Raw genomic sequence first — 57671 nt, forward strand, 5'->3', positions numbered from 1 at the left:
AAACGCGCCCTCGTCTTAACGGCAAGAAAACTTGTGCGTCTGGTCGATGTGCTGCTACGCAACGGCCAACTCTACACGCCTCGAAGGAAGGTGACGACTGCGAAGGATTAACTCCTCCTTTGCCAAAGTCCTTCACGGATTCCCAGTTAAAATCTGGTAACTGACTCGATTTTCGACTGGGTTTTGTTTGGTGCTGCCATTTTCCCTGACTCCTGCGCTCTGCAGCCAAGAAAATTTCCAATTCTCACGAATCAGGGACTTGACATCTTACCGCTGGACTTCTTAGGTCCGGCGGCAACCCTCCCGGGTTCCGTCCGGACGTCATTTCTTGTTCGTCAGGCGGCCAAGAATGCCGCTTGTAAGGCCGGGGAACAGCTGCACGAGCTTCGCCCCGGCGGAAGCGGTCCAGGGCAGATCCTTTTCCGCTTTTCGGGTTTCCATCAAGCTTACGATCGCGTCGGCCACCTTGTCGGGCTTCAACATAAACCAGCGAACGTTGCGCACATAGGTCCCGTCGGGATCGGCGCGGTCAAAAAACGGAGTGTCGATCGGCCCCGGATTGATCGCCGAGACGGCGATGCCGGTCCCCGCAAGCTCTTGCCTGAGCGCGTTCGTAAATCCCAGCAGCGCGTGCTTCGACGCCGTATAGGCCGTCGATTTGGCCGTCCCCAGCTTGCCGGCGATCGACGCGACATTGACGATATGCCCGTCTCCGGCAGCCTTCATATAAGGCAGCGCCGCTTTGATGCAGCGGACGGCTCCCATATAGTTAACGTCCATGATGTCCTGAAAATGGGACAGCGGCGCGTCGGCAAACGGAATAAACTCCCCGTACCCCGCATTGTTGAGCAGCACGTCGATCCGCCCGAACCGCTCATGGATGCGGGCGGCCGTTGCGGCCGCCGCGTCCGGGTCGGTCACGTCCATCTCCATCGCGGCATGCTCGCCGCCAATGGTTGCGGCTACGTCCCGAAGCTTGCCGGCGGATCTGGCGGTCAGGACCGGAATCGCGCCCTTTTCCGCCAGCTTGCGCGCGGTGATCGCCCCGATGCCGCTCGATGCGCCGGTAATCCAAACGACACGCCCTTTAAGCGAAGTTCTCATCGATAATCGCCTCCGGATCGTTCTCTTGTCCATCATACACCAAACGGGGCGCATTCCGGCAACCTTTCGCCCGCTGCGGTCATCCCCGCCATAAAAAAAAGGCCCCGAGGGCCTAAGTGGGCACGTATACCGCCGTTTGCCGGATGCCGATCAGGCGATCAGCACCTGAATTTCAAGCTCGCCGATCCCGTCCATAATCAGCGGCACCGACAGGGCCCGTCCGGGCGAGAAGTCCGACAGCGCCTCGGCGTGCAGCACGCGCGGAGGCGTAATATCGACCCGAACGCCCTGATTGTACAGCAGCGTGCTCGCGTTGCCGCTGATCATGTTGCCGAGCTCCGAAATGGCGCTCCTGCCCATCTCGTCGATTTCCGTGATGACAAAACCGCCCATCATGGCCGAAATCATGCGCAGCGCAACCGTTTCGCTCAATCCGAACACGATATTTCCGTTGACTTGCCCGGACATCCCGATATGGATCCAGACGTAGTGGTCAACCAGCCTGATCTCTTTAAGCGAAAGCTGTCCTGTGCTGGGCCGAATTTGCACCATCTGTTCGATGACGTTGCTCGCGGATTCCAAAAACGGATTGATGACCTCTGCCTTCATGTATTGACGCCGCTCCTCGTCCTGCTTGTATCCGGATGATTAATCCCTTGGTCGGAGATAATTTCCTTCATTATACTTTAATCGATTCGTCAAGTATACTATATTTCCAAAAAAATAGTACTTATGAATTATATTGACGATAGGGCCGCGCGTCCCGAACAGGGGGCCCAAAACGGGAACGACGCGGCTGCCGCGCCTTGTCCGGACGGCATTTTCGCGCTCTTGAACGCTTTGCGCCCCGATCCCGAAGCCGCCGGTCCGTTTCCGCGCAACGAACGGGCCGAAGCCGCCGCCGTCCATCCGTCCGGCTTTTGCAAGGCAAACGCAAATCGCCTATAATTAAACGTACTGACAAAAGCTTTTTATGCCTCTTCATTAACGTGATAAATGATTTCAATTTCGGGAGGCGCTGCAATTGAACATCAGCCAGCTCGAGACGTTGCTTACGATTTCGAAGACGCTAAGCTTTCGGAAAGCCGGTGAATTGCTCAATCTGACGCAGCCTGCCGTTTCCGCCCAAATCAAAAGTCTTGAAGACGAATTCAAAGCGGTGTTGGTGGACCGCAATCATCCGGTGACGCTGACGGATCGGGGACAAGTTTTTCTCGAGCATGCGGAGCGGATTTTGGCCATCGTGGAGGAACTGAAGCAGAAGCTCGCCGATCTCGACCACACGCCGCAAGGCCACATCGTGCTCGGCACGACGGCTTCGATCGCCATTCAAATTTTGCCCCGCGTGCTTTCTTACTTCCAGAATCAATACCCGCTGATCAAGACCACGATCATGTCCATGCCCTCTTCGCAGGTGATGGCCAGCGTAGAGAACGGCACGGTGGACATCGGCATCGGCTATTTGTCCGAGCGAAGCGCCCAGGTCGAAACCTCGACGCTTTACTACGACACGTTCGAGCTGGTCGTCGCTCCCGTCCATCCGCTCGCATCCGAGGAAAAAGTGACCGTCGGCATGCTGAAGGACGTGCCCATGATCATGCTTTCGCCGGATACCCAGGGCCGCAGGTTTGTGGACCGCGTTTTCAGCGAATACCATATTCAGCCCAACGTCGTTATGGAGCTGAGCAGCAGCGAAGAAGTAAAGCGGATGGTCGAGCTTAATCTCGGCGCGGCCTTCGTCTCCAAGTTGTCCATTGCCAGCGAGCTAAAACGGGGCACCCTGAAAATGATACCGGTCCCGGAACTCGACGCAACCCATCCGGTCGGCGTCATTACCAAGTCCGGACGCTATCTGAACAGCGCCATGCGGCAGTTTTTGAACGACTTGAAAGGAATGCCCGAGGACCATTTTATCGGCAGCGAATAATAACCCAGAAGGAGGACCTTCATCATGGAAAAATTCGATCTGCACACGCACCATTACCGCTGCGGACACGCCGAAGGCACCATCGAGGACTACATTGAATCGGCGATCGCCGCCGGTCTGACCGCCATCGGGATTTCGGACCATTCCCCCTATTTCGCCCGCGAAGAAGACCATCCTCAACCGGGCACCTGCATGGCCAAAAGCGAATTCGCAAACTATGTCAGCGAAGTGCTCCGGCTCAAGGAACGATACCGGGACAAAATCGAGGTGCTGCTGGGCGTGGAATCCGATTTCTACCCGGATCAGATCGAACTGTACCGCGCCTCCTACGAGCCCTATCCGTTCGACTATATCATCGGCTCGGTCCATCAGACGAGAGGGATCAGCATATTTAACCGGAAACGTTGGAACAACTTGAGCGAGGAGCAGAAAACGGAGGAAAAGCGGCATTATTACGATCTGATTCGCCAGTCGGCAAGGAGCGGACTGTTCCAGGTGCTCGGGCATATCGACGCCATGAAGGGATACTACCCGGTTTTCTCCGATATTGCCGGCGCGGAGAAGGAGATTGACGCGGTGCTGCAGGCCGTTGCCGAAGAGGATATCGCGATCGAAATCAACACGAGCGGCAAAACGAAGGACGTGGGCGGCTGGTACCCGTCCGACGATATATTGGAGAGGGCGCTGCATTTCGGAGTCGACGTGACCTTCGGCTCGGACGCCCATGTGCCGTCGCGGGTCGGCGACGAATGGGAAGAGGTGCGGCGGCGCCTGAAGGAGATCGGCTTCAGCCGCTGGGTGTATTACCGCCGGAAAAGCAAAGTCGTCGTTTCTTTGTAATGCGCCCGAAGGGACTGCCCAGATTAACCGCCGACAGGGCCTTGTGTCCTGACGGCGGTTTTTGCTGGTTGTACGGACAAGCGGTTGGCGGGGCAAAAAACGTTAAAAAAAAGAACCCGTCAGTGCGGACAGGCTCACCAAGAAATGAAAAAGGGGGTCTTGAGTCTCATTATATCCAGTCTATAAGACAGAAAAATGACAGAGAGATTTCAATTGTGTAACAAAATGCCCGTTTCGATTTCGGATCGACCGTTCGGTTCTTGTCGAAAGAAAGGATGTTGACTGTGTGGTGGTTTGCGCTGGCGGCCGGCAGCGCGCTGGTGTTCGGTCTGGCCGGTCTGCTGATGAAGGTCAGCCAGATGCGCGAAGGGGCGCTCTCCCCTATGCTGCTGGGTTTGTACGCTTCGGGCACGTGCGGGTTTTGGCTGCAGGCCGCCTTGTCCGAAAACTGGGCTCCTCTCGATTATCGGATATGGATCGCAGGCGCGATCATCGGCCTGGGATCCGCCTGGGGCAATCTGCTGTTCATGAAAGCGTTGGAGTGCGGTCCCGCCAGCCTCACCTCCCCGCTAACCAACAGCAATATCGTGCTGGTCGTCGCCATGGGGGCGCTGTTTTACAAGGAGCCGGCCCATCCCGCCGCCATTACCGGAGTCGCCGCGCTGCTTGCCGCCGTCGTCCTGTTATCCGTCAAGCCGGGCGGCAGCAGCAAAGAAGCGAACCGCCGGTGGTTTGCGCTTGTGGCCGCGGCTACGCTGCTGTTCGCTTTCCGCAACGGCGGACTGAAGGTGACGGAGGAAATCGGGCTCGACAACGCTTCCGTGCTCTGGTCCGGTTATTTGTTGTCGTTTCTCTGGTTTGGCGTTTTGTCGCTTCGGGACCGGTTGAAGGCAGACGGTTCGCCGGGGCGCGTCTCCTCTCCGGCTTCCGTCCGCACAGGCCTTGCATGGGGACTGGCGGCCGGCGTGTGCTCCTATGGCGGATTGCAGCTCTATTCGGCCGCGCTTCGGGAAGGTCCGTCGCATCTTGTCGCGCCGATTTTCGCCACGAACAGCCTTGTGGTGGCGCTGGGCTCGTTTCTGATCTACGGCGAGAAGCTGGGACCGGCGCAGCGCCTCGCGTTTGTGCTGCTGCTACTGGGCCTTGCGCTCGTGCGCATCTAAATGTTGTGCAAATCCGTATAACTTTATTTTTTATAGTTTATAAATATTATATTGTACCTTCTTTGTTTTTTGTAAAATTTGTGTTATAATACGTCAGGAGAGGGGGGATCCGAATGGACTACTCCAAGATGTGTCCCAAATACGAGGCGGCGGCGGAATTGCTTGGGAAAAAGTGGACGGGGCTCATTATCCGAGTGCTCATGGGAGGCCCGAAACGGTTCAAGGATATTAAAGAACAAATCCCCGACATGAGCGATAAAATGCTTACCGACCGGATGAAAGAACTGGAATCGCTCGGTATTGTCAAACGGACCGTTTATCCCGAAATGCCTGTGCGAATCGAATACGAATTGACCGAGAAAGGCCACGACCTGGAAGATGTGACCAACTCGATCCAGACATGGGCCGAGAAATGGATATAGAACGCAAAGCCCGAAAGCCGCGACCGCAGGCTCCAGGGCTTTGTTCTTTGAGGGACGGATTTCGCGTTTCTTTTTAAAGCGGAATGAAAGGCGCTCTGTCGGATCAAAATTTACAGGAGCGTTGCGTTAACGGTCCGTCCGCTTCCCCGTTCGCTCGTTTCGATGCGGTTCTACATCCGAACGCAACTATTTGCCGAATTGTGTCGTCTGTATTTCCGGAGGGGAAAATCATGCAGCTTAGAAAATGGGGAATACTTGCGATCGCCGCTGCCGTCATCGTTTGGGGAGCCGCCGAAATCGGCAAAGGGAACGTTTGGGGGAGCGCATCGAATGCTCTCGGTTCCGAACCTGCGGAAAGCGCGGCCGGAAACGGCGGACAAGCCGGCGGCGGGCAAGCGGACAGCAAGCAAGTTAACGGCGGACAAGCCGGCGGCGGGCAAGTAGACAGCGAGCAAGCTAACGGCGGACAAGCCGCAAGCGGCGGCAGCGAGGAAGCGCCCGCTTCATCGCCCGTTTCGGCGAGCGTGGCGGCCATGCTGCGCGAAAACGCGCCGAACGCGACGATTGAAACCAATCAAGACGGTCTTGCGGTCGTCACCAACGCGTCCAGCCTGCTCGTTTTGGTCAATAAGCAGCGGAACCTGCCTGCAGACTATTCGCCGGTCGATCTCGTCGTCCCCGACGTGGAATTTTCGTTCTCGGGCGATTCGCCGAAGAAAAAGCTCCGCAAGCCGGCGGCGGAAGCGCTTGAAGCGCTGTTTGCCGCAGCGGAAAAGGACGGCATCGAGCTGAAAGCCGTATCCGGCTATCGCTCGTACGAGACGCAACGGTCGATCTTCAACCGCAATGCCGAGCAAAAAGGGATCGAAACCGCGAACCGGACGAGCGCACGTCCGGGCCAAAGCGAGCACCAGACCGGACTGGCGATGGACGTGTCCAGCAAAAGCGCAGGCTACGCCCTGGAGGAATCGTTCGGCGATACGAAGGAAGGCAAATGGCTGAAAGCGCACGCCGCGGAATACGGATTCATTATCCGGTATTTGAAGGGCAAGGAAGACATCACCGGTTATTCCTACGAGCCTTGGCACATTCGCTACGTCGGCAAGGAAATCGCCCAGGCCGTCATGGAGCAAGGCATTACGCTCGAGGAATTCATGGAGCAATATTCGGGCACGACCGAGGTGTCCGCTTCCAAATAACATAGGCACACGAACAAGCCCGGCGCCGGCGCGCCGGGCTTTGTTGCTGCAAACTCGTGCCCGTCCTTCGTGCGGTCTTCCGACCATGGACCGATAAACCGCATTATCGGATGCGAATTTTATAGGGCTGCCGGATGTAGTTCGGATAATCGTAGATGTTGAACGTCAAAGGCTGCTTGTAGTCTTTCTCGTCGATCGCAAAGGTGATCGTCTGTTTCCCAGGTTCGGCCGTAGCGAACGATGCGACTACTCCGCTATAGTCGACCTTCGAATATTTCTTGCCGGAAGCGTCCGTGAACGAATCGTGCACCAGAAGCCCGTAACCCATATTGTCCCCGGGCTCCGTTATGTTGAGCGTCAACACGATCTTGATGCGGCCTCCGACGCGGGAAACGGTCGCGAGCTTCAGGTTATCGTCCGGCGCCCGGATCAGCTCTCCCCTGTCCGTGTCGATGACGAGAAAGGCCCGGTTCTTATCGAGCGCGCGGAACCAGCTTCCCTCCAAATACAGCTCCTTCGGCTGACGGAAATAGGGGCTCTCGAAATAAATCCGGTCTTGCCCGAAGCCGCCTTTGTATTTCCATTCGGTTCCCTTTTCGTCGACGAGCCGGATGTCCCCGGGTCCCGTGATCTGCTTGCGGTTGGCCTCGTCATATCGAAGCTGTACGAAGACCCGCAGCGGCGATACGGTCGCATTGACGAAGGTGACGTTCTGGCCTTCGGCCGCGATCGTCTCGTTCAACGTATACACCTTGGCCAAACCCGCGAATTTCTCGCGGTCGATCGGGATGTTCACCTTGAACAGCGGACCGGCGGAAGGATCGTCTTCCGACGCCTCGCCTCTGAGCAGCGGACGCTCGTCCCCGTCCTCTCCTATGGGGACCGCCTTCGCCCTCATGAGCAGATTCACTTCATCCGGCATCGAAGCGCCGTCTATGAATTGGACGTCAATGGTGCCGTTCAGCGTCCCCTTGGGCGCCTCCTCCCTGGCCGTCGGGTCGTCGTAGCTGATGACTCCCTCCGGATTTTGGCCGTCGGGACGCCGAACTTCGGGATACGTCACCCTTGCGAGCCGTTTGCCTTCCGCCGCTTTCACCTCGTAAAAAATGACGAGCCGCTGATCGTCGGCGATAACCCCCTGCACCGTCAGCCGGATTCCGTCATGCTCGTCGGAGACGCCCACGGGCTGCACGAAGTCGTTGTCCGCGGCCAGTTCAAGTCCCTGGTCGCCCCAACCTTTAACGAGGTCGACGACCGCCTTCAAGCCCGGAATGTCCCGGACGATCGCGGCGAATACGGGCGACACGCGAATCGTAAACAAGCACGCGACAAGCAGCAAGGCGATGGCCAAGGACGCTCCCGTCCGTCTGCGCAGCCGTTTTTGGCGGTGTTCCAGCTCTCTGCGGCCCCGCTTCATGCCTTCCACAATCGCCTGGTCCGTCCGTTCGGCCAACTCCTCCGGAAATGCCCGGTCATGATTTTGCATAGCTGCCGCCTCCTTCCCGGCCGCATAGCCGCCTCAAATCCTTCAACGCCTTATTCAGCCAGGTTTTGATCGTGCCCTCTGGCTTCCCCAACAGCCTCGCGATTTCGGTCAGCGTCAGATCCTGATCGTACTTGAGGATGATGACGTGCCTGTATTTGGGCGCAAGCCGGTCGATGGCGATGCGAAGCGTTATCCGCTCGTCAAGCGCCAGCTCCGCGGCCAGCGGCTCGGGTAGCCGGGGCAGCGGCAACGTCTTGCGCTTGCGTTTCTGTTCGTCGATGCAGTAATTGATCAGGATTCGGATCAGCCACGTATGGAAAAACCGGGGTTCTTTCAGTTTTTTTAGCTTGACGTAGGCCCGGCATGTCGCTTCCTGGATCGCTTCCAGCGCATCGGCTTCGTCCCGCAGGTATGCGTACGCGATGGCGTACAGCTTCATCCTGACGCTGCTGATCAGCGCGTACAGTGCGTCGTCATCCCCGCGCTGGGCAGCCAAAACCCGCTCGACCGTCCCATATTCCTCCGAAGGCTCTGCGGCTGGCTCGGAGCGGGTCATAGGCGCCGGATGTTCCCCATCCGCCTCAACCGGTGTTTTTTCGGCCACGCTTCATCCCCCTTTCATCTATTAGACCCGGAAATGCCCTTTGCGGTTTTGGCCAATCAAAAAAAATCCCTGTCCGCCGGTTTGCGGCAACAGGGATTCTGGCACCCCTCGCTCCGGCGCCTCTCATGGCCCTATTTTCAGCCAATGGCAAAAAGCCGCCTCCGGCCGGATAGGCCTGCGAGGCGGCTTGAAAGCTGCGGTGTATAGGGGTAGGTCTTCGGATTGCGGCTCAGCCTTCCAGCAGCAGCGTTTCCGGATCTTCGAGCATTTCCTTGACCGTGACCAGGAAGCTGACCGCTTCGGCTCCGTCCACGATCCGGTGATCGTAGGACAGCGCGATGTACATCATCGGACGAATTTCGATCGTCTCGTTGTTGACCGCAACCGGGCGGTACTGAATCTTGTGCATGCCCAGAATGCCAACCTGCGGGGCGTTCAAAATCGGCGTCGACATCAGCGAGCCGAACACGCCGCCGTTGGTGATCGTAAACGTGCCGCCGCTCAGATCGGACAGGCTCAGCGTATTGGAGCGCGCTTTTTTCGCCAGATCGGCGATCGTACGCTCGATTTCCGCGAAGCTGAGGCGGTCCGCGTCGCGAACGACCGGAACGACAAGGCCTTCCTTGGCGGCAACGGCGATGCCGATGTCATAGTAGTGCTTCTCGATAATGTCCTCGCCGTCGATTTCCGCGTTCAGCAGCGGGAACCGTTTGAGCGCGCCGACAACGGCTTTGGTGAAGAAGGACATAAAGCCGAGGTTGACGTCGAATTTCTCCTGGAACTGCTGCTTGCGGCGCTTGCGGATGTCGAGAATGGCCGACATGTCGACTTCGTTGAACGTCGTCAGCATCGCAGCCGTGCGCTGCGCCTCGACAAGACGGTTCGCGATGGTCAGGCGGCGGCGGGACATCCGCTTGCGTTCAAAGGGCTTGGCCGGATTGACGGCGGCGGAAGCCGCGGCAGGCGCAGCGGCGGGCTTGGCCGCCGGCTGTGCGGGCGCTGCAGGAGCGGAGGCTGCGGCGCCGGCTGCCCGAACGTCGTCCGGGTAGATGCGGCCCAGCGGATCGCGAGCCGGGGTACGGCTCAGATCGATGCCTTGCTCGCGCGCCAGCTTGCGTGCGGCGGGCGAAGCGACGGCGGCGCCTGCGGACGCCGTCGGCGCGGCAGGTGCCGGAGCGGCGGCAGCAGCCGGAGCAGCCGGAGCGGCTTGGGCGGCCGCAGCGGGCGCAGCCGGGGCGGCAGGCGCCGGGGCTTCGGCGGCAGCCGGAGCCGGAGCGGCCGCTGCGCCGCCTTCCGCGATGCGTCCCACCACTTCGCCGATTTGCACGGTGTCGCCTTCCTGGCGGAGAATTTCCGCGATCACGCCGGCTTGTTCGGCGCTGATTTCCAGATTGACTTTATCCGTCTCCAGTTCAAGCAGCAAATCCCCTTGCTGAACCGTGTCGCCTACTTTGACGGCCCATCTGGCGATGGTTCCTTCCGTAATCGATTCACCCATGGCTGGCACAATGATTTCTTGCACTGATGTTACCTCCCCAAGTTAAGTGTCAAAGCACGGCTCGGCTTCAACGTTTGCGACACGATATATTGTTGCTCCAAGGCATGTACCTGTTGGAAACCGGTTGCCGGGCTCGAACGCTCCGGCCGGCCGATGTACGAAACGGCGACCTTTCCGGCCGCAAGTTCCCGGATCCGGGGTTCGACGAAGCTCCAAGCTCCCATATTCCGCGGCTCTTCCTGAACCCAAACGATTTCCTTCAGTTTCGGGTAACGGCTCACGATTTCCGCAATTTCGTTCGCAGGGAACGGATACAGCTGCTCGACGCGAACGATATGCAGCCAGTCCGTCTTGCCTTGTTCTTCCTTGTCCAATGCTTCGGCAAGATCGATGGCCACTTTGCCGGAGCAGAGCACAAGGCGTTCGACCTTATCCTTCTTCTCGCCCAGGCCGGGATGCTCCAGCACCGGACGGAACGAGCCTTCGCTGAACTCGGCCGGCGAAGAAGCGACGCGCGGGTTGCGCAGCAAGCTCTTCGGGCTCATCAGCACAAGCGGTTTCGCCGCATCCGTGCCGAGCAAAGACGCCTGGCGGCGCAGCAGGTGGAAATACTGAGCGGCGCTCGTCACGTTGGCCACGGTCCAGTTGTCTTCGCCCGAAAGCTGCAAGAACCGCTCCAGGCGGGCGCTCGAGTGCTCGGGGCCCTGTCCCTCGAAGCCGTGCGGCAGCAGCACGACCAGGCTCGATTTTTCCGACCATTTGGAACGGCCGGCGGAAATGAACTGGTCGAACAGCACCTGAGCGACGTTCGCAAAATCGCCGAATTGGGCTTCCCAGATGACCAGCGTCTCGGGAGAGAAGACATTGTAGCCGTATTCGAAGCCCAGAACGGCCGCTTCGGACAGCGGGCTGTTATGGATCGCAAACGACGCCCGCGCCTGCGGCAGACGGTGCAGCGGGCAGAACACGTCGCCGGTCACCGAGTCGTGAAGCACGAGGTTGCGGTGGGCGAACGTCGCGCGTTCCACATCCTGGCCGGTAATCCGGATCGGCCGGCCGTCGGAAAGAATCGTCGCGAACGCCAGCGTTTCCGCGTGGCTCCAATCGACCTTTTCCCCGTCGTTCAGCGCGTCGGCGCGGCGCTCGAGAATCCGCTTAAGCTTCGGATACACCGTGAAGCCTTCGGGCCAGCGGAGCAGTTCGGCGTTGATCTCGCGCAGTTTCTCCAGCGGGACGGCCGTCGGAAACGCCGGCTGCTCGTTGCCGGAAGAAGGAGGAGACTGATGAACCGCTTCCTGGTCCTCGTTCTGCTTCACTTGCTCGTAGGCTTCTTTCAAGCGGGAAACGACTTCGTTTTTGATTTGCTCGTACGTTTCTTCGCTGATCAGGCCTTGCGAGACAAGCTTGTTCAAATAAATTCGGCTGACCGACGGATGGGCCTTCACTTTCTTGTAAATGAGCGGCTGCGTCGCTTCCGGATCGTCGCCCTCGTTGTGGCCGTATCTCCGGTATCCGATCAGGTCGATCAGAAAATCCTTTTTGAAGAGCTTGCGGTATTCCGCAGCCATGCGGGCCACCGCGATGCACGCTTCCGGATCGTCCGCGTTGACGTGCACGATCGGAATCTCGTAGCCTTTGGCCGCGTCGCTGGCGTAATGGGTCGAGCGGGAATCCGCGCTCTCGGTCGTGAACCCGATCTTGTTGTTGACGATAATATGGATCGTGCCGCCGATGCCGTAACCTCTCAATTGCCCCAGGTTCAACGTTTCCGATACGATCCCTTCGCCCGGGAATGCCGCATCCCCGTGCATCACGATGGACGCCGCCAATTCGACGTTCTGCTCCGGATAGCCGGGCTTCGTCCGGTCCTCCTGCGCGGCGCGCGCAAAGCCTTGCACGACCGGATTGACATATTCCAGGTGGCTCGGGTTGTTGGCCAGCGTGATCCGCGTTTCCACCGTTTCGCCCGTCTTGATCGAGCGGTTCGCGCCGAGGTGGTATTTCACGTCTCCCGTCCAGCCGTAGTTGATGCCGATCGAGCCTTCGGACGGAACCAGATTTTTGTTCGGCGAGTGGTGGAATTCGGAAAAGATCTTCGTATACGGCTTGTTCAGCACGTGAGCCAGGACGTTCAGCCGGCCGCGGTGCGCCATGCCCATCGTAATATTGCGCACGCCGTCGTTCGTAAGCTCGTGCACGATTTCGTCGACAAGCGCGACCAGCACGTCGTTGCCTTCAACCGAGAAACGCTTCTGGCCGACAAACGTGCGATGCAGGAAATCTTCAAATTGTTCGGCTTCGATCAGCCGGGTCAGCAGCTTTTTGCGCTCTTCTGCATTCAGCTGCTGGCGGGGAATGATTTGTTCCGCGTAATGGTTGAGCCATTTTCTTTCGTCCTCGTTATGGACATGGCTGAACTCGTAAGCGATCGTCCCCGTGTAGGTCTCGCGCAGCTTCCGGATGGCTTCCCAGCCGTTCGCAAGGCCCGCGGGCGCGCCTTCCCACACCAGATCGGCCGGCAACTCCGCCAGATCGGCTTCGCTTAAGCCGATCGAGGACGGCTCCAGAATGTTGGTGTCGGCTTTCGGGCCGATGCCCAGCGGATCGATGTCGGCAGCCAGGTGCCCGTACGCCCGGATATTCCAGACCAGCTTGCCCGCGAGCACCGCGTTTCTCAGCTTGCGGGGATCGAGCGCGGCGGACTGCCCGGCGGGAACGGCCGAACCGGCGCGAGGAAGAGGCGGCGCCCCTTTTGTCGCAAACAGTTCGCGATATTCCGGATCTACCGATTCCGGATCGCTCAAATACAACTCATACTGCTCCTGGATGTAGCCCAAGTTGTGTCCGTAGTACTTTTCCCAAAATTCGGATTGGGTACACGCTTCTGTCGCCATGGTCCTACCCCTCGAGTTCATGGATTTGTCGATAAAAAGCCGATTTTTAAAAGTCGCGTAAATGAGTCACCCTAGAAATTATAGTATATCCTTGACGATGTTAAAAATAATCAATTCCTATCAATATCATCTCAATATGAGATGAATCGCTTGGAAGACGCAAAAAAACAACTGCCGCTCAGGACAGTTGTTCCGGCTGCTCGAACGCGTTGCGGTAGCACTTGCGGCACACGGGCTTGTAGTCGTCGTTGCCGCCAATCCGGATCTGTTCGCCTTTGTTGACGGGCCGTCCGTTTTCGAAACGGAGCACCATCGTCGCCTTGCGGTCGCAGTACCAGCAAATCGTTTTGATCTCTTCGATCTTGTCGGCATAAACCAGCAGATAGTAGCTTCCTTCGAACAAACGGTTTTGAAAATCGTTTTTCAGGCCGAACGCCATGACCGGAATATCCAGCTCGTCGACGATTCTCGTCAAGTCCAGCACATGCCGCTTGCTCAAAAATTGGGCCTCGTCCACCAGCACGCAATAAATCCGTTTGCGTCCGTCTTGGAGCTGCAGCGCCTTGACGCTGGAAAATAGATCCGTCTCCGCGTCCACCGGGATCGCCTCCCTCGTCAGCCCGGCGCGGGTGCCGATCCGGTTCTCCCCGTTTCGGGTGTCGATCGCGGGCGCGAACAGAACGACGGGCTTGCCCTGCTCCTCGTAATTGTGCGCCACTTTGATGATCTCGAACGATTTTCCGCTGTTCATCGTTCCGTATTTGTAATACAGCTGCGCCAATAAACTCCCTCCAAGCCGTCCCGAATCGCGCGCTCCGAAATTCAAGCGGCGCTGCCTTCCGAAAACGCCAATGCCGCCGGCATCTCCGGCGGCATTGGCGCTGTCGTCTCTATGGCGATTACAGATCCAGCCAACGCTTGAACATGTGCTTCGTCGTTTCGCGGTTGATCGCCGCAATCGAGGTGGTAAGCGGAATGCCTTTCGGGCAGGAGCGCACGCAGTTTTGCGAGTTGCCGCAGCCCTCGATGCCCCCGTCTTCCATTAGCGCTTCCAGACGCTCGTGAGCGTTCATGGCGCCTGTCGGGTGAGCGTTGAACAGGCGGACCTGCGAAATCGGCGCCGGGCCGATGAAGCTCGAGCGGTCGTTGACGTTCGGGCAGGCTTCCAGGCAGACGCCGCACGTCATGCACTTGGACAGCTCGTAAGCCCACTGGCGCTTGGATTCGGCCATCCGCGGACCCGGTCCGAGATCGTACGTTCCGTCGATCGGAATCCAAGCTTTGACCCGCTTCAGCGCGTTGAACATCCGCTGGCGGTCGACGATCAGGTCGCGCACGACCGGGAACGTCGTCATCGGCTCGAGGCGGATCGGCTGCTCCAGCTTGTCGATCAGCGCGGAGCAAGCCTGGCGGGGCTTGCCGTTGATGATCATGGAACAAGCGCCGCACACTTCTTCCAGACAGTTCGATTCCCAGCATACCGGCGTCGTCTTAGTGCCTTGGGCATTGACCGGATTCCGCTGGATTTCCATCAGGGCGCTGATGACGTTCATGTTCGGTCGGTACGGAATCTCGAATTCTTCTTTGTATGGAGCAGAGTCCGGGCGATCCCGGCGCGTGATGATGAACTTGACGGTGCGTTTGGCAGTAGCCGTTTCAGCCATCGGTTATCCCTCCTTCTTCTTGCTGGTGGAATAGTCGCGAACGCGCGGCTTGATCAGCGAAACGTCGACGTCTTCATACGAAATTTGCGGACCTTCCTTCGTCCATTTCGCCTTGGTCGTCTTCAGGAAGTTCTCGTCGTCCCGGTTCGGGAATTCCGGCTTGTAGTGCGCTCCGCGGCTTTCGTTCCGCAGCAGGGCGCCGAGCGTCATCGCTTCGGCCAGCTCCAGCATGTTCCACAGCTGGCGGGTAAACGCGACGCCGGAGTTGTTCCAACGCGCCGTATCGTTGATGTTGATTTTCTTGTACCGTTCCTTCAATTCCTTGATTTTGTTGATCGTCTCCTCGAGCTTCTTGTTGAAGCGGACGACCGTCATATTGTTCGTCATCCATTCGCCAAGCTCTTTATGGAGAACATAAGCGTTCTCGTTGCCGTCCATCTTCAGAATGGATTCGTATTTTTCGACATGCTTCGCGCGCTCGCGTTCGAATACGCTCTCGGCGATGTCTTCGGCCGATTTTTTCAGCCCTTTGATGTATTCGATCGCCTTCGGTCCCGCCACCATGCCGCCGTAAATCGCCGACAGCAAGGAGTTCGCGCCCAGACGGTTGGCGCCGTGGTATTGATAGTCGCATTCGCCGCAGGCAAACAGCCCCGGAATGTTGGTCATCTGGTTGTAGTCGACCCACAGGCCGCCCATCGAGTAGTGAACCGCCGGGAAAATCTTCATCGGGATTTTGCGCGGATCGTCGCCCATGAACTTCTCGTAAATCTCGATAATGCCGCCGAGCTTGACGTCCAGCTCTTTCGGGTCCTTGTGCGAGAGGTCGAGATAGACCATGTTTTCGCCGTTAATGCCGAGCTTCAGGTCCACGCACACGTGGAAAATTTCCCGCGTCGCGATGTCGCGAGGCACGAGGTTGCCGTATGCGGGATACTTCTCCTCGAGGAAATACCACGGCTTGCCGTCCTTGTATGTCCAGATCCGGCCGCCCTCGCCGCGTGCGGATTCGCTCATCAGGCGCAGCTTGTCGTCGCCCGGAATCGCGGTCGGGTGAATCTGGATGAATTCGCCGTTCGCATAATAAACGCCTTGCTGGTACACGGAGCTGGCCGCCGTGCCGGTGTTGATGACGGAGTTCGTCGTTTTGCCGAAGATGATGCCCGGGCCGCCGGTCGCCAGAATCACCGCATCCGAGCGGAACGTCCTCACTTCCATCGAGCGCAGGTCCTGCGCCACGATGCCGCGGCAGATGCCTTCTTCGTCGATGACCGCGCCGGTGAATTCCCAATGCTCGAACTTCTGCACGAGGCCGGCCACTTCCCAGCGGCGAACCTGCTCGTCCAGCGCGTAAAGCAATTGCTGGCCGGTCGTCGCTCCCGCGAACGCCGTCCGGTGGTACTGCGTGCCGCCGAACCGGCGGAAGTCAAGCAGGCCTTCGGGCGTGCGGTTGAACATGACGCCCATCCGGTCCATCAGGTGGATGATGCCCGGAGCGGCTTCGCACATCGCTTTGACCGGCGGTTGGTTGGCCAGAAAGTCCCCGCCGTACACCGTATCGTCGAAGTGCTCCCACGGGGAGTCGCCTTCGCCCTTCGTATTGACGGCGCCGTTGATGCCGCCTTGCGCGCACACCGAGTGCGACCGTTTGACCGGAACGAGCGAGAACAGATCGACCCTGACTCCCGCTTCCGCCGCCTTGACGGTCGCCATCAGGCCCGCAAGGCCGCCGCCGACGACAATGATTTTTTGATTTGCCATTGCTGTTTCCTCCCCTTAACCAAGCGATATCGAGCCGAGCGCCGCCCCTGCCGCCGCGAACTCGTCGCTGCGGAACGCGAACAGCGACAACAGGAACAATACGGAGACAATCACGAAGATGCCCATGCATATGTTCGAGGAGATGCGCTGCGCGCGCGGGCCGACGGTAATGCCCCAACTAACCAGAAATGCCCACAGACCGTTGGCAAAATGGAACACGGCCGCCAGAACGGCAATGAAATAAATCACAAAATAAGCGGGCTGGCTGACGATGCTGTGCATGTGGCTGCCGAGCTCGTCGTACGACGTATTGCCGAGCGCCACTTGAACCCGGGTCGTCCAGACGTGCCAGATGACGAAGATAAACGTGACGACCCCGGTAATGCGCTGGAGCGCGAACGCCCAGTTGCGCCCGTACTGGTAGCGGGTGACGTTCAGGTCCGACGTGAACGCCAGATACAATCCGTAAATGCCGTGGAACGCAATCGGGAGCCAAATCAAGATCAGCTCGAGGAAAAAGATGAGCGGAAGGCCGTGCAGAAAATCGACCGATTCTGCAAATCCTTCCTTTCCGCCTTCAAATGCGGAATAGTTCGTCAGGGCGTGCTCGATCAAGAACAGCCCGAGCGGAATGACTCCGAGCAGCGAATGAAGCTTGCGGGAGTAATACGAATTTCCACTCATGTCGTTGTGCCTGCTCCTTTCGAATCCGTTCGTTTTTGACGATATCGTCACGAATTTGTCACTCTTCTAAGGTTACTCCATTTTCGCTTATAATGGAACTGCTTATTTTTTATTAAAAGTTATTACAATTACGCATAAGCGGAAGGAAGACGCTGGATGCTTGAGGACATGAAGCTGTTCGCTACCGTTGTGGAGCACTCGAGCCTGAACCGGGCTGCGGAGCGGCTCAACCTGACCCAACCCGCCTTGTCCCGCCGGATCGCCAGGCTGGAACGGGAGCTCGGAGTCGATCTGTTCCGGCGCATCGGCAAAAGACTGGAGCTGACGCCGGCCGGAAAGCTGACATACGAGTTCGCGCTCGAGCTGCGCCGGTTCCACGGAGAATATTTGCAGCGTCTTAGCGCTTACAAGACGGAGGAAGCCCAGGTGACGACCATCGGGGCGAGCCTGACGACGCTGCAGACGACGCTTCCCGGGCTCATCAAGGCGATGACGGAGAAGCACCCGAACCTGGAAATCAAGGCGGTCACGGGAAAATCGCACGAGATCGCCACTTTGGTGAAGGAGCGCAAGGTCGACTTCGGCATCGTCGCCTCCGCCGTCGACGACGACGCGGCCATCACGAGCGTTCCCCTGTTCGACGACACCTTGATGCTGGTGCTGCCGCGGACGCATTTCATTTTGGAGAAGACGCAGCTTGAAATGAAGGATTTGAACGGCCTGCCGATGATTCTGTTCGCCCCCGGGACCTGGTACCGCACCTTGACGGACGAGCTGTTCCGCCGCCACGGGCTCAAGCCGGACGTGCGCATGGAAATCGATTCGTTCGAAGCGATCGTCCGTCTGCTTTCCGCCTGCCGGGCCGGAACGCTGCTGCCGATGTCCTACCTGCGTCCCCAGCTGCTGGAAGACAACGATCTGTACGTCGTCCGCCTGAAGGAGCTGGAGATGACCAAGCGGACGACCTCGCTGATCTACGGCGATCCGAACCTGCTTGTGCCGTCGGTCCGCTATCTCATCGAGGAAACGATCGCTTATTTCTCCCGCGGCGCCCGCCGGACGACGGAGCTTTCGCCGCCGTGATTTCCATGATTGGCGATACTTACCGGTTCCATTCCCGTCAACGAGTATGGTATCCTCACTAACAAGCTGGATACGATCCTTAACTTCAGGGAATCCGCGCTTCATCTGCCAAAACCTTCATAGGTGCGGGGGAACGAATCACCGCGCGGCGCAGGACGCCCGTCCCGCCCGCGCTCGGGGTGAATGGCGCCCGAAAGGCGCCTAGGGCCTGCTCCAGGTCCGAATCCGACAACTAACCTCGCCGGCAATTCAAGGAGGAACCGCAAAGAACATGAACATCCGCAAATCACTGGGACTCCGCGCGGCCGTTCTGGCGCTGGGCGGAGCGATGCTGCTGCCCGCCGTTTCCGCTTCCGCGGCCACGACCTACACGGCGACGGACAACGACACGTTCTGGAAGCTGTCCAAAAAATTCAACGTGCCGCTACAACAACTGATGGCCGCCAATCCCAAAATCGATCCGCTCAACATTTACGCCGGTTTGAAGCTAACCATCCCGACGGTTGCCAAGCCGGCCGCGCAGACCGGCGCATCGGCCGCCGGCAAAGTGACCGCCAGTTCCGTCAAGACAACCGGGGGCAAGATACTCTCCTATTCCAAGGCCCTGACGGTCAAGGCGACCGCCTATTCCGCATCCATCGAAGAAAATCCCTGGGGAGCCGTCGATTACTTCGGCAACCCGCTCAAGCTGGGCACGATCGCCGTCGATCCCAACGTCATTCCGCTGGGGACGAAGGTGTACATCACCGGTTACGATTTCGACGGCTTGCCCGCGGGAGGCATGATCGCCACCGCGACCGACGCCGGCAGCGCCATCAAGGGCAGCCGGATCGACATCTTCATTCCCGGCTCCCGCGAGAAGGTAAGCCAATTCGGGTTTCAATACGTCAAACTGTACATTCTTAAGTAACGGATTCCGGAAGGCCGATCGGCGCCTTCCGGATTTTTTTAGGCCTTGCGCTCGGACTTGCCGAGCATCTGCGGCAGCGCAACCATTTCGTATCCTTTGCTCCGGAGCCAGTCGATCAGGACCGGCAGCGCCTCTATCGTACCGCAAAGGTTCTGCCCGACGCCTCCGCCCGCGTGCAGCAAAATGATCGAACCCGGCCGCACCGCTGTCGTCACGTTCCGAAACACAGCCTGCGCCCCAAGCTGGCGCCAATCCAGAGAATCGACGTTCCAATTGACAACGGCGTAGCCTTCCGATTTCGCCCATTTCAGCTGCGGCTCCCGGATTTCTCCGTACGGCGGCCGGATAAGGCGGGGAGCAAAGCCGACCTGCCGCCGGATGACCGCCTCCGTCCGCCGGATTTGGCGCCTCACCTCCGCCGTCGACATCCGGGCAAAATTCGGATGATCGAACGAGTGGTTGCCGATCGCATGGCCTTCCCGGCGGATTCGCCTCACCAAATCCGGATGCTTCAAGGCTTTCTCGCCGACAACGAAAAAAGTCGCCCGAACCTGCTTGCGCTTCAGAATATCGAGCACTTGCGGGGTAAATCTCGGGTCCGGCACGTCGTCGAACGTCAGCGCGACCTGCCGCGGCCTCCCGGGCGCCGACAGAAAAAACGCGCCTCGGTACCTGCGCTGCATGTCGGTCCAGCTTGTTCCCGGTTGGTCCGCATTCCGGATCGCCGTCCGGGCTTCGGACGAGCTGTCCCTGAATGACGCATCTTGGGAACCATGGCTGGATGCCGTTCGGACGCCTGCAGACAACAAAAGAACGGCGCACAAGACCGCGGCTGCGCACCGTCCCCATAATCGTTTGAACATCTTTTCCATCCACTCCCCAAAAGAGCCTGCGCTTCCCATAGGGTTAACGGATGGCCGTTTTCTCATACATGCGTTCCGGCGGCCGGACAATCCGGACTTATCCTGAAATCGCGGCCTGGAACTCTTCGATCTGCTCGTTTGTGCCGATGACGACCAGGACGTCTTTTTTCTCCAGCCGATCGTCGGCCGTAGGCGCAATAACGATGCCCTGCGGCTTGTTGATCGCCACGACGCTGCAGCCGTATTTGCCGCGGGGATTGACCTGGGCCAGCGATTTGCCCGTAAGGCATTCCGGAACGGTCAATTCCGCGATCGTGTACGTTGGGGAAAGCTCGATGTAATCGAGCAGATTGGGCGACACGAGCTGGTGCGCCACGCGAATGCCCATATCCCGCTCCGGATAGATAATCCGGTCGACGCCGAGCCGCTCCAGCACGCGCCCGTGGAGATCGGAGACCGCCTTGGCGACGACTTGTTTGACGCCGAACTCCTTCAGCAAAATCGTCGCCAGAATGCTCGCCTGGATATCGTCGCCGATCGCGACGACGCCGCAGTCGAAATTGCGGACGCCGATCGACCGAAGCGACTCTTCTTCCGTGGCGTCGGCCACGACCGTGTGCGTGAGGATATGGCTCATTTCCTGCACCTTTTCCTCGTCCCGGTCCACGCCCAGCACCTCAACGCCAAGCTCGACCAATTCCCGGCCCAGGCTCGATCCGAAACGTCCCAATCCGATAATGACAAATTGATTCGACTTCATGTCCGGCTTCTCTCTTCCTCTATCCGATAATAATTTTTCCTTCCGCATGCCGGTACAGCACGCGTTCTTTTTTCGGCCCCAGCGCGTAGCCCAACGTGAGCGGGCCGAGCCTGCCGATGAACATCATCAGGATCATGATGATCTTGCCCGCAACCGAAAGCTGCAGCGTAAGCCCCATCGACAATCCGACGGTGCCGAAGGCCGACGCCGCCTCGAACAAAATCATCAGAAAATGATGATCCTCCGTCGTCGCCAGAATCATCGTCGCGGCAAGGACCAGCGCCAGCGAAAGAAGCGTGACGGTCAGCGCCTTGTAAACCCGCTCCTGCGCCAGCCTGTATTTGAACAACGTCACATCCTGCCTGCCCCGGATCATCGCCCGCACCGCGCCGAGCAGCGCCGCGAAGGTCGTCGTCTTGATGCCCCCGCCGGTCGAGCCCGGCGAAGCTCCGATGAACATATACAAAACGATAAAAAACTGCGTCGACTGCCTCAGCGAAGCGATATCCAGCGTGTTGACGCCGGCCGTCCGCGGGGAGACGGACTGCATGAAGGCGGACAGAATCTTCTCGCCGAGGGAAAGCGGTCCCATCGTATTCGGATTCGTGAATTCGAAGACCAGGATCACGAGCGCGCCGAAAACGATCAGAAACCCGGTCATGCTCAGCACGACTTTGGAATGGAGCGACAGCCGCCTGTTTTTCCGAAAGTCCGCCAAGTCCGACAGCACGATAAACCCGATTCCGCCCGTTACAATCAGCAGCATCGTCACGATGTTGACCAGCGGGTCCCCGACGTATTCGGTCAGGCTGCGGAAGTCGCCCATGACGTCAAAGCCGGCGTTGTTAAAGAAGGAAACCGCATGAAAAACGCCGAAAAAGACGGCGCGTCCCGGACTCATGTCGAAAAGAAAGCGAACCGTGAACAAAAGCGCGCCAATCGCTTCGATAACCAAGGCAAACAGAACGACTCTGCGGACGAGCCGCACGATTCCTTCGATGCTCGATTGGTTCAGCGCCTCCTGCAAAATCAGGCGCTCTTTCAGCGATATTCGTCTTTTCAGCACGAATGCAAACAGCGTCGCCATCGTCATAAACCCTAACCCGCCGATCTGAATGAGGATCAGAATGACGATTTGGCCGAACAGGGAAAAATGGGTTCCCGTATCCACGACGACAAGACCGGTCACGCAGACGGCCGAGGTCGCCGTAAACAAGGCGTCGAGCCACGGCATCGGCTCGCCGCTTGCAGACGCCGCGGGCAACCTTAGCAGCTGCGACCCGACCAGAATAATGAACGCAAACCCCAGCACCAGAAGCCGGGGAGGCGATGCTGTCAGCCATTTGGCGGCTGCCTTCATAACGCACCTCGTTTATCCGATGATGATTTTCCCTTCCGCATACCGGTACAGCATGCGGTCTTCCCTGACGCTCAGCGCGAAGGACAGCGTGTACGGTCCGATCCGGCCGATGAACATAAGCAGCATGATGAGGATTTTGCCCGCCGGCGAAAGCTCCGTCGTCAATCCCATCGACAGCCCCACGGTCGCAAAAGCGGATGTCGCCTCGAACAGGACGCTCATAAACGGGGCGTTCTCCGTCACCGACAGGATCATGGTGGCCGTAACGACGGTCGCCAGGGAGAAAAAGGTGATCATGATCGCCTTGTACACTTGCCCCTGCTCGAGCCGGTAGCGGAACAGCACGACGTCCGGCTTTCCGCGCATTACGGCGTAAACCGCCGCGAGCAGCACGGCGAACGACGTGGTCTTGATGCCGCCGCCGGTCGAGCCGGGCGAGGCGCCGATAAACATCAGCCAGACGATAAAAAACTGCGTCGCCTGCCGAAGATCGTACATGTTGAGCGTGCTGACCCCGGCCGAGCGGGGCGTGGCGGAATGCAGAAACGCGGCGAGCAGCTGATCCCCGAAGTTCAGCCGGCCGAACGTTTTCCCGTTCGTATATTCGAAGATAAAGATGACGGCCGCGCCGCCGACAAACAAAAGCGCGCTCATGGTCAACACGACTTTGGAGTGAAGGGTCAGCCTTCTTCGCCGGGGCAGCTCGACGAGATCCGCCAGGACAACAAAGCCGAGGCCGCCGCATAAAATCAAAAGGATGGACACGATATTCATGAACGGATCGGAGGCGTAATCGGACATGCTGCGGAAGTCGCCGAACAGGTCGAAGCCCGCGTTGTTAAAGATCGATACGCCGTGGAAAATGCCGAAATACAGCGCCCGGCTGAAGCTCATCTCCGTCATGAAGCGCAGCGTGTACATAAGCGACCCGGCCGCTTCGATCGTCAGCGCATAGAAAATGACTTTGCGGACCAGGCGGACGATGCCTTCCAGGCTTTGCTGGTTGAGGGACTCCTGCAGCACGAGCCTTTCCCGCAGCGACACTCTCCTTCTGAGGAAAAGCGCAAACAGCGTGCCCATCGTCATGAAGCCCAGGCCTCCGACCTGGATGAGCGTCAGAATGACCCAATGGCCGAAGATTGAAAAATGGGTGCCGGTATCCACCACGACCAGACCGGTCACGCACATCGCCGACACGGACGTAAACCAGGCGTCCAGCCAGCTCAGCGATTGCCCTTCCGCAACGGAAAAAGGAAGCTTGAGCAGCGCGGCTCCGGCGGCGATAATGGCCACGAATCCGCACACCAGGAAGCGGGACGGCGACGCATAGAACCAGCGCAAGGCTTTTTGGGGCAAGTCAGTCACCTCAATTGAAATCAACGTCCTGAAGGACAAGACGTTTCGCAAAATGGATCGTCGGGAAAACTTGCTTTTTCCGAAATTGCAAAAAAAAAAGACACCGGCACTCCGGTGTCTTTACACACACTGAGTCCTGTTCGAAGCAGCCTACGAGGTTAGCTGACGGATTCGGGCCTGAACAGGCAGCCCTATCCGGCGCACGGCGCGCCCCGGAATTCACCCCTGAGCCGCTTGCCCGATCGGAAGGGCGGCGGCAAGTTGGTTCCCCCGTTTTCTTGCGGAAATTCGGCTGAAGTGTATGATGAAGAATAGATAAAAACATTACACTGAATTATAGTCCTTCCTGAATCCGCGGACAACCGCCAAATACGTCTATTTCGTGCATTCTTGGGCGCCAAAATCTCCGGAATGCGGATGTAAGGAGGACAGATGCGTTAATCTGCGCTTTTCTCTTTCTTTTGCGTCCATTTAGCTTGAAATCGGGTGAAAAACGGGGAAACGGGAATAAAGCGTACGGTGTATGCGTTTACTTGATGATTTTTCCGAAGGGCGGAGGGATCGCGTTTGATGTCAAAGCAATGGCTGGCATGGTCGGCAATCGGACTATTGCTGTTCGTCTGCATTCAGGTATTCCCGGGATCGGGTTCCCTCTTTGCCTCCGGCGGCTCCGGCATGCTCAGCCGGGAAGAAGCGAAAGCGGCGGCGCTTGCCGCGGCGAAGCAGCGTTTCGGCGTTGCGCCGGCGAATCCGGACGATGTGGAGGTCACCCACCTGTCCGACAGCGCCGGCGTAGGCTATTTGTCCAAGCAGCGGCTGCTGGACGATTACGACAAGATTTGGGGCGCCCGCTTCCCGACCGACGTCTACCGCGTCGACATCCCGCTTGGCGCGAACCGGGACCGGCTCGAGCTGTCGCTGCATATGAAAAGCGGCGCGCTGGTGGCCTGGCGGTTCGAGCCGGACGCCGCCGGGACGGGCGGGACGGGAGCGGATGGGACGGGAACGGGAGCGTCGGGGGCGAACGCGGCGGATGCGGCGGATGCGCGTTCGGCGGCGGACCTTCGAGACGGCCGGACGGCGTCGGACCGCGAAATCCGGCTCGCCCGCGACGCGCTGCAACGATGGGGATACGATCCGCAGGAATGGGAACCGACCGGCAAGCTCGCCGCCGATGGCGCGGTCGTATTCCAAGCCCGCAAAGCCGGGCTCGGCGAAGCGAAGCTGCAGCTTTACGTCAAGGCGGAGACGCCGGCCGCTCCCTCCGCCCTTGGCGGCTCCGCACCGGATGCTGCATCGGAGGACTCTCCATCCCGTGCGCGGCCGGGCGGCGAGCTTCGGTACAGGCTGCTTGCGCCCGCCTCCTTTGCGGAATATTGGGAGGAGCAGAACAAAGCCGCGTCGCGGCTCTCGATCTACGGCTCCCTTCTGCCGCAGCTCGCCCTGTTCGTCCTGGCCGTCGTCTACGCGAAGGTTTGCGGCGGATGGACGTCGTACCGCCGCGGCGTTTTTCTGGCGTCGTTGTTTTTCGTTCTGTACGTCGGCTTTACGCTGAATATGGCCCCCGCCTTTCGCGCTCAAGCGATCGAGCAAGGCCTGTTTCCGCCCGATGCGGCCGTCGGCGGCTACATCGTTGTTAATATCGTCATGCTCGCGGCGATGGCGCTGTTGACGTACGTGTCCGCGGTAGCCGGGGACGGCCTATGGAAAGCGATGGGCCGCAACCTGTGGCCGCGCTGGCGCCAGCCCGGATACGGGCGGAAAGTGCTGGCCAGCATGGGGCAAGGCTACGTGCTGGCGTTCATCCTGCTCGGCGCGCAATCGGTGATCCTGCTCGCGCTGACGCAGCTGCTCGGGTCGTTCACGTCGTCCGACGTCACCCAATCGACGTACAACATGACGTACCCTTGGCTGCTGCCGCTGCTCGCCTGGTGCGCCGGCATTTCCGAAGAGCTGCAGACGCGCCTGTTCGGCATCGGGCTGTTCCGCCGCTGGCTAACCGGCGGCGCGCGCCGGCTGCTGCGCCGGGAACCGTCCCGCAGGGCCGCCGCCGTTCTGACCGTTGCCGCCATGCTTCCGCCTTCGCTGCTGTGGGCGTTCGGGCATGCCGGGTATGCGGTTTATCCCTTCTATACCCGTTTGATCGAGCTGACCTTGCTCGGCCTGCTGTTCGGCTGGTTCATGCTGCGCTTCGGCCTGATGACCGTCATCTTCGCGCATGTCACGCTGGACGCGACGCTGATGGGCGTCCAGTTGATGCTGGACGGCCTGCCCTACGGCATGCTGAGCGGCCTGTTCAGCCTGCTCATGCCGGCGCTGGCCGGCTGGGCGATCTGGCGGCTGCACCGGCGGCTGTCGTCCCGTCCCGCTTAGGGACGGGAAAGTTTCGGCCCACCACCGAAATCAGAAGTTGAGAAGCCGGCACGGGCAATCGCGTGCGTACCGGCATATGGATCGTTGTAAGGATCATGTACGGATCGATGTATGGACTGATGTGCGGACTGGTTGTTCGGACCAATGTACGGACTTGTGTACCGGTGTGCGGACCGTCGTTCTGCTATATCCGGCCAATCTTGTCCAATGAGCGAGTGTGCGGACAGAGGTTCCGTTATCCGTTCGTTCATCGGCGAATTTTTACGGGCTCACGGCCCTTAACGGATCGTCTGTCCGCGAGATGGCGGAAATCGGGGGATTTTGAACAAATAGCGGATGCTGTGTCCGCCTTACCTGCCCGGCCGATGGAAACGCAGAGACACAACAAGACAGCCTCGCCCTTTCCTTCCTCCCGCTCCTCGATCGGCGCCTCCAAAATCCGGCGGGCGAGCGTTTCGCCGATCGATGCGGCGCGATAGTCCCGACCGGCGCTTCGCAAATGGCCTTCAGCGAGCCGAAAGGCTTGAGCGGCCGCTTGCGAATCAAGCGGACCGCTGAGACGCCTCCAGATCACGCAGAACCGCATAGACGCTTCCGGATCACGCGGAACCAATTAGACGTATGCGGATCAAGCGGAACCGCTTAGCCGCTTCGGCTTTAGGTTCACGAGCAGAATGCTTGCCATGATGAGGACCAGTCCCGCCACCAGGTTGAGCGTAATTTTCTCGTGCAGAAACAGCACGCTGCAGAGGATGGAGACGACGGGAATCAGGAACGTAAACGCCCCCACCTTGCTTGCCTCGCCGGAACCGATCAGGCGGAAATAAGCGAGCCAGCCCAGCGCAATGACGAACACCGAGATGAATAGCGTGTCGAGCACGAACGGTCCGGTCCAGCGGATGGCCGCCCAGCTTTCGACGGACAAGCCGCAGGCCAGCATGACGATGCCGCCGATGGTCATTTGCATGGCCGTCATCCAGAGCAAATCGACTTTGGCCGTCACGCGCTTCGTATACACGGTGCCCAGCGCCCAGCTCAGGGCGGACGCAAGCGCCAGCGCGATGCCGACGGCCGACACGCCTCCCTCCAAGCCGCCGACGCTCATGGCGGCCACCCCTGCGAAGCCGGCGAGCAGGCCGGCGATTTTCCGGGCGTACATCCGCTCTCCCAGCCACATCCAGGCGAACAAGCCGAGCAGCACGGGCTGCAGAAAGACGATGGCCGAAAACAGTCCGGCCGGCATATATTGAAGGCCTACCGTCTGGAAACCGTAATAGAGGACGATGCTCAACAGCGCGGAAAGCAAATAGATCTGCCACGTTTCCCGAAGGCGCAGCTCCTTCCGGCGGGGCAGCGCGACGGCGATCAGCAGCAGGCCGCCGATCAGAGTGCGGATGCCCGCAAACAACATCGGCGGCGCAAACGCCAGCGCATATTTGGACAATGGCCAGTTGACGCCCCACATCAGCACGAGGAACGCCAAATAAAGCACGGTCTGTTTACGGGAAAGCTGCATTTTCGTTTCTCTCCCTTTTTCTATGTTTCTATTTCCTATGTTTCTATCAAAAGGATACACCACTTTTCCGTTGGATTGAAAGCCAAACACGACCGGGCCCTCAGGCCAACGCCGCGGGGCGCGGGCGTTTTACCGCTCGAAACGGAACCAGCCGAAATCGAAGCGGCTTCCGGGCAGGAACAGGAAAGACACGCTGCGGATTCCCGTGATTTTGTCCAGGCGAAACACCCGCTCTTCGTAGCCGTCGCTCCGCGCGAACTCGACGATTTGGCTGCTTTCGCCCTGTTCGTCGGCGAACCGGACATGGATCGTGTTTCGATCGATGAACGACCGGCCGTACACGACAAGCTTCGTGGCGCCGTCGGCGAAATCCATCCGTTCGAACGCCAGCGTCACGTTGTTTCCGATTTCCTCGACGTTTTTTCCGGCAACCGTGAAGGCGTCCCCGTAGATCCGGTCGCATTCCGCGGCGAAATGCTGTTCGAACGCCCTGTTCGGTCTTGCAAACGAAAAGCCTTTAATATGCATCTTCTGCCGCGTGACGAAACAAATCGAAGTGATGCCGCGCAGCCTTTTCTTCAGACGGTACGTTTCTTCCTGATAAACGTTCCACCTGGACGGTTTCTGATAAACAACGTCGGCCAGCAACTCGCTGCCCGCTTCATCGGGCATGCCTTCCCAGATTTGCAGCGTATACGGTTCGCTTGTCAACGCGAAGATCGGGATCGTGATCGTATCCGATCCGTTCGGGCCGAAGTCAAGCCCGGAAAACCCGACCCGCGTTTCGCCGTCCCGGCTCGTGGCGACGCCTCTCTCGTTCCCGTTGCCGACTTCGCCGCGGCTGTAATCGTAAAGCCCGGCGGAAACAAAACCGTAAGGGTCCTTATAAGCCGTTCCGAGACCGGTCGCCGTAAATTCCAGCTGGGAGATCAATTTCGTCTTGCCGGTGCCGTTGCCGCTCATGCAGCGAAGCCGGAATGTTCCGTCGCCCAGAGCCGTAACCTTCGCTTCCAGTCCGAACGATTCCACTTTGGCGATATTCGACTCGATCCCGGCATCGTTCACGACGCGCCACTCCACATCCCGGTAAGAAGCGTGTTCCGGGTATAGTCTGGCCCTCACCCGCATTTCCCTTCTGGATTCGTCGAACCGCTGCCCGGCGTCGCTGACGATTTCGATTTTGCGCACCGGAATTTCTTCCTCGCTTCCCGTTACGCACGGCAGTTCCCGATTCGCCGTTCGCGCCGAAATCCCCGTCAAATCCCGGCCTTCGGCCGGCAGCGACGTCAATTCCGCGACGCAGCTTTCCAAGCCCGCGGAGGAGACCTCGACGCGGATGGCGCCGGGTTCCAGCGTGGCCCCGATGATCGCCATCAGCTTGCCGCTGAACAATCTTCGGCTTACCCCTTTGTACGGGTCGTAATCCGTGCTGTCCCCATTGTCCAGGCCGATCAGCCGGCCCGCTCCCGCAACTTGGACGCGCACGCGGTTGTTCGCGTTTTCGACGGGATTGCCCGCTTCGTCTTCCATGGAAATTTCCAGGAAAATCAGATCCGTTCCGTCTGCGACAAGGCTTTCCTTATCCGCGCGCAGACGTATCCGCTTCGCATCGCCGAACGACCGCCTTACGTCGGTGCAAAGAATATTGCCGTTTTCATCATACGCGATCGCCTTCAGTTCGCCTTCGGCGTAAGGAAGCTTCCACCACCCGACAAGCTGCGTTCCCTTCGCATGGTCGATCTCATGGGTCCCGACCGTCGCGCCGTTGAATTGCAGCTCGATCTTCGGCGCATTGGAGCATACGCGGACATCGATCAGTTGCCCTTTGTTAAAATCCCAATACGGAAAGATATGCACCATCGGCTTCGTTTTGTAGTCGGTCCATGCGGCTTGGTAGACGTAGAAGGAATCTTTCTTAAAGGTCGCCGTGTCGATCTGGCCGAAGTAGGCGTTCTTCGTATGATACGGCGTCGGTTCGCCGATATAGTCGAAGCCGGTCCAAATAAACTGGCCGAGGGAAAAAGGCGTGTCTCGTTCCGCCAGGATGCAGGCCTCCGCCGATTTGGCCCCCCAGCTCGTCGAGCTGTTGCCGAGGGCCGAGCACTGCTCGTCGTCGTCCGCCAGAATGGACGCTTCAAACGGAAAATGATAGATCCCCCTGCTTTGCACGACCGAGCCGGTCTCGCTGCCGTAGATCACCCAGTGCGGATGCTTCTCATGATGGCTACGGTAATATTTCTCCGCGTAATTGTAGCCGACCGCGTCCACCAGTTCCGCGCATTTTTGCGCGTTCGCCCACGGCATATAGTTGGAGCCGATCGTCACGCTCGCGTTTTGTTTCGGATCGTATTTTCGGACCAGCCCGACGAGCCGCTTCGTCCATTCTTGTCCTCTCTCGTCCGCGTGGGTATCGTAAATTTCGTTTCCGATGCTCCACATCAGCAAGCTCGGATGGTTCCGATCCCGCTTGACCCAGCTCTTCACATCGAGCGGCGCCCACGCCTGGAAAAATCTCGCGTAATCGTAACGGGTTTTCGGCCTTTCCCACATGTCGAAAGCTTCCGAGACGACCAGGAACCCCATCTCGTCCGCCAGCTCCATCAGCTCCGGGGCGGGCATATTGTGAGCGGTCCGAATCGCGTTGACGCCCATTTCCTTCAGAATCCCGAACCTTCTTCTGAGCGCCGTTTTGTTGAATGCAGCCCCCAACGCGCCCAGATCGTGGTGTTCGCACACTCCGTTCAACTTCATTTTTTTGCCGTTCAGCCGCAATCCTTCGCAGGGGTCAAGGTCGATCGTGCGAAATCCGATGTGCTGCGTCACGGTTTCGACGGTTTCCGGTTCCCGGTCCGAAGCGGCAAGCTGCAGCTTCGTCTCAAGCCGGTAAAGATGAGGGGCGTCCGTGCTCCAGAGCAAAGGGTCCTTTACGTGCAGCCTCTGCCCGTGTTGCAGCCGGGGCCCGCTTCCTGCCGCGACTCTATCCGAAACGGAAGCGATCACCTGACTTCCCTGCAGGATCGTGTGCGTGAGAACGGCATCCTCGCGAATGTGCATGTCGGTGTCGATCTCCACCAGCCAGCCGTCGCCGCTTTGCTTCGCCGCGACGTAAATGCCGTCCGTTTCCATGTAATTTTTCCCTCTTGTCCGGATCCACACGTTGCGGTAAATCCCGGCCCCCGAGTACCATCGGCTGTTCGGGCTTTGATGCACGACCTTGACGACGATTTCGTTTTCCCCTTCTACGAGAGCATCCGTAATTTCGTGCTCGAACGAGGAATATCCGTATTTCCATTCGCCTGCGAGCCGTTCGTTCACATATACGGAAGAATCCATATAAACCCCGTCGAAGCACAGGAAAATCCGCCGCTCGTCCCGCTTGGCCAAGGTAAACCGCTTGCGGTACCAGCCGATGCCGTTTTCATACAGATCCAGCGTGTTGTAAATCAGCCAATCGTGGGGAAGATCGACCGGCCGGAATTCCAAACCGGCCCAATCCGGCGCCTCGAGGCCGCTTTTGGCGAACTCCCATCCGTCATTAAATAACGTTTTCGTATTCACGGTCCCCATACCCGCTTTCTTCATAGGATAGAAGCACCCGCTTGAACAAAAGGGCCAGGCGCACCGCAGCTCTCCGCCGCGCGCCTAACCCTTGCCATTGCGAAAGCCTTAATAACCCAACAGGTTCTTCATCTTCTGGAAAATGCTGTTCGCCATCTCCGTCAAGCGTTGGCTGCCGTTGGCCTCGACCTGGGCGACATACTTATCCCAGTTGCTCAAGCTTTCTTGACCGGTGATGAACTTTAAGGTCATCGTGTTGACGTAATCCATCAGCGGCGTCGTGATCAGGTTCAACTGCTCGCTTTCTTCGGGCGTCGCCATAATCGGCGGCGCCAGCTTGCGCGGCTTCCTGTTGTTCAGGATCCGGTCCATATAGTCCTTCTCGCCGTCGGTCATCTTGGACATTCTCAGCTCCTTGGAGCCGCCGTATGCGAATACCCCGCCGCCGAAGCCGTAGTCGACATTTAATTGCTTGGGGGCTCCTTCGTTCAGCCCGTTATAATAAATGTCCGGGTTGAGCGAGATTTTGCCGTTCGCATCGACCGTGTACGTTTCCCCTTCCACGCCCCACAAGCTGAGCGTCTGGCCTTCGTTGGAATACCAGAGCCAGTCGATGAAGCGAAGCATTTTGATGAATCCGTCTTTGCCGAGATCGTCCAGCGCATTTTGGCTAATCATGATGCCGTTTTCCAGACGGGAAGTCTCGACCCGCAGCATCCCTTTCGGTCCGCCGGGCTGTACGATCATGTACAATTCGCTGTTCGGATCCTGCATTTTGCTCTTGAAATCCGCGAGATTCTGGTAGATTCCGCTGATGACGTAAGTGTCGCCTTTGAAAAACTTGGCTTGGGCCGCATCGTCTTCCTGGGTAAAGGATTCGGGATCCAGAATGCCATCCTTGATCAATTTATGGAAATATTCAAGATAGGCTTTGAAATCTTCCGACGCATCGGCAAAAACGAACTGCTGCCGGCCGTGGTCGAAGACGAGCCCGTTGGACAGCCCCCACCCTCCGGTTACGCCATATTGAACGGCGGCAATATTGAGCATGGAATTCCCTTGGAATTGATCGGATAAAACGTATTTCGCGCCGGTGTACGCTTTAACCTTCTTCATCGCTTCGTAAAAATTTTCATACGACCAGTTGGCTTCCTGCCCTTTGACGTCCACGCCCGCCTTTTCGAAGACATCTTTGCGGATAATATAGGAGTAGCCGCCGCCGGCGATTTCCCACATGCCCGGAAGCACGTAATATTTCCCGTCCGCCTGCAGCTTGGCTTTCAGGTCCTCTTCCATGCCCCAATCTTTGACGGCCTTCATGTAATTCGGCATATACTGCACCCAATCGCTGACGGGGACGATCTGCCCGGACGAGACGAATGCCGATTCGTCGTACGTTTTCGGAATGATGTAGGGCGCGTCGCCGCTGTTGATCAGCAAGGACTTCTGGTTTTCGTATTCCGTTCTGGCCGTGATCGACAAATCGAAGGTGACGTTTGTTTTCTCCCGGATGGCGCTCCACAGCCTCCAGTCTTTCCGATACGGGTAATTCTCATGGTCGCTGTACATCATCGAGTAGGTCACCGGTTCGTTGGAATGAAACGTCCGATCGACCCCGAAGGTGTAATCCGGCGCCTCTCCTCCTTCATTGCCCGCGCCGCCGGACGGCGCGTTTGCGCTGCTGCCGGACGCATTCTTCCCGTTTCCGGAAGAGGTGCATGCCGCCATAAAGGCGATCATGAACACCGTCAATACCAGTCCGGCCGTTCTGCGAAATTTGCTCATACCCGAACCCTCCCTCAAATTTTTGCGCATGTTGTATATAATCGGAAAAGGCTGCCAAACGGCGGATTCGTCTTGCCGCCATTCCGGTTATACCGATCAGCCTTTGACGGCTCCGATCATCATCCCTTGCACGAAATACTTCTGCACGAACGGATAGACGCAGATGATCGGCAAGGAAGTAAGCACCATGGCGGTCGATTTGACGCTTGCCGCGATCTGGGCGGCCTGATCGGACGAGGCCCCGACTTCCGTCGGGCTGACGGCGTTGTCGATAATTTGGCGCAAATACAGCGCGATCGGCCACTTCTCCTTCGATTGCAAATAGAGGGAAGGCCCAAACCAGTTGTTCCAGAGGCCGACAATGACGAATAACGTGATCGTGGCCAGGATCGGTTTCGAGAGCGGCAGAACGATTTTCGCGAAGATTCCGAAAACGTCGAGGCCGTCGACCCGGGCCGCTTCTTCCACTTCGCTCGGCAAGCCGGCGAAGAACGTCTTCATCAGGATGACATTAAAGGCGCTGATCGCCCCCGGAATGACGATCGCCCAGATCGTATCGCGCATGCCCAACGTTTTGGCGATCAGAAGGTAGTTGGGGATCAGGCCGCCGCCGAAATACATCGTGAACAGCACGAACGGGATGAAAAATTTGTTCAGGCGCAGCTTGTCCTTGGAAAGCGGATACGACATGACGGCCGTTGCGGCAACCGCGATGAACGTGCCCACGACCGAGTAAACGATCGTATTCCAGTAGTAGCGGAAAAAATCCGGCTTGCTTAAAATAACCTCGTAGGTTTTGGCGGTAAATTCGACGGGCCAGATCGTCACCTTGCCCGCATAGATCGCGGCCTCCGAGCTGAACGACTGCGCGACCAGATAGAGGAACGGATAGAGGGTGAAAAAGACGACCAGAATCATGATCAGTCCGTTGATCCAATCGAACGCGCCGAAAGACCGGGATTTTCTCACGTGCATCCTCCTTTCTACCACAGGCCGGATTTTGTCGTCCGTTTGGATAATTGGTTTGCGGCCGTCACCAGAATCAGGCCGATGACGCCTTCGAACAGGCCGACCGCCGTCGCGTAGCTAAAGTTGCCGCCGGTGATCCCCATCCGGTAGACATAAGTGGAGATGACATCCGCCGTCTCGTAAGTCAAGGGATTGTACAAGAGCAGGATCTTCTCGAAGTTCGAACCCAGAATTCCGCCGATGTCCAGGATCAGAAGCACCATGATGGTCGGCAATATGCCCGGGATCGTGACGTGCCACGCCAGGCGGAAACGGTTCGCGCCGTCGATTTTCGCCACTTCGTAGAGCTCGGTATTGATCGCGGTCATCGCGGCCAAATACAGAATCGTTCCCCAGCCGAGGCTTTGCCAGATGCCGGACGCGACATAGATCGCCGGAAACCACTCGGGCAAGGAGATGAACGGAATCCGCTCGAACCCCATCCATGCAAGGAAGGAGTTGATCGGCCCCGTCAGCGAGACCATTTCCTTTACCATTCCCGCCACAATGACCATGGAAATAAAATGGGGAAGATACGAAACGGTTTGGACAAACTTCTTCCATTTGACCCTCCGCAGTTCGTTGAGCAGCAGGGCAAAGGTCAGCGTGAGCGGGAAGCGGACCGCGAGATAGCTGACGTTCAAGGTTAAATCGTTGAAAAAGGCTCTCCAGAAGGAAGGGTCTTTCAGGAACATCCGAAAGTAAGCGAATCCGACCCACTCCGTGCCGAAAATGTTCGGTCCGCCCCTGTATTTCCGGAAAGCGATGATGTTCCCGAGCATGGGGGCGTATTTGAAGATGAGAAAGTAAATGACGGGAACGACCAGGAACGAATACAGCTTCCACTCTTTTCGGACGTGTTTCCAAAGAGCGTCTGCGGGCGCAGGTTTGTCGGCGGCTTCCATGCATTCACCCCTTTCTTGATTTTGAACATGCGCTCGCGCCGTTTTCGCTTTCGCTTGCGGCGCTCCCCCAATGTAGCGAACTCCGCCGCGGCCCTCAATGTACAATATCGCAAACGATGGACCATAACCGGAAAACGGCGATCGACAATTTGAAACCCATTGCCGTTTTCCCGAAATCCCCAAAAAAAGACGGCTTCCGGCATTCGGAAGCCATCGTCCGCCGCGGCGGGTTCGCCGCTTATCGGTTCAGATAACGTTGGTATGCGGCTTGCTTGATTTCCAGTACGCGTTCGATCCCCATCGCTTTCACATGAGCGGCCATGGCATCGTAAGCGTCGATCGGGTCTTCGCCGAGAAGGATTCTGAGCTCCGCGTCCTTTACGTACTTGTCGATCCTCTCCATCAGCAAGGAGAGTTCGGCGGCCTCCTCGGCCGTCGGCGTAATCGGCGGGAGCAAATGGTTTTCGTGACGGGTCTTTCGCCAAATCTCTTTGGAGCGGCTCGTTTCTTCGAACTTCCATTCATTTTGAAACTCGCGTTGGATCATCGGAAAATTCGACTGATGCGCGTATTTCAGCAAAACCTGGTCGCTTGCGACCCCGTCGGGGTTGTTGACGACGAAATCCGTGAAGACGGGGACGCCGCTTTCCATCGTATACGTAACGCCTTCGATTCCGTACGTGTTCAGCATGCTGCCTTCTTCCGAATACGCGTAGTCCAGCCAGCGAACCGCAGCTTCCGCGTTCTTCGCGCCGGCCGTAATCGCGGCCGAGCTGGTGCCCGCGTAGGCGTTGTCCAATTGCCCGAATTTCGGGATTTCCCCTTTGACCAGCGTCGGGTAAGGCGCGGCGACATAGCGGGCGGACGAGCGGTGGGAGCGGGCGGCGAGATTATATTTTTCGATGTAGAACTGCCAGCCGATCGTCGAACCGCTTGCGCCCGACATCATCTTCTTGTCCACCGTGTCCAGATCCACGACCGCGAAGTCTTTGTCGAGAAGCCCTTCCTGAACCCATTTTCGCATCGTGGCCAAGTACGCCTTGTACCCCGGCTCGATGTATCCGTACTTGACTTTTCCGTCCTCGACGTAAAAATTCCCCATCACGCCGAAAGCGCCCGCGAAGCCTGCCGTTCGTTCGCCCAGGAAGAGGCTCCGCAGCGTCAACGGCGCCGCAGCCCCCTTTTTCTCCTTGAACGCTTTCAGCATCGTGTACCACTCGCCGATCGTCTCGGGAACGGGCAGTCCCAGCTCGTCGAGCCAGTCCTTGCGAACGATCGGGCCGCCGTACACCCGGTCCGACTCCGAGCGAATAAACGGGAAGACATAGTACAAGCCGCTGTCCGTTTTGATCATTTTGTCGATGTCGGGACGCTCCTTCAGCACCCGCTTGAAGTTCGGCGCGTACCGGTCGATGAGGTCGTTGAGCGGCAGGATGTATCCCTGCTCGATGGCCTTCTCGGGACCTCCCGGATATTGCAGCCAAGTGTTCATCCAAATATCCGGCAAACGGCCGGAGGCCAGAAGCAGCGAAAACCGGTTGTCCTGCATGGGGATGCCGCCCAGATGCTCGATCGCGATGCCGGTGCGCTTCTCGTATTCTTCGTCGATCGGCTTGCGCTCCGGTTTGCCGCCGACGTCGAATTCGTCCATTAGCGTCAGCGTCGGACCGCCTTCCATCGGATAGCGGAAAGAATCGCTCCCCTCCCGCCCCGCAGGCGCTCCGGCCGGCTTCTCTTCCCCGCCGCCTCCGCCGAAGCATCCGGCTGTGCACAAGATGAAGACGATGAACGCCATCCAGCCTATTTTCGGCCAAGCGAACGTTCGATTGCGGAACATGTCAATCCGCCTCCTTTGCATATCGTGACCAGCGCACGCTCTCGATAAGTCGGATGCGTCATTGGAGCGCCTTGTACTTGCCGGGCGTGATGCCGACATACTTTTTAAAGACGCGGATAAACGCATGGCCGCTGGCAAACCCGACCCGGGCCGCCGTGTCGTCGATGCTCGCCCCGGTTTGCAGCAGCGCCTTGGCGGCTTCTACGCGGGTTTGGCTAATGAAATCGTGCAGCCCCTGTCCGATCTGTTCGCGGAACAGCCGGGACACATACTGCGGCGTCAGGCGGAAGCGGTCCCCGATCATCGATACGCTTAAATTGGGGTCCCGGTAGTTTTCCTTCACGAATTCGGCGACTTGATCGCCGATACCGGCGCCGGCATGTGCGGTTTGCCTGCTGCGCAGCACGCCGCAAACCTTGTCGAAGATGTCGTGAAGCTCCTGATGGAATTCCGCTTTCGTGGCGCATGACAACAGTCTCTTGAGCGGCCGCCACTCCTCCCACGCTACGCCGGCCTGCTCCGGGCCGGGAATCGACTTGATCAGCGTGGTCGCAACGTCAAGCAGGACGCACTTGGCCATTTCCAGCGGGGTCTGGCGCTGGAACGCCCGCTGCACGATCTGGTCGATCATTCCTTTCGCCTTCTCGAATTCGTCGGCTTTCAGCAGATTGAGGAGGATCATTTCGTCGTTTACCGTGAAGAAATAGCTGCCTTCGCTGGGCTTCACGTTTCCGTACCAAATCAGCGCGTCTTCTCCGAGAACCATACGGTATTCCTGGGCTTCCAACGCTTGCAGAAACGCCTGGTGAACGCCGTCCAGGCCGGTTTGCAGGTCGCTGCCGACCGTCGTGAACCGCAGCTTATACCGCGCCGTGATGAATTCGTAAGCCTGAGCCAGCGCGTCCTCGATCTCGTCCTTCCAGCAATCGGCCCGGCCGGGGGCGACGTTCACGACCGCTCCCAACGTGCCGTCCACATCCGTGAAATCGATGGCGTGGCGGCCTTCGACCGAATCCTTGACGATATTCGAAACGATAAACTGCGACAACGGCAGGTCCGTCGTTCCCCCTTCGTCGCTGTCGATATAAAACAGCAGCACGGCAAAACGGTCGGACGTCCAGGACAAATGATGCGTCATCGCCGCTTCCGCCAGCGGAACGTTCCGATCGGTCTGGCCTTTCATCAGCCGGCTTAAATAGTAGCTTTGAAGAACCCTGAGCTGACGAACATGCCGATTCTTCATGTCGTCCCGCTCGCGGATCGTTTCGAGCACGTTCCTTCGTATGTACGTATACTCGTCCAAATCCCGGCTTGTCCCCTGGCGTTGCCTGAGCGAGAACACGTTCACCAATTCCTTGACCGGGTCATAATTTTTGCGCGCAAAATAATAAATCAGCAATCCGCCGATTCCGATGCAAAGCGCAAGTCCCAATACATTCAACGTCCGGACGGCGCGGGCGCGCTCCCAAAACACATCGACCGGAAACACGCTGACATAGCTCCAGCCCGACGTATCGGACGATTCAATCGTGATCATCGACTTTTTTCCCTGAAACGTATCGGTAAACGTGCTCGTCCCGCGGCCGATCCACTTTCGGTACGTCGCTGATAACGCTTCCACGTTTTCGGAATTTTGAAACAGGATCTGGCCGTTCGGATCCACGATAAAAACTTGGCCTTTCTTCACCCAATCGATATTTTCAAGCATCGTCTTGATCTTCTCGGCGTTAAGCGGAATCAGCAGCGTGCCCGCCGCCCCGGATCCCGCTTGAGCCGGAAACGACCGGATGTAGGAAGGGGTATTTTCTTTCTTTTCCTTGTTTTTTACGGGAAGCTGCACATACTGTCCGGCGTGATCCGCGATCATCAGTTCGCGCCAGTCTTCGTAGGCAAACGTGCCGGTCTGATTCTTCATCTCGTAAAACATCCGGGCGCTCGCGTACGTTTCGCCTGAGAGCACCGAATCCAGCGCGTTCGAGTAAATATAGATATCTTTAAGAAAATCGTTTGCAGCCAACATTTTTTTCAGCTGCTGTTCCGTACGGTAAATATGGTAAGCGCTCGCACCCGTCTCGGCCTTCAAATCCAGAAAATGGCGGACATCCGGATGAACGGTCAATTGCGCCGCCAAGTTCTCCGTCTGACGAAGTTCCCCGTCCACGATATACTTCACCTGCTTTAACATCGCGACGCTTGCCCGCTTGATTTCGTATTCCACGATTTCCCGGGTCTGGCTGTAGACGATCACGCTTAACGCGACGGGGATCAGCAAGATCACGGCGTACGAGACGATCCACCGGAACGCTACGCTTCGCGAAAAGTTTCCCCTTCCCAGAACCATCCAACATCCCCCTGCTCCTCTTGCCTGCGCGCATGGCCATAAGACTTTTCGACCATCATATCACGCATCGGAACCGGAAAACACACGTCGGAGCAGGGTTTGCGATGGGCAATTTGAAACGGAATGTACAATTTGAAAACATCTGCGATTTTGGAGGCGTTTTTCCCTTTTTAAACATGCGAATTCCGCCGCTTTACGCCGGACATATCCGCAGAATCCGCAAAAAAAGAAGGCTTCGCATTCCCGCGAAACCTCCCTTCGTCCATATACAGCTTGCCGCCATTGTCCTTCCGGATTTAAGGCTGCGGCGGATTTAGGCGGATCGGGATCGCGGGATCGGCAACGTGCCAAAGCGCCGTTTACGAATTTTCTTCTCCCCGCTCCCCGTTCAGCGCCTCCAAGATCCGGCTGGCGAGCTTTTCGCCGATCGATACGGCGCGGAAGTCCTCGACCGACGCTTCGCGAATGGCCTTGAGCGAGCCGAAATGCTTGAGCAGCAGCTTGCGCCGCTTCTCGCCGACGCCCGGAATCGCGTCGAGCGCCGAAGCCACCATCGACTTGGCCCGCTTCTCCCGGTGGAAGGTGACGGCGAAGCGGTGCACCTCGTCCTGAATCCGCTGCAGCAAATAAAATTCCTGGCTGTCGCGGGGCAAGGGCACTTCCTGCGGCGGATCGCCGACCAGCAGCTGCGCGGTCCGGTGTTTCTCGTCCTTGGCAAGTCCGCACACCGGAATGTCGAGGCCCAGCTCATGGACGAGCACGTCCAGCGCCGCGGCGATCTGGCCTTTGCCTCCGTCCACGACGATCAGGTCCGGCAGCGGCAAGCCTTCCTTCAGCACGCGCTCGTACCTCCGGCGGATAACTTCCCGCATCGTCTCGTAATCGTCCGGTCCCTTTACGGTGCGTATGTTGTATTTGCGGTATTCCTTCTTGTCCGGCTTGCCGTCGGTGAACACGACCATCGCGGAAACCGGCGACGCGCCCTGAATGTTGGAGTTGTCGAACGCCTCAATGCGGCGAGCGGACGGAATGCCGATCCGGTCGGCCAGGCCTTGCGCCGCCTTGACGCTCCGCTCCTCGTCCCGCTCGATGAGCCGGAACTTCTCCTCGAGCGCCACCCGCGCGTTGTCGCATGCCATCGACACCAGCTTGCGCTTGGAGCCCCGCTTCGGCATTATTACCTTGACCCGCAGCCAGCTTCGCAGCGAGGCGACGATATCGCCGTTCTCCCCGTTCCCGGCCTCCGGCTCGTCGTCCTCATCCGCTTCGCCGAAGGCATCGGCATGGACGCCGTCCGCATGACCCGCCGCGGCCTCCTCCGGCGGCGCCGGCAGCAGCACCTCGCGGGGCAGCGCCGGATTATCGCTGTAATATTGGGTCACAAACGTGAGAAAATCGTCGTAAGGCTCCCCATAATAGGGAAAAAGGGATACGTGGCGCTGGATCATTTTTCCCTGGCGCATATAGAGAATCTGCACGCACATCCAGCCTTTGTCGACGGCGTAGCCGAATATGTCGCGGTCTTTGGCGTCCGCCATCGTGACCGTTTGCTTCTCCATCGTCGCTTCGATTGCCGCGATCTGGTCGCGGTACTCTTTGGCGCGCTCGAACGCAAGCTCTTCGGCCGCTTGCTCCATTTTGCGCTGCAGCTCCCGCTTGATGTCCATATGGCCGCCGTTCAAAAACCTCGTGATTTCCGCGATCATCCGCTCGTATTCGGAAGGCTCGACCGGAAATTCGCACGGCGCCAGGCATTGTCCGAGGTGATAATACAAGCACACCTTGTCGGGCAGCGTGCGGCATTTGCGCAGCGGATACAGCTTGTCGAGCAGCTTCTTCGTTTCCTGCGCCGCATAAGCGTTCGGATACGGGCCGAAATATTTGCCCTTGTCCTTGACCACTTTGCGCGTCACTTCAAGCCTCGGATGCGGCTCGTGGGTGATCTTCAGGTACGGGAACGATTTGTCGTCCTTCAGCAGCACGTTGTAGCGCGGGTGATATTCCTTGATCAGGTTGCATTCGAGAATAAGCGCCTCCGTGTTGCTGGAGGTGACGATATATTCGAAATCGCGGATTTCCGCGACAAGATGCTGGGTTTTGGCGTTGTGGCTGCCGCTGAAATAAGAGCGCACGCGGTTTTTCAGCACTTTCGCCTTTCCCACGTAAATGACCTTGCCTTCGCCGTTCTTCATCAGGTAGCAGCCCGGCTTTTCGGGCAGCAGCGCCAGCTTGCGGCGGATATTTTCCATCGCCTGCTTGCGGTCCGCGAAGGGGGCCGAAAGAGATTGCCCGGGCGTGTCCATCTTTCGGAGCGCCTCCTTTGAAAATCAGGGAATAAAGTATATTCCATTGTATCATACAGTTCGTTTTGTTGGAGGCATCGCTTGCGCAAAATCCCGGACGCGGAGGAACGTTCGCCTAAAGGCATAAAATTCCTGCGCTTGTCCGCGCAACCGCTTTACAACAAAAAGCGAAATTGGGTATACTGAACGTAATGATGTTTGCAGGAGGCTTCCCATGGAGAACGCGAACGTTCAAGATCCCCGGTTGCACGTGAACGAGGAACCCCGCAACGACCTGCACGATCTGGTCGTCGGGTTCAGCGGCATGTTCGGCTTTATGTTTGTCGTATTTACGATTGCGGTTGTCGTGAAGTATATCATCAGCTAAACGCAACCCAAGCAATACGGATGCGCCTTCCTTGTCGGGGGCGCACCCGCAACGAAAGAAGCTGTCCGGACCTGAACAGTCAACAGGCCGGACAGCTTCTCTCGTTTGTTGGGGCCGACGGAGCCCCATCCGAAAACAGCATCCCTGACCGCCATGGCGGTCAGGGATGCTGCGGTTGCGTTTATTCAGGCGACGGACACCCGCCCGAACCTTATTTCCCGGACGCTTCGCCCCGCGATCCGTCCCGGACGGCCCGCCGCTCCGACACTTCGTCGAACCGGCGCCGCTCGGTACGCTCGATCTGGACGATGCGACCGTCGTGCACAATGATTTGGACCGTACCGTATTGCAGGCCGGATACGGCGTCCGTAATTCTCGCCACCCAGCTTTCCGTCAATTCCAAAGGTTTTGCCATTCGCCCGTTCCTCCTTCAAAATGTAGTTCCTTACGCCTCATGGCTGCGGCTCATTCTGTTCTCCAGCAGCGATTTGATCAGCAAAGTCAGTACGGCGAGCAGCATAAGCAATGATGATACGGCAAAAGAAGCGGAGAATTGGTATTCGTTGTACAGGATTTCAATATGAAGCGGCAGCGTGTTCGTCTCTCCCCGGATATGGCCGGATACGACGGACACGGCGCCGAATTCCCCCATGGCGCGGGCGTTGCAGAGGATCATCCCGTACAGCAGCCCCCACTTGATGTTCGGCAGCGTCACCTTGCGGAACACCCGCCAGCCGCGGGCGCCGAGACTGACCGCCGCCTCCTCGTCCTGGACTCCCTGCGTCTCCATGAGCGGGATCAATTCGCGGGCCACAAACGGGAAGGTGACGAACATGGTCGCGAGGACGATCCCCGGCGTGGCGAACACGATTTTGATCCCGTGATCCTGCAGCCAAGGCCCGAAAAAACCTTGGGCGCCGAACAGCAAGATGTAAATAAGACCGCTGATCACGGGCGATACGGCAAACGGAAGATCGATCAGCGTCACCAGCAGGTTTTTGCCGCGAAATTTGAATTTCGTAATCGCCCATGCGGCGCAAAGCCCGAATATCGTATTCAGCGGAACGGCGATAAGAGCCGTAACGAGCGTTAACCTGAGCGCAGCCAGCGCATCCGGGTCGGACAGCGCTTCGATATAAGCGGCCCACCCTTTGCGGAACGCCTCGACGATGACCGTGACCATCGGCAGCAGCACAATCAGCCCGAGAAACAGCAGGGCGATGCCGATCAAGATATAGCGGACTGCAGCGGGTTCCGTCAGGTGGCGCGGCGCGGCTTCGCTGTTGCGGCGCTTAGGGTTCGTAACGATGCCAGCCATCGGACACGCCCCCTATGCCGTGCGCAAACGGCGGTTGCTCCACCGTTGCAGAACGTTAATGAGCAGCAGCAGCAAAAACGACAGCACCAGCAGCACGACGGCGACGGCGGCCGCTTGGCCGTACTCGAACTGCTCCAGCTTCGTGACGATCAGAAGCGGCGCGATTTCCGTCTTGAGCGGCATGTTGCCCGAAATAAAGACAACCGAGCCGTATTCGCCGATTCCCCTTGCGAATGCAAGCGCGAATCCGGTCAGCAGCGGCGGCACAAGCTCGGGCAAAATCACTTTGCGGAACGTTCGCCAGCGGTAAGCGCCAAGCAGGACGGCGGCTTCCTCCGTTCCCTTGTCGAAATCCTGAAGAACCGGCTGGACGGTGCGAACGACAAACGGTACGCCGATAAAAATCAGCGCGATCGTGATGCCGATCGGGGTGTAGGCCACCTTGATGCCGAACGGCTCCAGCAGCGAGCCGACCCAGCCGTTAGGAGCGTAAATCGCGCTCAGCGCGATGCCGGCTACGGCCGTCGGCAAGGCGAAAGGCAGATCGATCAGTCCGTCGACGATGGCTTTGCCCGGAAATTTGTAGCGAACCAGAACCCAGGCGAGCAGCAATCCGAACACCATGTTGACCAGCCCGGCGCATAACGCGGTCAGCAAACTCAGACGATAAGAGGCGACAACCCGCGGGTTCGAGATGGTGCTCCACCATTGATCGGGACTCAAATCCGCCGACTTGACAACCAAAGCGGCGAGCGGGATGAGAACGATCAGGCTCAAATAGGTGACCGTAATCCCCGTCGTCAGCCGGAAACCGGGCAGCACCCGTCTTTTTTTGCGAATCAATGCGGTCATGTCTTCGCTTGAACCCCTCTTTCGGCAGTGTTGAATATCGGGCGGCCTTGCGGCGTCTGCCGCTTAACGGGATCAGGACCCCGGCGTATAAATTTGATCGAACGTGCCGCCGTCGGCAAAGTGCTTTTCGTGGGCTGCCTTCCAGCCGCCGAAATCGTTGTCGATCGTCAGCAGGTTGAGCGCCGGGAATTGGTCTTTGTATTTATCCGCTACCGATTGCAGACGCGGACGGTAGAAGTTTTTCGCCGCGATCTCCTGGCCTTCTTCCGAATACAGGTACTTCAGATAAGCTTCCGCCACTTCGCGGGTGCCCTTCTTGTCGACCACTTTGTCGACGACGGCGACCGGCGGTTCGGCCAGAATGCTGATCGACGGAGTGACGATTTCAAATTTGTCGCCGTATTCCTTCAGCGCCAGATACGCCTCGTTCTCCCAGGCGAGCAGCACGTCGCCGATGCCCTTTTCCACGAAAGTCGTCGTCGCTCCCCGGGCGCCGGTATCGAGAACCGGAACGTTTTTGAACAGCTTTTTCAGAAAATCCTTCGCCTGCTCGTCGTCGTATCCGAGCGACTTGGTCGCATAGCCCCATGCCGCCAAGTAGTTCCATCTTGCGCCTCCCGACGTCTTCGGGTTCGGCGTGATGACCTGAATGCCGTCCTTGATCAGGTCGCCCCAGTCTTTGATGCCTTTCGGGTTGCCCTTGCGGACGAGGAAGACGATTGTCGACGTGTAAGGCGTGCTGTTGTACTCGAATTGGGACTGCCAGTCGGCATCCAGCAGGCCGGCCGTCGCTATCTCGTCGATGTCGTACGCGAGCGCGAGCGTAACCACATCCGCCTCCAGCCCGTCGATCACCGAGCGGGCCTGCTTGCCCGAACCGCCGTGCGACGGTTTGATCGTGACGTTGCCTCCCGTCTCCTGCTTCCAGTATGCCGCGAAGCTTTTGTTGAACTCTTCGTACAGTTCGCGGGTCGGGTCGTAAGAGACGTTCAGCAGCTCGACGTCTTTCGGAACCGGCTTGGCGCTGCTGTCCGCCGAAGGCGAGCCGCTTGGCGACGAACTTCCGCCGGATGCGGCCGAAGGCGAGCCGCTCGCGGCATTGCCTCCATTGTTATTGCCGGAGCCGCAAGCGGATAATACGGAAATCAACAATGCGATAACGACGAACAAAGCGGTCGACTTAAAAACGTTCCGTCTCTTCAAGACCAAGCACCCTTTCCCTCGAATTCCTACCTATTTAGTATGCTTTTGGTATTTGCTGAAATCATAGCATTCTGGGCGCTTAACTGTCAATAAGATATTTTTAAAATAAGCATTATTATCTTTTATAACGATCGGCCGGGACCATAGGAAAAAATAAAAGCCGTCCGCGTCCTCCGTAAGGAAGATTGCGGACAGCTTGCGTTTACAGTCGGTGACAATCCGTCAAAAAAATTCTTCCGCTCCCTCGCTGCCGGCCGGAAACAAGCCCGGCATGCTAACCGCGATGGTTGCGGCCGCGAACGTGAACGACGTCGACGAAGGGACGAATCCGGTCCATCAGCCGCTGGCCTTTATGCATTTCTTCGCCTTCCTTGTGCGTAAAGCTGAAATGCTTTTCCAGCGAATCCAGATCGTAATTAGATGTATAGAAGGTGGGTTTGCGGTTCATCCGGTAATTGAGGATCGCGCCCAGCACGTGGTCCCGCACCCAGGGGCTCAAATTTTCCGCGCCGATGTCGTCGAAGACGAGCAGGTCGCATTCCTTCATCAGGGACAGGGTCTCCTTCAGCTTCTGCGGCTCCATCATGAGCGCCTTGGCGTCCTCCACGAACTCCGGCATATAGACGATAACGCCGGAATACCCGGCTTTGGCCAGCTCGTGAAGCAAAAACGCCGCCATGTACGTCTTGCCCGTTCCGAAGCTGCCCATCAGAAACAATCCCTTTTTCTGAAGTCCTTCCTCCTGCGTCCGGTCGATGTAGGCGAGCAATTGATGGACCGCGTTGATCCGCTCCGGATCGAGATCGAACATCTCCTCCAGGTCGTAATCGGCGGAAAAATCGAAATCGGCGTTAAAGCTCGTAATTCGGCGGCGGATTTGCTCCTGCTGCTCGTGCGCGACCCATTTCGGGCAGGCTGTCTTATGGTCGTAAAGCTGCCAGCGTCCGTTCACCTGCTCGCACGTGATCCGCGTGTAATGTCCCTGCAGGTCGTTCGGACACCGTTCCAACCCCGGACACGCCTTGCAATTGCGGTATTCCGTCGCGCATTGATGCAGCCGGTTCATATTGAGCCGCAGCGTCCGTTCGTCGAGTCCCGGATATCGGGAGCGAAGCTTTTGCACGAGCGGATCGCCGAGCACCCGGGCCGCCAACTGTTCGATGTCTTGGAGCTCGGGCGAACGTTTCCAGGCGCGCAGGACGTCACCCATCGAATCCATATCCGCTTCCTCCCTTCCGGTCAGCTTTTATCCTTCAATTTGCGAACCAGCTCGCGCATTTTGGCGACTTCCTCGGGCGGGATCTCCGCTTTCGGTCCGCGGTCCTCGACAACCGATATCGCCGGTTTGCGGCGCCCGCCGCCCCGGCCGCGGGAGCCGCCATCCGCCGTGGCTTTGGCGGGTCCGTCTCCGCCCCGCTTCTTGCGTGCGAGCATTTCGTTCAGCTTCTCTTGTTCGCGGACGTAAAGCACCGCTTTCTCGAACGTGTCGATGCCTTTGGCCAGCATGTTGGAAGCGACCGAATCGATGAAGCTTTTGGTCAGCCGCTGCGCGTGGTTCATTCCGAGCACGTAATGAATCAGAACGTTGATGACCGGTTCCGGCAGCTTGTAGTTCAGATCGATCCGTTCGAAGATCCGCGCGAACGCATCCGGCACCGCGCCCGGAAAGTACCGCTCAAGCATGCGGGTGTACGGCTCCCGGCGCAGCATCTGGTTGTAGACTTCGACAGGCGCCTTGAGGCCGAACCGTTCGGGCACCGGCAGCAGCGGAATGCCGGAAACTGCCGCAGACGACTCCTCGGCCGGGTCCGCAGCCGGACCGGCCGTCCCCGAACCGGCCGCTTCCGCAGCGCCGGTCCGGGCGAGAAACCGCTCGCGCTCTTCCTCCCGCTTGCGGTCTTGCCGGTACATCAGGTTCGCCCTGAACTGAAGCTCCTCCCAGCGCAGCGTGCCGTCTTCGTGGAACACGCCGTCCTCATTGAGCAAACGGCAAATTTCCGGCACTTCGAGATCGTATTTGTACGCCAGATAATTGAGCTGGGCCATCGATTCCGGCGCCCTGTTCAGCCGTTCGACATAGGGGCGGTTGGGCGAAGTCCGCGGAAACCGCAGCAGCATGTCGCTGTGGCGGATGCGCTCCGGAGGCCGGACCGCCTCTTTGGCCTTCTCGTTTGCGGCCGCGCTTTCCGCCAACGCCTCCTCCAGTTCGGGATCGACGGGCCCTGCGCTCAGACGAAAAATCTCGTAAAACGGAACCGTAATCTCTTCCCGGTTCACAAATCTCGCCAGCCCTTGCGGCTCCGACAGGGCAAACGATTCGCGCAGTTCCTGGAACGCCATCTTGCCGACCTTGTCGCGGAGCAGCAGGGCAAGATGAAACGTGGCGAAAAACTCTCCGGCTGCAAGCGGGCGCAGCAGCACGTATTCGTAAATCGTTTCGTCCTGCACGGGATCGTACTGGCGAAACACCTGCAGCAGACCGACCGCTTCCAGCCTGGAAGCCTGATCGGCCAGCGTTTGCCGGCCGTCCGGGTTCATTTCCAAATCCAGGCCGAGAAACAGCTTCCGCTGCGCTTCGAGAGCGGAATAGCCCGTCCGATCCTCCGCCATATGATGATAGAGCAGCAAGTAGAGACCGACGGCGAAGGCGCCGACCATCGGTTGATATAATTGCGCCAGCACGTTCCGATCGAGCCCGCTTAGCGCGAAATCCCGATAGACGACGAAGCGATGATGTTCCGTAAATTCCAACCGGTTCGATACGCGCATGGCGAATCCGTCCACTCTTTTCGAAATAATGTCCGATCATTTTCCTATTGTAACATAAACGCAAGCGCTGCTGGATACGCGAGAGATTCGGAGTCTCCCGGCGGCAGCCTCCCTACGAATCCTGCGCGGCCTCCGCGCCGCGAAACACCCACAGCTTGCTTCCCCCGTAATTGACGGCAAGCGAAGCGGCTACAGACGCCAGCTTCGCCGCCCATGCCGTAACGCCCGCTCCGTGCTCCAGGCCGAGCAGCACGCCGGTCGCGCACAGGAACGACACGCCGTTCACAATGCCGAAGCGGATCCACTCCCCGGCGCTCGCGCGGGTTTTGACGCGAAACGTCCAACGCCGGTTCAGGAAGAAGCTGTTGACGAAGCCGCAGCCGTACGAGAAGACCTGCGCGACCGCCGACATCACGCCCAAACCGTACACCAATGCGACAAAAACGGCGAAATCCACGCCCGTGTTCGCGATCCCCACAAGCCCGAATTTCGCCAATCTCAGCCATTCCCTGTTCGCCACTGGCTACTCCCCCGATCCGAGCGGCTCAAAACATCTTGTAGCCGTTTTTGCGAAGCGATCGGATCGCCCACCCGCTGGCAAGCGCCCCTCCGATGCCGGCCAAAAAAGGCCACAGAAACACGCCGAGAAAAGCCAGCAAGCTCAAATCCGGCTTCCAGAAGTATCCGACGCCGATCGGCAGCACAACGAAGATATACAGCCAGGTCGGCAGCCAGGTCGTCTTCACCAGCATATTCAAAATAAAGCCGATCCCGAAAAACAGCACGAAAAACAGTACGGTACCGACGATTTCCTGCAAAATCTCCCGCATGTGCGAATTTCCTCCCGAGATGATGTCCTATCCAGTTTACAGGATCGCTCTCCGGACAGTCAATGCGGCCCCGGCGCGTTTCCTGCCGGAAACGCAAGTTCACTTCTTTGTCATCGTTTGACGGCGCAGGCCGTTTGCCCGCGGCGGGCGGTTCCGCTACAATCAGGAAGTAGAGCGATTCCCGCAAGCCATACTCAAGCCATACACGGACAAGGAGAGAAGTTTTTATGAGTGAAGCAGCCCAAACGCTGGAAGGCTGGTATGTACTGCACGATTTCAGAACAATCGACTGGACGGCCTGGAACGATGCGTCGCCCGCGCAGCGGGAACAAGCCAGAAACGAACTGCTGGGCCTTGCCGAGCAATGGGAGGCGGTCGAGCAGCGCAAGGAAGGCAGCCTGGGCCTGTACGCGATCGTGGGACAAAAGGCGGATATCGTCTTTATGCACTTAAGAGAAACGCTCAAGGAGCTGAACGCGATCGAGAACGCGCTTAACCGTTCCGCCATCGGCCGGTTCCTGAAGCCTTCCTATTCCTATGTGAGCGTCGTCGAGCTCAGCAACTATATGGGCCAGCCCGGCGTCGATCCGATGCAGGTGCCGGAAATTGCCGCCCGGCTGAAGCCGATCCTGCCGAAAACGAACCATATTTGTTTTTATCCGATGAACAAACGCCGCTTGCTGCAGGACAACTGGTACATGCTGCCGATGGAAGACCGCAAGGCGATGATGCGCAGCCACGGCATGATCGGACGCAGCTATGCCGGCAAAGTCAAGCAAATCATCAGCGGGTCGGTCGGCTTCGACGATTGGGAGTGGGGCGTTACCCTGTTCGCGGACGACGCGCTGCAGTTCAAAAAACTCGTTTACGAGATGCGCTTCGACGAGGTCAGCGCCCGGTTCGGGGAATTCGGTCCGTTTTATGTCGGCAACCGGCTTTCCCGCGAGCAATTGGCGGACTTGCTCCGGGGTTGAGCCGAAAGCCGGGCGTTGAGTCGCCCTGCCGGACCAAGAAGACGCGAAGGATCGTTGACTTTTCCAAACGGTCAGGCAAAAAAAACAGCCGAAGCGGATGCCGCACGGGATCGCGCTTCGGCTTTATTTTATTCCTCGTCCAGCGCCCGCATTTGCGCTTCCCACTCCGCGCGGCGCTGCTCCTCCAGAAACTCCTGAGTTTTGCGGTCCCGTTCGCGGCTCTTCTCTTTGAGCCGTTCGATGGCCGGCTGAATCAGAAGGTCGATCTCCGCCTGCACGATCGCCGACAGGTCGTAACGGGACTGCGACTCCAGGAAAGCGCCGACCTCCATGAGCGCGTTGTAGCGGTCCAGCTCGCTTCGGGTCAGCAGCCCTCTGACCTGTACGCTGCAGTGTCTCATCAGAGGAACTTGCCCTTGCGCAGCACGAGCGGAATGCCGCCGATAATGAACAGGTAGCGGAGGTCGATCGCCTTTTTCAGCCAGGAAGCGACGCGGCCTTTGTATTTCTTGCCGAAAGCGATGCCGATCGCTTCCCCTTTGCCGAGCGAGGCTACCGTGCCTTTGTTGTGGAAGACGAACGGCTTGAGCGTCTGGTTGCGGATTTGAGCCACCAGATTATGCGCGCAGTTTACGCCCTGCTGCATGGCGATTTGGGCTGTCGGCGGATAAGGCCGTCCTTCCTCGTTGAACACCAGGGAATTGTCTCCGAGGACGTAAATGTTCTCGTGTCCGGGACAACGCAAATACTCGTCCACTTTGACGCGGCCGCGCGTCGTCTCGATGCCGGCTTCCTCGATCAGCCGATTGCCGCGCACGCCGCCCGTCCAGATGACGGTTTGCGACTTGATCTCCTCTCCTTCCCCGACGACAACGCCTTCGGACGTGCACTCCTTGATTGCCGTGCCGATCTTGAAGATGACGCCCTTCTTCTGCAGCACTTGCATCGCATATTCGACCAGCTCGGGATCGAAGCCCGGAAGCGCCGTCGGAGCCGCTTCGATATTGTAAATCTTGACCAGGCTGCGGTCGACGTCGAACTGCTTGCACAGCTCGGGAACGCGGTCCGCCAGCTCGCCCACGAACTCGATGCCGGTAAATCCCGCTCCGCCGACGACGAACGTCAAGTAATCGGTGCGGTGCGGCTCCCGCTTGTACCGGGCAAACTGGTATTCGATGTGCTCGCGAATCAACCGGACGGAATTGATGCTGCGGATCGTGAACGCATGTTCGGCCAATCCGGGGATGCCGAACGTCTCCGGTTCGCCGCCGAGCGCGATGACCAGATAGTCGTAGGAAAGCGTTCCGTCTTCAAGAATCACCTTGCGGTCCTGGGGACGGATTTGGACGACCGTCGATTTGACGAAATCGATCTTGAACTCGTCGATCAGTTTGGAAATGCTCACCCGGGCGTTGTCCGGATGGTCCGTGCCGGCCGCAGGCATATGAAGATGAGTCGTAATATAATGATAATCGTGTTTATTGACCAACGTTACGTCCGCTTCGTTGTAGTTTAATTCCTTCTGGAGCCGAAGGGAGGTCAGCACGCCGCCGTATCCCGCGCCCAGAATGACAATTTTGGGTATGCTGCTCATGGTCAATCCCATCCAATCCTGTGTTTGTTTCTCTCCAAGTCGCGATCCTCACCGTACAACTGAATCATATAGGCTTTCACTGCTATTTTCAAGTTTCATATGTACGAAATTGTTTGGACATCTCCACAAAATTGACCGCGTTTTTCCCGGCGTTCCATGTCTAGTTTCCTGCAAATTTTTCCTCCTTATTCCGCATCCGGTTTCTTTCGCGGGAACCCAAGCTTATAATAAAAGCAGATTTGACGAAGCTTATTCCAGCAACGTGTTTACCACAAATTTCGCTTGCGCGAACGGAGGTGTCCCAACATGAATCGGCCTCTAGGCGAAGTAAGAGACGTGGCCGTTATCGGCGGCGGGCCCGCCGGAATGTTTGCCGCCTTTTACGGCGGGATGAGGAAGATGTCGGTCACGCTGATCGAAAGCATGCCGCAGCTCGGCGGCCAGCTTGCCGCGTTGTACCCGGAAAAGCACATTTACGACGTTGCGGGCTTTCCCAAGATCACGGCCCAGGAGCTGGTCGACAATCTGAGGCGCCAAATGCGCCATTTCGAGCCGGAAATCCGCTTGGAGGAAAAAGTGCGGAACGTCCGCAAGCTCGAAGAACGATTGTTCGAGATCGAAACGGACAAGAGCGTGCTTTACGCCCGGGCGGTCATCATTACGGCCGGTGTGGGAGCGTTTGAACCCCGGAGGCTGGAGCTTCCGGAAGCGGCCCGGTTCGAAAAATCCAATCTGCATTACTTCGTAGGGAATTTGGAGACGTTTCGCGGCAAAAGGGTGCTCGTTAGCGGAGGCGGGGATTCGGCGGTCGATTGGTCGCTTATGCTCGAGCCGATTGCGGAGCAGGTTACGCTTGTCCACCGCCGCGACAAATTCCGCGCGCACGAGCATAGCGTAGAACTGCTGAAGAAGTCCAAGGTCAACATCGTCGTGCCGACGGAAATTACGGCCCTGCATGGCGACGACGCCATCCGCAAGGTTACGCTGACGCATACGAAGACGGGCGAGACGACGGACGTGGAGGTCGACGCGGTAATCGTCAACTTCGGCTTTGTAAGTTCCCTCGGGCCGATTGCCGAATGGGGACTTGAGATCCGGGACGGCTCCATCGTGGTCGATTCCCGGATGGAGACCAGCGTTCCCGGGATTTTCGCCGCAGGCGACATCACGACCTATCCCGGCAAGCTGAAGCTGATCGCCGTCGGCTTCGGCGAAGCGCCGACCGCCATCAACAACGCCAAAGTCTATATCGATCCGGACGCAAAGCTGTCGCCCGGCCACAGCAGCAACTTGAAGCTGTAACGCATTCCAAAAACAAGGACAGGGCATCCCGAATGGAGCGATTCCGTCAGCCAATGGGATGCCCGTTGCTTTACGTTTTCGCATGCGAATCTGTTGCCGTTCCGTTGCGAGAGATTATGCCGGCTGCTCTTCCGGCAAGACGAGTTTTCGCCGATCGATCTCCGCCCGCAGCAGCGACAAAAACTCCTGTTCAAGCTTCAGGCGAAGCGCATGACGATAAGCCTCCAACAGCAATTCATCCGATAGAAGCGGCAACATTCCCCACACCCTTTCCTTTTTGGGATTGTGAGGGCATCATAGCATGTCACCGAAAAGGCGGACAAGCCTCCCCGCTATCCACACCCCTAAGTGGACAACATGTGGATATAATGTTGAAAAGAGTCGTTCGGGCCCGATATTATGCTGTGAATGTTGTGGATGAACTTATACACAGGTCATTTTCAACATTTCGAATAAAAAACTTTAATTGCGCAATTTGCGATGATTAATTGCTTGAATAGAAAATTTTGTCATTTCTCCCCGTTTACTGGGGTCGAGTGTTGACCTCCAGAATCCAAATGTGTCCGTTCCGGTCGATTCCGTAATCGTAGCCGAGCGATCCGACGCCCGGAAAACGCCTTTCCAGCAAGCTTGTCGCGATTTTCGTCAAACGTCTCATTTCCCGTTTCTTGGCGCCTACCATTTTTTGCGACAAAGATTGCCGTATGCCTTGCGATGCAGTGATCCTCGTGCCTCCCCGGCACAAATTGGTGACGAACAATCCCCTGCGCGCGACCCGTCCGACCATGGACCGGAACGTCCAGACTCCGTTTGCCTTCACGTATTTGACCCGGTAATCGATCGGTCTGCCCCGGACCGTGGCCAGTCGGATGCCCTTTTGAATCAGGTACGAACGCCGTCCCCGCAACCGGTTGATGTGGGACAGAAGTCCCGCGAATGTATGGAATGTGCGCGTTTTCGCCATATATGTGCATGAATAGCCTGCCGCCGATCGGGAAACCTTCATGACGCCGATGCCGCCGCCGCCGCAAACCGGCTTGATGACGACCATTCCATACTTGGACAGCATCGCTTGCAGATTGGCGGACGTAAATAGCCGCGAAGGCGGGATATGGCGGGCGATGGAGGGATTGGACAGCAGGGCGTTTGTCTTCAACCACTTGCTGGCCAGCTGTCGTCCCGATGATATGGTCGCTGTATCCATTATCTGCGTCTCCTTTCCTATTTCTATGCTTATAACATACGAGAACGGGAGGACAGGTTCTTGGATGAATGACGCCTTCAAATCGCCCGAAATCGCCGGCAGCCGATCAACGATTTAAGTCTGACGAACGGGCAGAAACCAAAAAAAACCAAGCGTCCGCCTTCCAAAACGAAAGCAAACGCTTGGCCCGTTTGAAAAAAGGTCCCGATGCCGTCGGGAATTTGCGTAAAACCGAAAGAAACTTCGCCTTAACCGCTCAGCACGGCTCCGGGCTCGGCTTGCCCGCGTCGGTCGCCGTCCGGAACGACGAGCCGCAGCCGCATGTGGCAATCGCATTGGGATTAAAAATCGTAAACCCGCCGGACATGCCGGTTTCCTTGTAGTCGATTTCGAGACCGCGCAGGTACTTGACGCTTTCGGAATCGACGACGACCTTCAGGCCGCGGATTTCGAGCACTTCGTCGTCCTCGTGCTGCTCGTCGTCAAATCCCATGCCATATGAAAAACCGCTGCAGCCGCCCTCCTGTACGCCTACGCGCAAGAACAGGTTCGGAGACTCCTCCGCCGCAAGCATTTCCTGGATTTTCCGGCTGGCCGCTTCGCTGATGGAAATCATATGCGGTTCCCTCCTTGGATATGGAGTCGATCATGCCGTATGCAAGCATGTTTGCCTTGCTTATAGCCATTATACTCCTCGGCCGTCAAAGCCTCAAGAGGCACCGCAATCGGCAAGCCCGGCGCGGAGTCAGGCGCCGGCGTCTTCTTCCTTCCATTCCGGCTGCGAGGCCGTCTGCTGGGGCAGCGCCTTAAGCTCGATCCGGCACCGGAAGTAGCCGTTTTCATTTAACAGAAACTCGGACAGCCGGCGAAACACGTGCGCAAGTTCCGGTCCCGTCGAATCGGTATCGAGTCCGTAACGGAACTGGTCGGCGGGCAGTCCCTTGACCGGAATCCGTTCGGCTTCACGGCCGTCCGTTTCGCGCATGCGCTTCCATTCCTTGGAGGGATCGAACTTGTCCGCGCGCCGCACGAGCTGCTCGTAGATGTTTTGCTTTTTCAGCCACATGTAATATTGGATCGGGTTATTAAATCCCCACGCCTGGCTCAAATCTTTAATCGTATAATGGGCCCTGTATGTTTGCAGAGTTGCGATTTTTTCGGGCTTTTCCATTTTCTCCAGCTCGGAGATCGGCAGAATGTCGGGCTTCAACGCAAACACCTTCCTTTTCGTAAATTATTGTTACAACTAACATAGCCATATTTTGTTTTATATTCAAGTTGATTCCCCTATTTGGGATTAATTATACCTCATTTATTTTTAGTTGCCGGGTTTGAAACAGAGGTTTATAATGAAAGCTGACATTCAGCTCACCGGTTTAGGGATTATACGTTGCTTCGTCGGAGTCGAAAGTTATTTTTTTCACAAACATACGATACGGGCGGCACCGGTTTTCGCGAACATCACCCTTTCGAAGGAGGCCATTCCCTTGTCCCTTATGATAACGAATCCGGATCGCAAAATGGCGGAAATAGCGGACAAAGTCCGAAACGGCGAACGACTGAGTTTGGAGGACGGCATCTTTCTGTACGAATCCGACGACCTGCTCACGATCGGACAGCTTGCCAACGAAGTCAATCTCCGCAAAAACGGCAAAAAAGTTTATTTTACCGAAACGATGAGCCTCTACTTCACCAACGTCTGCGAATCGCACTGCGCTTTCTGCAGCTTCCGCAAGGATTTGGGCGAAGAAGGCTCTTATACATTGACGCCGGAAGAAATGTTCGAGTATGTGGATCAGCACATCACGCCGAACACCCGGGAGTTTCATATCGTCGGCGGGCACAACAATCACGTTCCGTTCGATTACTACGTCGAGTCGATCCGCGCGCTGAAGGAACGTTATCCGCAAGTGACCATCAAAGCGTATACCGCGGCGGAAATCGACTTCTTCTCGCGTCTGTCCGGCTTGAGCTACCGCGAGGTGCTGGAGCGGCTGATGGATGTCGGGCTGCAATCCCTGACGGGCGGAGGCGCGGAAATTTTGTCCGATCAATACCGCAAAAAGATGCGGGTGGAAAAAGCGGGCATCGAGCAGTATTTGGAGGTGCACCGGACCGCGCATCAGCTCGGGATGAAGACGCCGACCACGATGCTGTACGGACCGGTCGAATCCATTGAAGAACGCGTGCGGCATATGCTGCATTTGCGCGAATTGCAGGACGAGACGAACGGCTTCCAGGTGTTCATCCCGCTGTCCATGCAGCCGACCAGCCCGAAGGCCGGCATTCGCCGCCGCAATTCCGCTTTCGAAGATTTGAAAGCCATCGCCATCGGCCGTCTGATGCTGGACAACTTCCAGCATGTCAAAGCCTACTTCATCAACATCGGCACGCAGCTTACGCAAGTCGCACTGACGATGGGCGCCTCCGACGCCCACGGCACGGTCGTCCGGGAACGAATCAGCCACGCCGCAGGCGCGCTGACGCCGGCCGGCATCACCCGGGAAGATCTCGTATGGCTCATCAAGGGTGCGGGACGCATTCCGGTGGAGCGCGATACGCTGTATAACGAATTGAAGGTTTACGAATAAAGGCAGGCACGGGACAGCGGCAGATGCTGCCGCTGTTTTTTGCTGCGGATTCTGTCCGACGTATGGTCATAATAAGAAGAACAGACATCAAAGGAGAAATCATACATGAGCACTGTCGTAATACTTGGTGGAGGCTACGGCGGGTTGACCGTCGTGCACGAACTGTTGGACCGCGTTCCTTCGGACGTCCGAATCGTGCTGGTCGACCGCAATCCGTTCGGAGCGCTGAAAACCGAATTTTACGCGCTGGCTGCCGGAACGTCATCCGAAGTCGATATTCGCGTCTCTTTCCCTTCCCATCCTCAATTGGATATCGTATACGGCGAAGTCCTTTCCGTTTCGTTCGAAGACCGAACCGTCCAGATTGCGGATCGGGACCCGCTGCCGTTCGATTCCCTGGTCATTGCCCTCGGCTGCACCGATAATTATCACGGCATTCCCGGGGCCAGCGAATATTCGACCGGCGTCCAAACGCTTTCGGCCACGCGCCGCACGTACCAACTGCTGAACGATACGAAGCCTTACGGCCAAATCAACATCGTCGGCGGAGGCTTGTCCGGCGTCGAAGTCGCGTCGGAACTGCGCGAGAGCCGTCCGGATCTGAATATCCGCATCCTGGACCGAAGCAGCCTCATGTCCGCATTTCCCGGGAAATTGCAGAAATTTGTCGCATCCTGGTTCCAGGAACACGACGTCGAACTCCGCTCGCAAATACATATTACGAAGCTGGAGGAAGGCGTGATCTATAACGGATCGGAGGAAATTCCTTCCGACGTGACCGTATGGACGGCCGGCATCCAGCCGGTCGAGCTGGTGCAGAAGATGTCGTTCCCGAAGGACAAGCAGGGCCGGCTGATCGTCAATGAATGGCATGAACTGCCGGATGTGAGGAATGTGTTCGTGATCGGCGATTGCTCCAGCCAGCCGTTCTCCCCCAGCGGACAGCTTGCCCAGGCGCAGGGCCACCAGGTGGCTCAGGTTATTGCGGCACGGTGGAACAACAAGGAAATCAGTCTGCCCCGCATTCGCCTGAAAGGCACGCTCGGATCGCTGGGCAAGAAGTCGGGCTTCGGCCTGATGGGGTCGACGCCGATTATGGGACGCATCCCGCGCATGCTCAAAAGCGGCGTACTCTGGAAGAGCCGCCGCCATTTCGGGTAATCGTTTTTCGGTTTATAGATCGTCAAGCAATTTGTCAAGCGCCGAACGTTCATCTTCCTGCGCGCGAAGCTCCTCGACGATCCGATCGTACAGCTCGTCTGCGGTCTCCGCGAACACGGGCGTCCCGTTAACCAAGGCATACGGAGACAGATAGCACTCGCCGCAGTTGCCAAGACATCCGTATTCCACAATCTCGATGTCGGGGAGCTCCTCCAGCCGCCGCAGCACCCGGTCGGTTCCATGATGCATGTTGCTGACGCAAAATTCCACAATGTGCACGGGGCCACCTTCCTTTCTTTAGC

The 57671-nt window shown here is 57.9% G+C and carries 50 protein-coding genes and 2 riboswitches; of the genes, 13 read left to right on the top strand and 37 right to left on the bottom strand.

Annotated elements, in window-relative coordinates; all coding sequences use genetic code 11:
* Window positions 1-321: 321 nt before the first annotated feature.
* Entirely contained in the window at window positions 322-1104 is a 783-nt protein-coding gene (locus tag F560_RS0109535; RefSeq protein WP_019005504.1) for an SDR family NAD(P)-dependent oxidoreductase, read from the bottom strand.
* A 150-nt stretch (window positions 1105-1254) separates the two neighbouring features.
* Window positions 1255-1713: a chemotaxis protein CheX gene (locus tag F560_RS0109540; RefSeq protein WP_019005505.1), complete on the bottom strand. Its 459-nt coding sequence runs from the start codon at window positions 1711-1713 to the stop codon at window positions 1255-1257.
* A 415-nt stretch (window positions 1714-2128) separates the two neighbouring features.
* Here F560_RS0109540 and F560_RS0109550 point away from each other — a divergent pair, with 415 nt between their 5' ends.
* From F560_RS0109550 to F560_RS22930, 5 genes are all read left to right on the top strand, one after another.
* Window positions 2129-3031: a LysR family transcriptional regulator gene (locus tag F560_RS0109550; protein WP_019005507.1), complete on the top strand. Its 903-nt coding sequence runs from the start codon at window positions 2129-2131 to the stop codon at window positions 3029-3031.
* Between the two features lie 24 nt (window positions 3032-3055).
* The gene (locus F560_RS0109555) at window positions 3056-3871 is read left to right on the top strand and encodes a histidinol-phosphatase (protein ID WP_019005508.1); all 816 of its coding nucleotides are present in this window, start codon (window positions 3056-3058) and stop codon (window positions 3869-3871) included.
* A gap of 275 nt (window positions 3872-4146) precedes the next feature.
* Complete coding sequence (locus F560_RS0109560; protein WP_033395974.1) at window positions 4147-5034, top strand: DMT family transporter; 888 nt, start codon at window positions 4147-4149, stop codon at window positions 5032-5034.
* Window positions 5035-5147: 113 nt separating this feature from the next.
* Window positions 5148-5456, top strand: a complete 309-nt coding sequence (locus F560_RS0109565) for a winged helix-turn-helix transcriptional regulator (protein ID WP_019005510.1) — start codon at window positions 5148-5150, stop codon at window positions 5454-5456.
* A gap of 230 nt (window positions 5457-5686) precedes the next feature.
* Window positions 5687-6655 (top strand): M15 family metallopeptidase, encoded by a 969-nt coding sequence (locus F560_RS22930; RefSeq protein ID WP_019005511.1) that lies wholly within the window; start codon window positions 5687-5689, stop codon window positions 6653-6655.
* Window positions 6656-6758: 103 nt separating this feature from the next.
* Here F560_RS22930 and F560_RS0109575 read toward each other — a convergent pair whose 3' ends face one another.
* From F560_RS0109575 to F560_RS0109610, 8 genes are all read right to left on the bottom strand, one after another.
* Window positions 6759-8141: a DUF4179 domain-containing protein gene (locus tag F560_RS0109575; RefSeq protein ID WP_019005512.1), complete on the bottom strand. Its 1383-nt coding sequence runs from the start codon at window positions 8139-8141 to the stop codon at window positions 6759-6761.
* Entirely contained in the window at window positions 8128-8745 is a 618-nt protein-coding gene (locus tag F560_RS0109580; protein WP_019005513.1) for a sigma-70 family RNA polymerase sigma factor, read from the bottom strand. Before F560_RS0109580 ends, F560_RS0109575 begins: the two co-directional genes overlap by 14 nt.
* Before the next feature lie 229 nt (window positions 8746-8974).
* The gene (odhB, locus tag F560_RS0109585) at window positions 8975-10267 is read right to left on the bottom strand and encodes a 2-oxoglutarate dehydrogenase complex dihydrolipoyllysine-residue succinyltransferase (RefSeq protein WP_019005514.1); all 1293 of its coding nucleotides are present in this window, start codon (window positions 10265-10267) and stop codon (window positions 8975-8977) included.
* Between the two features lie 5 nt (window positions 10268-10272).
* Entirely contained in the window at window positions 10273-13137 is a 2865-nt protein-coding gene (locus tag F560_RS0109590) for a 2-oxoglutarate dehydrogenase E1 component (protein WP_019005515.1), read from the bottom strand.
* A gap of 178 nt (window positions 13138-13315) precedes the next feature.
* Window positions 13316-13918: a thymidine kinase gene (locus F560_RS0109595; RefSeq protein WP_019005516.1), complete on the bottom strand. Its 603-nt coding sequence runs from the start codon at window positions 13916-13918 to the stop codon at window positions 13316-13318.
* 118 nt (window positions 13919-14036) lie between these two features.
* Entirely contained in the window at window positions 14037-14801 is a 765-nt protein-coding gene (gene sdhB / locus F560_RS0109600) for a succinate dehydrogenase iron-sulfur subunit (protein ID WP_019005517.1), read from the bottom strand.
* Window positions 14802-14804: 3 nt separating this feature from the next.
* A complete protein-coding gene (gene sdhA, locus F560_RS0109605) occupies window positions 14805-16562 on the bottom strand; it encodes a succinate dehydrogenase flavoprotein subunit (protein WP_019005518.1) in 1758 nt (585 codons plus the stop codon).
* Window positions 16563-16577: 15 nt separating this feature from the next.
* Window positions 16578-17246 carry a succinate dehydrogenase cytochrome b558 subunit gene (locus tag F560_RS0109610; protein WP_019005519.1) on the bottom strand — a complete coding sequence of 223 codons (669 nt, stop codon included), beginning with the start codon at window positions 17244-17246 and terminating at the stop codon, window positions 16578-16580.
* Window positions 17247-17402: 156 nt separating this feature from the next.
* On the opposite strand from F560_RS0109610, the gene F560_RS0109615 reads away from it, so the two are divergent.
* Both F560_RS0109615 and F560_RS0109620 read left to right on the top strand, forming a co-directional pair.
* Window positions 17403-18329, top strand: coding sequence for a LysR family transcriptional regulator (locus tag F560_RS0109615; protein ID WP_019005520.1), 927 nt, complete (start codon window positions 17403-17405; stop codon window positions 18327-18329).
* Window positions 18330-18425: 96 nt separating this feature from the next.
* Window positions 18426-18591: riboswitch (cyclic di-AMP (ydaO/yuaA leader) on the top strand.
* A 9-nt stretch (window positions 18592-18600) separates the two neighbouring features.
* Entirely contained in the window at window positions 18601-19239 is a 639-nt protein-coding gene (locus tag F560_RS0109620; RefSeq protein WP_019005521.1) for a 3D domain-containing protein, read from the top strand.
* Between the two features lie 38 nt (window positions 19240-19277).
* On the opposite strand, the gene F560_RS0109625 is transcribed toward F560_RS0109620, so the two are convergent.
* The 4 genes from F560_RS0109625 to F560_RS0109640 form a co-directional block, all read right to left on the bottom strand.
* Window positions 19278-20102 carry a polysaccharide deacetylase family protein gene (locus F560_RS0109625; protein ID WP_033395976.1) on the bottom strand — a complete coding sequence of 275 codons (825 nt, stop codon included), beginning with the start codon at window positions 20100-20102 and terminating at the stop codon, window positions 19278-19280.
* Window positions 20103-20199: 97 nt separating this feature from the next.
* Window positions 20200-20862 (bottom strand): potassium channel family protein, encoded by a 663-nt coding sequence (locus F560_RS0109630; protein ID WP_019005523.1) that lies wholly within the window; start codon window positions 20860-20862, stop codon window positions 20200-20202.
* A 19-nt stretch (window positions 20863-20881) separates the two neighbouring features.
* Complete coding sequence (locus tag F560_RS0109635) at window positions 20882-22222, bottom strand: TrkH family potassium uptake protein (RefSeq protein ID WP_019005524.1); 1341 nt, start codon at window positions 22220-22222, stop codon at window positions 20882-20884.
* A gap of 12 nt (window positions 22223-22234) precedes the next feature.
* The gene (locus tag F560_RS0109640) at window positions 22235-23578 is read right to left on the bottom strand and encodes a TrkH family potassium uptake protein (RefSeq protein ID WP_019005525.1); all 1344 of its coding nucleotides are present in this window, start codon (window positions 23576-23578) and stop codon (window positions 22235-22237) included.
* Window positions 23579-23710: 132 nt separating this feature from the next.
* Window positions 23711-23882: riboswitch (cyclic di-AMP (ydaO/yuaA leader) on the bottom strand.
* A 266-nt stretch (window positions 23883-24148) separates the two neighbouring features.
* Between F560_RS0109640 and F560_RS0109645 the strand changes: the two genes are divergently transcribed.
* Window positions 24149-25951 carry a CPBP family glutamic-type intramembrane protease gene (locus F560_RS0109645; protein ID WP_019005526.1) on the top strand — a complete coding sequence of 601 codons (1803 nt, stop codon included), beginning with the start codon at window positions 24149-24151 and terminating at the stop codon, window positions 25949-25951.
* A gap of 628 nt (window positions 25952-26579) precedes the next feature.
* Here F560_RS0109645 and F560_RS0109655 read toward each other — a convergent pair.
* The 8 genes from F560_RS0109655 to uvrC all read right to left on the bottom strand — a co-directional run bounded on the left by F560_RS0109655 (window position 26580) and on the right by uvrC (window position 41204).
* The gene (locus tag F560_RS0109655; RefSeq protein ID WP_019005528.1) at window positions 26580-27467 is read right to left on the bottom strand and encodes a DMT family transporter; all 888 of its coding nucleotides are present in this window, start codon (window positions 27465-27467) and stop codon (window positions 26580-26582) included.
* Window positions 27468-27596: 129 nt separating this feature from the next.
* The gene (locus F560_RS0109660; protein WP_245554832.1) at window positions 27597-31049 is read right to left on the bottom strand and encodes a glycoside hydrolase family 2 TIM barrel-domain containing protein; all 3453 of its coding nucleotides are present in this window, start codon (window positions 31047-31049) and stop codon (window positions 27597-27599) included.
* Window positions 31050-31133: 84 nt separating this feature from the next.
* Window positions 31134-32810: an ABC transporter substrate-binding protein gene (locus tag F560_RS0109665; RefSeq protein ID WP_019005530.1), complete on the bottom strand. Its 1677-nt coding sequence runs from the start codon at window positions 32808-32810 to the stop codon at window positions 31134-31136.
* A 96-nt stretch (window positions 32811-32906) separates the two neighbouring features.
* Window positions 32907-33779: a carbohydrate ABC transporter permease gene (locus tag F560_RS0109670; protein WP_019005531.1), complete on the bottom strand. Its 873-nt coding sequence runs from the start codon at window positions 33777-33779 to the stop codon at window positions 32907-32909.
* Window positions 33780-33793: 14 nt separating this feature from the next.
* Window positions 33794-34723 carry an ABC transporter permease gene (locus tag F560_RS0109675; protein WP_019005532.1) on the bottom strand — a complete coding sequence of 310 codons (930 nt, stop codon included), beginning with the start codon at window positions 34721-34723 and terminating at the stop codon, window positions 33794-33796.
* A 238-nt stretch (window positions 34724-34961) separates the two neighbouring features.
* A complete protein-coding gene (locus F560_RS0109685; protein WP_019005534.1) occupies window positions 34962-36560 on the bottom strand; it encodes an extracellular solute-binding protein in 1599 nt (532 codons plus the stop codon).
* Window positions 36561-36618: 58 nt separating this feature from the next.
* Window positions 36619-38901 (bottom strand): AraC family transcriptional regulator, encoded by a 2283-nt coding sequence (locus F560_RS0109690; RefSeq protein WP_019005535.1) that lies wholly within the window; start codon window positions 38899-38901, stop codon window positions 36619-36621.
* Window positions 38902-39260: 359 nt separating this feature from the next.
* The gene (uvrC, locus tag F560_RS0109700) at window positions 39261-41204 is read right to left on the bottom strand and encodes an excinuclease ABC subunit UvrC (RefSeq protein WP_019005537.1); all 1944 of its coding nucleotides are present in this window, start codon (window positions 41202-41204) and stop codon (window positions 39261-39263) included.
* Window positions 41205-41418: 214 nt separating this feature from the next.
* Here uvrC and F560_RS24995 point away from each other — a divergent pair, with 214 nt between their 5' ends.
* Window positions 41419-41571 carry a YqzM family protein gene (locus tag F560_RS24995; protein WP_019005539.1) on the top strand — a complete coding sequence of 51 codons (153 nt, stop codon included), beginning with the start codon at window positions 41419-41421 and terminating at the stop codon, window positions 41569-41571.
* A 211-nt stretch (window positions 41572-41782) separates the two neighbouring features.
* On the opposite strand, the gene F560_RS0109715 is transcribed toward F560_RS24995, so the two are convergent.
* The 8 genes from F560_RS0109715 to F560_RS0109750 all read right to left on the bottom strand — a co-directional run bounded on the left by F560_RS0109715 (window position 41783) and on the right by F560_RS0109750 (window position 48543).
* Complete coding sequence (locus F560_RS0109715; RefSeq protein ID WP_019005540.1) at window positions 41783-41986, bottom strand: YezD family protein; 204 nt, start codon at window positions 41984-41986, stop codon at window positions 41783-41785.
* Between the two features lie 30 nt (window positions 41987-42016).
* A complete protein-coding gene (cysW, locus tag F560_RS0109720; RefSeq protein ID WP_019005541.1) occupies window positions 42017-42889 on the bottom strand; it encodes a sulfate ABC transporter permease subunit CysW in 873 nt (290 codons plus the stop codon).
* A gap of 12 nt (window positions 42890-42901) precedes the next feature.
* Window positions 42902-43741, bottom strand: coding sequence for a sulfate ABC transporter permease subunit CysT (gene cysT / locus F560_RS0109725; protein WP_019005542.1), 840 nt, complete (start codon window positions 43739-43741; stop codon window positions 42902-42904).
* A gap of 72 nt (window positions 43742-43813) precedes the next feature.
* Window positions 43814-44950 carry a sulfate ABC transporter substrate-binding protein gene (locus tag F560_RS0109730; protein WP_019005543.1) on the bottom strand — a complete coding sequence of 379 codons (1137 nt, stop codon included), beginning with the start codon at window positions 44948-44950 and terminating at the stop codon, window positions 43814-43816.
* 268 nt (window positions 44951-45218) lie between these two features.
* Window positions 45219-46163, bottom strand: a complete 945-nt coding sequence (locus F560_RS0109735) for an ATP-binding protein (RefSeq protein WP_019005544.1) — start codon at window positions 46161-46163, stop codon at window positions 45219-45221.
* A 20-nt stretch (window positions 46164-46183) separates the two neighbouring features.
* Complete coding sequence (locus F560_RS0109740; RefSeq protein WP_026298197.1) at window positions 46184-47713, bottom strand: DnaD domain protein; 1530 nt, start codon at window positions 47711-47713, stop codon at window positions 46184-46186.
* Window positions 47714-47825: 112 nt separating this feature from the next.
* A complete protein-coding gene (locus F560_RS0109745) occupies window positions 47826-48233 on the bottom strand; it encodes a GtrA family protein (protein WP_019005546.1) in 408 nt (135 codons plus the stop codon).
* Between the two features lie 25 nt (window positions 48234-48258).
* Window positions 48259-48543, bottom strand: a complete 285-nt coding sequence (locus F560_RS0109750; protein ID WP_019005547.1) for a YuiB family protein — start codon at window positions 48541-48543, stop codon at window positions 48259-48261.
* 227 nt (window positions 48544-48770) lie between these two features.
* Here F560_RS0109750 and hemQ point away from each other — a divergent pair, with 227 nt between their 5' ends.
* Entirely contained in the window at window positions 48771-49517 is a 747-nt protein-coding gene (hemQ, locus tag F560_RS0109755; protein WP_019005548.1) for a hydrogen peroxide-dependent heme synthase, read from the top strand.
* 128 nt (window positions 49518-49645) lie between these two features.
* Here the strand turns inward: hemQ and F560_RS0109760 are convergent, their stop codons facing one another.
* Complete coding sequence (locus F560_RS0109760) at window positions 49646-49918, bottom strand: hypothetical protein (RefSeq protein ID WP_019005549.1); 273 nt, start codon at window positions 49916-49918, stop codon at window positions 49646-49648.
* A complete protein-coding gene (locus F560_RS0109765) occupies window positions 49918-51111 on the bottom strand; it encodes an NAD(P)/FAD-dependent oxidoreductase (protein WP_019005550.1) in 1194 nt (397 codons plus the stop codon). Before F560_RS0109765 ends, F560_RS0109760 begins: the two co-directional genes overlap by 1 nt.
* 306 nt (window positions 51112-51417) lie before the next feature.
* On the opposite strand from F560_RS0109765, the gene F560_RS0109770 reads away from it, so the two are divergent.
* On the top strand, window positions 51418-52413 hold the full coding sequence (locus F560_RS0109770; RefSeq protein WP_019005551.1) for an NAD(P)/FAD-dependent oxidoreductase: 996 nt from the start codon (window positions 51418-51420) through the stop codon (window positions 52411-52413).
* Window positions 52414-52527: 114 nt separating this feature from the next.
* Here the strand turns inward: F560_RS0109770 and sda are convergent, their stop codons facing one another.
* The 4 genes from sda to F560_RS0109790 form a co-directional block, all read right to left on the bottom strand.
* Entirely contained in the window at window positions 52528-52671 is a 144-nt protein-coding gene (gene sda, locus F560_RS25000; RefSeq protein WP_019005552.1) for a sporulation histidine kinase inhibitor Sda, read from the bottom strand.
* 265 nt (window positions 52672-52936) lie between these two features.
* Complete coding sequence (locus F560_RS0109780) at window positions 52937-53617, bottom strand: YheC/YheD family protein (protein WP_019005553.1); 681 nt, start codon at window positions 53615-53617, stop codon at window positions 52937-52939.
* Window positions 53618-53873: 256 nt separating this feature from the next.
* Window positions 53874-54233, bottom strand: a complete 360-nt coding sequence (gene erpA / locus F560_RS0109785; protein ID WP_019005554.1) for an iron-sulfur cluster insertion protein ErpA — start codon at window positions 54231-54233, stop codon at window positions 53874-53876.
* 129 nt (window positions 54234-54362) lie between these two features.
* On the bottom strand, window positions 54363-54827 hold the full coding sequence (locus tag F560_RS0109790) for a hypothetical protein (protein WP_019005555.1): 465 nt from the start codon (window positions 54825-54827) through the stop codon (window positions 54363-54365).
* Window positions 54828-55113: 286 nt separating this feature from the next.
* On the opposite strand from F560_RS0109790, the gene mqnE reads away from it, so the two are divergent.
* Together mqnE and F560_RS0109800 are read left to right on the top strand one after the other, a co-directional pair.
* Window positions 55114-56208, top strand: coding sequence for an aminofutalosine synthase MqnE (gene mqnE / locus F560_RS0109795; protein WP_033395978.1), 1095 nt, complete (start codon window positions 55114-55116; stop codon window positions 56206-56208).
* A gap of 105 nt (window positions 56209-56313) precedes the next feature.
* Window positions 56314-57369, top strand: a complete 1056-nt coding sequence (locus tag F560_RS0109800) for an NAD(P)/FAD-dependent oxidoreductase (RefSeq protein WP_026298200.1) — start codon at window positions 56314-56316, stop codon at window positions 57367-57369.
* Between the two features lie 12 nt (window positions 57370-57381).
* On the opposite strand, the gene F560_RS0109805 is transcribed toward F560_RS0109800, so the two are convergent.
* Window positions 57382-57648, bottom strand: a complete 267-nt coding sequence (locus tag F560_RS0109805) for a YuzB family protein (protein ID WP_019005558.1) — start codon at window positions 57646-57648, stop codon at window positions 57382-57384.
* Window positions 57649-57671 lie beyond the last annotated feature (23 nt).

This window comes from Cohnella laeviribosi DSM 21336 (genome assembly GCF_000378425.1).
Taxonomy (GTDB): domain Bacteria; phylum Bacillota; class Bacilli; order Paenibacillales; family Paenibacillaceae; genus Cohnella; species Cohnella laeviribosi.

Bases quoted from the DNA above. Each gene is read 5' to 3' on its own strand.
- F560_RS0109535 (WP_019005504.1), bottom strand. From the start codon at position 1,104: ATGAGAACTTCGCTTAAAGGGCGTGTCGTTTGGATTACCGGCGCATCG.
- F560_RS0109540 (WP_019005505.1), bottom strand. From the start codon at position 1,713: ATGAAGGCAGAGGTCATCAATCCGTTTTTGGAATCCGCGAGCAACGTC.
- F560_RS0109555 (WP_019005508.1), top strand. From the start codon at position 3,056: ATGGAAAAATTCGATCTGCACACGCACCATTACCGCTGCGGACACGCC.
- F560_RS0109560 (WP_033395974.1), top strand. From the start codon at position 4,147: ATGTTGACTGTGTGGTGGTTTGCGCTGGCGGCCGGCAGCGCGCTGGTG.
- F560_RS0109565 (WP_019005510.1), top strand. From the start codon at position 5,148: ATGGACTACTCCAAGATGTGTCCCAAATACGAGGCGGCGGCGGAATTG.
- F560_RS22930 (WP_019005511.1), top strand. From the start codon at position 5,687: ATGCAGCTTAGAAAATGGGGAATACTTGCGATCGCCGCTGCCGTCATC.
- F560_RS0109575 (WP_019005512.1), bottom strand. From the start codon at position 8,141: ATGCAAAATCATGACCGGGCATTTCCGGAGGAGTTGGCCGAACGGACG.
- F560_RS0109590 (WP_019005515.1), bottom strand. From the start codon at position 13,137: ATGGCGACAGAAGCGTGTACCCAATCCGAATTTTGGGAAAAGTACTAC.
- sdhB (WP_019005517.1), bottom strand. From the start codon at position 14,801: ATGGCTGAAACGGCTACTGCCAAACGCACCGTCAAGTTCATCATCACG.
- sdhA (WP_019005518.1), bottom strand. From the start codon at position 16,562: ATGGCAAATCAAAAAATCATTGTCGTCGGCGGCGGCCTTGCGGGCCTG.
- F560_RS0109610 (WP_019005519.1), bottom strand. From the start codon at position 17,246: ATGAGTGGAAATTCGTATTACTCCCGCAAGCTTCATTCGCTGCTCGGA.
- F560_RS0109615 (WP_019005520.1), top strand. From the start codon at position 17,403: ATGCTTGAGGACATGAAGCTGTTCGCTACCGTTGTGGAGCACTCGAGC.
- F560_RS0109620 (WP_019005521.1), top strand. From the start codon at position 18,601: ATGAACATCCGCAAATCACTGGGACTCCGCGCGGCCGTTCTGGCGCTG.
- F560_RS0109625 (WP_033395976.1), bottom strand. From the start codon at position 20,102: ATGTTCAAACGATTATGGGGACGGTGCGCAGCCGCGGTCTTGTGCGCC.
- F560_RS0109630 (WP_019005523.1), bottom strand. From the start codon at position 20,862: ATGAAGTCGAATCAATTTGTCATTATCGGATTGGGACGTTTCGGATCG.
- F560_RS0109635 (WP_019005524.1), bottom strand. From the start codon at position 22,222: ATGAAGGCAGCCGCCAAATGGCTGACAGCATCGCCTCCCCGGCTTCTG.
- F560_RS0109645 (WP_019005526.1), top strand. From the start codon at position 24,149: ATGTCAAAGCAATGGCTGGCATGGTCGGCAATCGGACTATTGCTGTTC.
- F560_RS0109655 (WP_019005528.1), bottom strand. From the start codon at position 27,467: ATGCAGCTTTCCCGTAAACAGACCGTGCTTTATTTGGCGTTCCTCGTG.
- F560_RS0109660 (WP_245554832.1), bottom strand. From the start codon at position 31,049: ATGAAGAAAGCGGGTATGGGGACCGTGAATACGAAAACGTTATTTAAT.
- F560_RS0109665 (WP_019005530.1), bottom strand. From the start codon at position 32,810: ATGAGCAAATTTCGCAGAACGGCCGGACTGGTATTGACGGTGTTCATG.
- F560_RS0109675 (WP_019005532.1), bottom strand. From the start codon at position 34,723: ATGGAAGCCGCCGACAAACCTGCGCCCGCAGACGCTCTTTGGAAACAC.
- F560_RS0109685 (WP_019005534.1), bottom strand. From the start codon at position 36,560: ATGTTCCGCAATCGAACGTTCGCTTGGCCGAAAATAGGCTGGATGGCG.
- F560_RS0109690 (WP_019005535.1), bottom strand. From the start codon at position 38,901: ATGGTTCTGGGAAGGGGAAACTTTTCGCGAAGCGTAGCGTTCCGGTGG.
- uvrC (WP_019005537.1), bottom strand. From the start codon at position 41,204: ATGGACACGCCCGGGCAATCTCTTTCGGCCCCCTTCGCGGACCGCAAG.
- F560_RS24995 (WP_019005539.1), top strand. From the start codon at position 41,419: ATGGAGAACGCGAACGTTCAAGATCCCCGGTTGCACGTGAACGAGGAA.
- F560_RS0109715 (WP_019005540.1), bottom strand. From the start codon at position 41,986: ATGGCAAAACCTTTGGAATTGACGGAAAGCTGGGTGGCGAGAATTACG.
- cysW (WP_019005541.1), bottom strand. From the start codon at position 42,889: ATGGCTGGCATCGTTACGAACCCTAAGCGCCGCAACAGCGAAGCCGCG.
- cysT (WP_019005542.1), bottom strand. From the start codon at position 43,741: ATGACCGCATTGATTCGCAAAAAAAGACGGGTGCTGCCCGGTTTCCGG.
- F560_RS0109735 (WP_019005544.1), bottom strand. From the start codon at position 46,163: ATGGATTCGATGGGTGACGTCCTGCGCGCCTGGAAACGTTCGCCCGAG.
- F560_RS0109740 (WP_026298197.1), bottom strand. From the start codon at position 47,713: ATGCGCGTATCGAACCGGTTGGAATTTACGGAACATCATCGCTTCGTC.
- F560_RS0109750 (WP_019005547.1), bottom strand. From the start codon at position 48,543: ATGCGGGAGATTTTGCAGGAAATCGTCGGTACCGTACTGTTTTTCGTG.
- hemQ (WP_019005548.1), top strand. From the start codon at position 48,771: ATGAGTGAAGCAGCCCAAACGCTGGAAGGCTGGTATGTACTGCACGAT.
- F560_RS0109760 (WP_019005549.1), bottom strand. From the start codon at position 49,918: ATGAGACACTGCAGCGTACAGGTCAGAGGGCTGCTGACCCGAAGCGAG.
- F560_RS0109765 (WP_019005550.1), bottom strand. From the start codon at position 51,111: ATGAGCAGCATACCCAAAATTGTCATTCTGGGCGCGGGATACGGCGGC.
- F560_RS0109770 (WP_019005551.1), top strand. From the start codon at position 51,418: ATGAATCGGCCTCTAGGCGAAGTAAGAGACGTGGCCGTTATCGGCGGC.
- sda (WP_019005552.1), bottom strand. From the start codon at position 52,671: ATGTTGCCGCTTCTATCGGATGAATTGCTGTTGGAGGCTTATCGTCAT.
- F560_RS0109780 (WP_019005553.1), bottom strand. From the start codon at position 53,617: ATGGATACAGCGACCATATCATCGGGACGACAGCTGGCCAGCAAGTGG.
- erpA (WP_019005554.1), bottom strand. From the start codon at position 54,233: ATGATTTCCATCAGCGAAGCGGCCAGCCGGAAAATCCAGGAAATGCTT.
- mqnE (WP_033395978.1), top strand. From the start codon at position 55,114: ATGATAACGAATCCGGATCGCAAAATGGCGGAAATAGCGGACAAAGTC.
- F560_RS0109800 (WP_026298200.1), top strand. From the start codon at position 56,314: ATGAGCACTGTCGTAATACTTGGTGGAGGCTACGGCGGGTTGACCGTC.